This is a genomic window from Actinomadura macrotermitis (genome assembly GCF_009604375.1).
Taxonomy (GTDB): domain Bacteria; phylum Actinomycetota; class Actinomycetes; order Streptosporangiales; family Streptosporangiaceae; genus Spirillospora; species Spirillospora macrotermitis.
In genome coordinates this window covers 787040-843120 of the sequence record NZ_WEGH01000003.1, presented here as the reverse complement: position 1 = coordinate 843120, position 56081 = coordinate 787040, and the positions used below count along the sequence as shown (strand labels likewise).

Annotated in this window: 52 protein-coding genes (2 of these 52 running past the window's edge); 22 read left to right on the top strand and 30 right to left on the bottom strand. The window is 74.1% G+C overall.

Annotation, left to right across the window (positions count from 1 at the left end; translation table 11 throughout):
* On the bottom strand, positions 1–946 hold the 5' portion of the coding sequence (locus ACRB68_RS25190; protein ID WP_153536483.1) for a phosphotransferase family protein. The gene continues 119 nt to the left of window position 1, outside the view; 946 of the gene's 1065 nt are visible here — the first part of the coding sequence; its start codon is at positions 944–946; the stop codon falls past the left edge of the window.
* 141 nt (positions 947–1087) lie between these two features.
* Entirely contained in the window at positions 1088–1981 is an 894-nt protein-coding gene (locus ACRB68_RS25185; RefSeq protein ID WP_207709817.1) for an RNA polymerase sigma-70 factor, read from the bottom strand.
* Between the two features lie 152 nt (positions 1982–2133).
* On the opposite strand from ACRB68_RS25185, the gene ACRB68_RS25180 reads away from it, so the two are divergent.
* From ACRB68_RS25180 to ACRB68_RS25150, 7 genes are all read left to right on the top strand, one after another.
* Complete coding sequence (locus ACRB68_RS25180; protein WP_153536479.1) at positions 2134–2619, top strand: carboxymuconolactone decarboxylase family protein; 486 nt, start codon at positions 2134–2136, stop codon at positions 2617–2619.
* An 84-nt stretch (positions 2620–2703) separates the two neighbouring features.
* Positions 2704–3195 carry a cupin domain-containing protein gene (locus ACRB68_RS25175; protein WP_153536477.1) on the top strand — a complete coding sequence of 164 codons (492 nt, stop codon included), beginning with the start codon at positions 2704–2706 and terminating at the stop codon, positions 3193–3195.
* 63 nt (positions 3196–3258) lie between these two features.
* Complete coding sequence (locus tag ACRB68_RS25170; RefSeq protein WP_153536475.1) at positions 3259–3906, top strand: MBL fold metallo-hydrolase; 648 nt, start codon at positions 3259–3261, stop codon at positions 3904–3906.
* Positions 3903–4577, top strand: a complete 675-nt coding sequence (locus ACRB68_RS25165) for an HAD family hydrolase (RefSeq protein WP_328594744.1) — start codon at positions 3903–3905, stop codon at positions 4575–4577. The genes ACRB68_RS25170 and ACRB68_RS25165 overlap by 4 nt, the downstream gene beginning before the upstream one ends.
* 139 nt (positions 4578–4716) lie before the next feature.
* Positions 4717–4929: a PspC domain-containing protein gene (locus tag ACRB68_RS25160; protein WP_235959879.1), complete on the top strand. Its 213-nt coding sequence runs from the start codon at positions 4717–4719 to the stop codon at positions 4927–4929.
* Positions 4930–5013: 84 nt separating this feature from the next.
* On the top strand, positions 5014–8034 hold the full coding sequence (locus ACRB68_RS25155) for a hypothetical protein (RefSeq protein WP_153536473.1): 3021 nt from the start codon (positions 5014–5016) through the stop codon (positions 8032–8034).
* Between the two features lie 19 nt (positions 8035–8053).
* Positions 8054–9124 carry a winged helix DNA-binding domain-containing protein gene (locus ACRB68_RS25150; RefSeq protein ID WP_153536471.1) on the top strand — a complete coding sequence of 357 codons (1071 nt, stop codon included), beginning with the start codon at positions 8054–8056 and terminating at the stop codon, positions 9122–9124.
* Here the strand turns inward: ACRB68_RS25150 and ACRB68_RS25145 are convergent.
* Together ACRB68_RS25145 and ACRB68_RS25140 are read right to left on the bottom strand one after the other, a co-directional pair.
* Positions 9114–9839: a type II toxin-antitoxin system PemK/MazF family toxin gene (locus ACRB68_RS25145; RefSeq protein WP_153536469.1), complete on the bottom strand. Its 726-nt coding sequence runs from the start codon at positions 9837–9839 to the stop codon at positions 9114–9116. The two genes, ACRB68_RS25150 and ACRB68_RS25145, sit on opposite strands and share 11 nt — an antisense overlap.
* Positions 9840–9914: 75 nt before the next feature.
* The gene (locus tag ACRB68_RS25140; protein WP_153536467.1) at positions 9915–10421 is read right to left on the bottom strand and encodes a winged helix-turn-helix transcriptional regulator; all 507 of its coding nucleotides are present in this window, start codon (positions 10419–10421) and stop codon (positions 9915–9917) included.
* Between the two features lie 94 nt (positions 10422–10515).
* Between ACRB68_RS25140 and ACRB68_RS25135 the strand changes: the two genes are divergently transcribed.
* Positions 10516–11922: an MFS transporter gene (locus ACRB68_RS25135; protein WP_328594742.1), complete on the top strand. Its 1407-nt coding sequence runs from the start codon at positions 10516–10518 to the stop codon at positions 11920–11922.
* Positions 11919–12455: a GNAT family N-acetyltransferase gene (locus ACRB68_RS25130; RefSeq protein ID WP_153536463.1), complete on the top strand. Its 537-nt coding sequence runs from the start codon at positions 11919–11921 to the stop codon at positions 12453–12455. Before ACRB68_RS25135 ends, ACRB68_RS25130 begins: the two co-directional genes overlap by 4 nt.
* Here the strand turns inward: ACRB68_RS25130 and ACRB68_RS25125 are convergent.
* Positions 12452–13429, bottom strand: a complete 978-nt coding sequence (locus ACRB68_RS25125) for an ornithine cyclodeaminase family protein (RefSeq protein WP_194293436.1) — start codon at positions 13427–13429, stop codon at positions 12452–12454. The two genes, ACRB68_RS25130 and ACRB68_RS25125, sit on opposite strands and share 4 nt — an antisense overlap.
* The gene (locus ACRB68_RS25120) at positions 13426–14289 is read right to left on the bottom strand and encodes a PhzF family phenazine biosynthesis protein (RefSeq protein ID WP_153536459.1); all 864 of its coding nucleotides are present in this window, start codon (positions 14287–14289) and stop codon (positions 13426–13428) included. Before ACRB68_RS25120 ends, ACRB68_RS25125 begins: the two co-directional genes overlap by 4 nt.
* A gap of 71 nt (positions 14290–14360) precedes the next feature.
* On the opposite strand from ACRB68_RS25120, the gene ACRB68_RS25115 reads away from it, so the two are divergent.
* Positions 14361–15206: a LysR family transcriptional regulator gene (locus ACRB68_RS25115; RefSeq protein WP_153536457.1), complete on the top strand. Its 846-nt coding sequence runs from the start codon at positions 14361–14363 to the stop codon at positions 15204–15206.
* Here the strand turns inward: ACRB68_RS25115 and ACRB68_RS25110 are convergent.
* Positions 15203–16399 (bottom strand): threonine synthase, encoded by a 1197-nt coding sequence (locus ACRB68_RS25110; protein WP_153536455.1) that lies wholly within the window; start codon positions 16397–16399, stop codon positions 15203–15205. The genes ACRB68_RS25115 and ACRB68_RS25110 overlap by 4 nt on opposite strands.
* A gap of 37 nt (positions 16400–16436) precedes the next feature.
* On the opposite strand from ACRB68_RS25110, the gene ACRB68_RS25105 reads away from it, so the two are divergent.
* The gene (locus tag ACRB68_RS25105) at positions 16437–16958 is read left to right on the top strand and encodes an RBBP9/YdeN family alpha/beta hydrolase (RefSeq protein ID WP_207709816.1); all 522 of its coding nucleotides are present in this window, start codon (positions 16437–16439) and stop codon (positions 16956–16958) included.
* On the opposite strand, the gene ACRB68_RS25100 is transcribed toward ACRB68_RS25105, so the two are convergent.
* Positions 16955–17905, bottom strand: coding sequence for an NADP-dependent oxidoreductase (locus ACRB68_RS25100; protein ID WP_328594741.1), 951 nt, complete (start codon positions 17903–17905; stop codon positions 16955–16957). The two genes, ACRB68_RS25105 and ACRB68_RS25100, sit on opposite strands and share 4 nt — an antisense overlap.
* Positions 17906–17987: 82 nt before the next feature.
* Between ACRB68_RS25100 and ACRB68_RS25095 the strand changes: the two genes are divergently transcribed.
* Positions 17988–18554 carry a TetR/AcrR family transcriptional regulator gene (locus ACRB68_RS25095; RefSeq protein ID WP_153536453.1) on the top strand — a complete coding sequence of 189 codons (567 nt, stop codon included), beginning with the start codon at positions 17988–17990 and terminating at the stop codon, positions 18552–18554.
* Between the two features lie 4 nt (positions 18555–18558).
* Here the strand turns inward: ACRB68_RS25095 and lysX are convergent, their stop codons facing one another.
* Positions 18559–21846: a bifunctional lysylphosphatidylglycerol synthetase/lysine--tRNA ligase LysX gene (gene lysX / locus ACRB68_RS25090; protein WP_153536451.1), complete on the bottom strand. Its 3288-nt coding sequence runs from the start codon at positions 21844–21846 to the stop codon at positions 18559–18561.
* Between the two features lie 178 nt (positions 21847–22024).
* Between lysX and ACRB68_RS25085 the strand changes: the two genes are divergently transcribed.
* Positions 22025–23800, top strand: coding sequence for a serine/threonine-protein kinase (locus ACRB68_RS25085; protein WP_235959878.1), 1776 nt, complete (start codon positions 22025–22027; stop codon positions 23798–23800).
* 112 nt (positions 23801–23912) lie between these two features.
* Here ACRB68_RS25085 and ACRB68_RS25080 read toward each other — a convergent pair whose 3' ends face one another.
* Entirely contained in the window at positions 23913–24320 is a 408-nt protein-coding gene (locus ACRB68_RS25080) for a hypothetical protein (RefSeq protein ID WP_153536449.1), read from the bottom strand.
* A 146-nt stretch (positions 24321–24466) separates the two neighbouring features.
* Here ACRB68_RS25080 and ACRB68_RS40605 point away from each other — a divergent pair, with 146 nt between their 5' ends.
* Together ACRB68_RS40605 and ACRB68_RS25070 are read left to right on the top strand one after the other, a co-directional pair.
* Positions 24467–26050 carry a serine/threonine-protein kinase gene (locus ACRB68_RS40605; RefSeq protein WP_207709815.1) on the top strand — a complete coding sequence of 528 codons (1584 nt, stop codon included), beginning with the start codon at positions 24467–24469 and terminating at the stop codon, positions 26048–26050.
* A gap of 150 nt (positions 26051–26200) precedes the next feature.
* Positions 26201–27898, top strand: coding sequence for a serine/threonine-protein kinase (locus tag ACRB68_RS25070; RefSeq protein WP_153536447.1), 1698 nt, complete (start codon positions 26201–26203; stop codon positions 27896–27898).
* A gap of 60 nt (positions 27899–27958) precedes the next feature.
* On the opposite strand, the gene ACRB68_RS25065 is transcribed toward ACRB68_RS25070, so the two are convergent.
* The 9 genes from ACRB68_RS25065 to ACRB68_RS25025 form a co-directional block, all read right to left on the bottom strand.
* Positions 27959–29116, bottom strand: a complete 1158-nt coding sequence (locus tag ACRB68_RS25065; protein ID WP_153536445.1) for a DUF6114 domain-containing protein — start codon at positions 29114–29116, stop codon at positions 27959–27961.
* 7 nt (positions 29117–29123) lie between these two features.
* Positions 29124–29711 (bottom strand): DUF6230 family protein, encoded by a 588-nt coding sequence (locus tag ACRB68_RS25060; protein WP_153536443.1) that lies wholly within the window; start codon positions 29709–29711, stop codon positions 29124–29126.
* A gap of 243 nt (positions 29712–29954) precedes the next feature.
* Positions 29955–30620, bottom strand: a complete 666-nt coding sequence (locus tag ACRB68_RS25055; protein ID WP_153536441.1) for a response regulator — start codon at positions 30618–30620, stop codon at positions 29955–29957.
* Positions 30620–31882 (bottom strand): sensor histidine kinase, encoded by a 1263-nt coding sequence (locus ACRB68_RS25050; protein WP_153536439.1) that lies wholly within the window; start codon positions 31880–31882, stop codon positions 30620–30622. Before ACRB68_RS25050 ends, ACRB68_RS25055 begins: the two co-directional genes overlap by 1 nt.
* 105 nt (positions 31883–31987) lie before the next feature.
* Entirely contained in the window at positions 31988–33235 is a 1248-nt protein-coding gene (locus ACRB68_RS25045) for an alpha/beta hydrolase (protein ID WP_153536437.1), read from the bottom strand.
* A 1-nt stretch (position 33236) separates the two neighbouring features.
* A complete protein-coding gene (locus ACRB68_RS25040) occupies positions 33237–34382 on the bottom strand; it encodes an alpha/beta hydrolase (RefSeq protein WP_153536435.1) in 1146 nt (381 codons plus the stop codon).
* Between the two features lie 194 nt (positions 34383–34576).
* On the bottom strand, positions 34577–35458 hold the full coding sequence (locus ACRB68_RS25035; protein WP_153536433.1) for a cytochrome P450: 882 nt from the start codon (positions 35456–35458) through the stop codon (positions 34577–34579).
* Between the two features lie 89 nt (positions 35459–35547).
* Positions 35548–36201, bottom strand: coding sequence for a LuxR C-terminal-related transcriptional regulator (locus tag ACRB68_RS25030; RefSeq protein ID WP_153536431.1), 654 nt, complete (start codon positions 36199–36201; stop codon positions 35548–35550).
* Positions 36202–36211: 10 nt separating this feature from the next.
* A complete protein-coding gene (locus ACRB68_RS25025; RefSeq protein ID WP_153536429.1) occupies positions 36212–36925 on the bottom strand; it encodes a sensor histidine kinase in 714 nt (237 codons plus the stop codon).
* A gap of 616 nt (positions 36926–37541) precedes the next feature.
* Here ACRB68_RS25025 and ACRB68_RS42580 point away from each other — a divergent pair.
* Positions 37542–38735, top strand: coding sequence for a Rieske (2Fe-2S) protein (locus tag ACRB68_RS42580; protein WP_328594738.1), 1194 nt, complete (start codon positions 37542–37544; stop codon positions 38733–38735).
* 9 nt (positions 38736–38744) lie between these two features.
* On the opposite strand, the gene ACRB68_RS25015 is transcribed toward ACRB68_RS42580, so the two are convergent.
* The 9 genes from ACRB68_RS25015 to ACRB68_RS24980 form a co-directional block, all read right to left on the bottom strand.
* The gene (locus ACRB68_RS25015) at positions 38745–39656 is read right to left on the bottom strand and encodes a glycoside hydrolase 5 family protein (RefSeq protein ID WP_153536425.1); all 912 of its coding nucleotides are present in this window, start codon (positions 39654–39656) and stop codon (positions 38745–38747) included.
* 9 nt (positions 39657–39665) lie between these two features.
* A complete protein-coding gene (locus tag ACRB68_RS25010; protein ID WP_153536423.1) occupies positions 39666–40397 on the bottom strand; it encodes a sugar transferase in 732 nt (243 codons plus the stop codon).
* Positions 40381–41661, bottom strand: a complete 1281-nt coding sequence (locus tag ACRB68_RS25005) for an oligosaccharide flippase family protein (RefSeq protein ID WP_194293435.1) — start codon at positions 41659–41661, stop codon at positions 40381–40383. The genes ACRB68_RS25010 and ACRB68_RS25005 overlap by 17 nt, the downstream gene beginning before the upstream one ends.
* The gene (locus ACRB68_RS25000; RefSeq protein ID WP_153536419.1) at positions 41658–42971 is read right to left on the bottom strand and encodes an O-antigen ligase family protein; all 1314 of its coding nucleotides are present in this window, start codon (positions 42969–42971) and stop codon (positions 41658–41660) included. The genes ACRB68_RS25005 and ACRB68_RS25000 overlap by 4 nt, the downstream gene beginning before the upstream one ends.
* The gene (locus ACRB68_RS24995) at positions 42968–44197 is read right to left on the bottom strand and encodes a glycosyltransferase (protein WP_153537772.1); all 1230 of its coding nucleotides are present in this window, start codon (positions 44195–44197) and stop codon (positions 42968–42970) included. The genes ACRB68_RS25000 and ACRB68_RS24995 overlap by 4 nt, the downstream gene beginning before the upstream one ends.
* A gap of 7 nt (positions 44198–44204) precedes the next feature.
* Complete coding sequence (locus ACRB68_RS40300; RefSeq protein WP_194293434.1) at positions 44205–45377, bottom strand: polysaccharide biosynthesis protein; 1173 nt, start codon at positions 45375–45377, stop codon at positions 44205–44207.
* 5 nt (positions 45378–45382) lie between these two features.
* Positions 45383–46543: a DegT/DnrJ/EryC1/StrS family aminotransferase gene (locus ACRB68_RS42575; RefSeq protein WP_194293433.1), complete on the bottom strand. Its 1161-nt coding sequence runs from the start codon at positions 46541–46543 to the stop codon at positions 45383–45385.
* A gap of 5 nt (positions 46544–46548) precedes the next feature.
* Positions 46549–47925 carry a YveK family protein gene (locus ACRB68_RS42570; RefSeq protein WP_153536415.1) on the bottom strand — a complete coding sequence of 459 codons (1377 nt, stop codon included), beginning with the start codon at positions 47923–47925 and terminating at the stop codon, positions 46549–46551.
* Positions 47926–48027: 102 nt separating this feature from the next.
* Positions 48028–48696: a response regulator gene (locus tag ACRB68_RS24980; protein ID WP_153536413.1), complete on the bottom strand. Its 669-nt coding sequence runs from the start codon at positions 48694–48696 to the stop codon at positions 48028–48030.
* A gap of 289 nt (positions 48697–48985) precedes the next feature.
* Here ACRB68_RS24980 and galE point away from each other — a divergent pair, with 289 nt between their 5' ends.
* Positions 48986–49999 (top strand): UDP-glucose 4-epimerase GalE, encoded by a 1014-nt coding sequence (gene galE / locus ACRB68_RS24975; protein ID WP_207709813.1) that lies wholly within the window; start codon positions 48986–48988, stop codon positions 49997–49999.
* 64 nt (positions 50000–50063) lie between these two features.
* On the opposite strand, the gene ACRB68_RS24970 is transcribed toward galE, so the two are convergent.
* Positions 50064–51230: a cytochrome P450 gene (locus ACRB68_RS24970; RefSeq protein WP_153536411.1), complete on the bottom strand. Its 1167-nt coding sequence runs from the start codon at positions 51228–51230 to the stop codon at positions 50064–50066.
* Between the two features lie 2 nt (positions 51231–51232).
* Entirely contained in the window at positions 51233–52054 is an 822-nt protein-coding gene (locus tag ACRB68_RS24965) for an SDR family oxidoreductase (protein WP_153536409.1), read from the bottom strand.
* A gap of 132 nt (positions 52055–52186) precedes the next feature.
* On the opposite strand from ACRB68_RS24965, the gene ACRB68_RS24960 reads away from it, so the two are divergent.
* From ACRB68_RS24960 to ACRB68_RS24940, 5 genes are all read left to right on the top strand, one after another.
* On the top strand, positions 52187–53041 hold the full coding sequence (locus tag ACRB68_RS24960) for an SDR family NAD(P)-dependent oxidoreductase (protein WP_153536407.1): 855 nt from the start codon (positions 52187–52189) through the stop codon (positions 53039–53041).
* A 41-nt stretch (positions 53042–53082) separates the two neighbouring features.
* Positions 53083–53691, top strand: coding sequence for a TetR/AcrR family transcriptional regulator (locus tag ACRB68_RS24955; RefSeq protein WP_235959876.1), 609 nt, complete (start codon positions 53083–53085; stop codon positions 53689–53691).
* Between the two features lie 66 nt (positions 53692–53757).
* Positions 53758–54387, top strand: a complete 630-nt coding sequence (locus ACRB68_RS24950) for a LysE family translocator (RefSeq protein WP_328594737.1) — start codon at positions 53758–53760, stop codon at positions 54385–54387.
* 204 nt (positions 54388–54591) lie between these two features.
* A complete protein-coding gene (locus ACRB68_RS24945) occupies positions 54592–55866 on the top strand; it encodes a PucR family transcriptional regulator (protein WP_153536405.1) in 1275 nt (424 codons plus the stop codon).
* A gap of 32 nt (positions 55867–55898) precedes the next feature.
* On the top strand, positions 55899–56081 hold the beginning of the coding sequence (locus ACRB68_RS24940) for a TetR/AcrR family transcriptional regulator (RefSeq protein WP_153536403.1). Its footprint extends 405 nt past the window's final position; only the first 183 of its 588 coding nucleotides appear in the window; its start codon is at positions 55899–55901; its stop codon lies beyond the right edge, outside the window.

The following is a 56081-nucleotide window of genomic DNA, read 5'->3' as shown; positions in this document are numbered from 1 at the left end:
TGACGGCGAACTTGAAGCCCGACAGGACCTCGTAGTACGCCAGGTGCCGCAGCGGGCGGCCGAGCAGCTCCTCGTACCGGCCGATGGTCGCGGCGTAGGACGGGAAGCCGGGCAGCCGGGGGACGCCGATGCCCTCGGAGTGGTGCCGGTCCAGGAACATGAACCAGGCCAGGTCCTCCTCGGGGGCGCCGAGCACGGCGGTCTCCCAGTCCAGGACGGCCACCGGCGTACCGTCCTGGAAGATCACGTTGCCGATGCGCGCGTCGTTCCACAGCACCGCCGGCGGATCGGGCTCCTCGGGCCGGTTGGCCTTCAGCCAGTCCAGGGCGCGCAGCGCGACCTCCTGCGGGCCGCCGTAGGCCCAGTGCAGGTAGTGCTCGTAGTAGGCGAGCCGCTGGTCCAGGCCGGGCTTCCCCCAGGCCGGCTGGTCCAGGAAGCCGAGGCCGAGTTCCGCCGCGTCCAGCCTGTGCAGCCGGGCCATGATCTCCAGCGTGGACCACCACATGGCGGCCCGCTCGGCGGGCTCGATCTCGGTGACCCAGCCGCCCATGTGGTAGGGCGGCATGTCGGTCGGGACCTGCCCGTCGACGCGGCGCATCACGAAGAACGGCGCGCCGAGGGGCTCGGCGGACGGCTCGTACCAGCGGATCGGTGGCACCGGGATGTCGGTCCGCTCGTCCAGGATCCGCATCAGCCGGTACTGCTCCTCGAACCGCGGCTCGGGGAAGATCTGGTAGTGCGCGGGCGCGACCCGCGCCACCAGCGCCTCGCTGCGCTCCGCGCCGTCCTCCTGCCAGGCGGCGTCGAACAGGAGCGTCTCGCTGGAGAAGCCGCTGGTCTCGGGGGTCTGCAGGTGGGTGACGGCGGCGCCGGGCAGCCGCTCGCCCAGCCAGGCGGTGAGGATGCGCCGGGTCAGTTCGGGATCTCGCTGGTCGGGCACGGGCATGGACGGCCTCCTCGCATCCCAAAGTGAAACGTGTTCTATCAACGGGGCGAGGTGCGGTCAATGGCCGCTTCCCGGCGGTGGCGGCCTGGCCTGCGGCTATAACAACTTTGCCGAGCAAGCGCTCGATTCGTTATGGGCGGCTCAGCGGTGCAGGGCGGTCTCCCGGTCCATGCGCGACAGCTTCGCGGGGTTGCGCACGGCGTAGAGCCCGGTGATGCGGCCGTCGTCGACGCGCACCGCGAGGACGGTGTCGATCTCGCCGTCCAGGCGCAGGACCAGCGCCGGGTAGCCGTTGACCTGCGCCGGCCGCAGCGTCGCCGCAGCGGAGATCCGGCCCAGCACATGGGCGACCCGCCCGACCCCGACGACGGGTTCCAGCGCGGCCTGCGCGACCCCGCCGCCGTCGCCGAGGAGGACGACGTCGGGCGCGAGGATGTCGAGCAGGCGTTGCAGATCGCCGGTCTCGACCGCCTGCTGGAAGGCTTGGAGGGCGTCGCGGGTCTCGGTCGCGGAGACGGTTCCGCGGGGGCGGCGTGCGGCGACGTGGGCGCGGGCACGGTGCGCGATCTGGCGGACCGCGGCGGGGGACTTGCCGACGGCCTCGGCGATCTCGTCGTAGTCCAGGTCGAACACCTCGCGCAGCACGAACACCGCCCGCTCGGTCGGCGCGAGCGTCTCCAGCACCAGCAGCATCGCCATCGACAGGTTGTCGGCCAGTTCGACGTCCTCGGCCACGTCGGGCGCGGTCAGCAGCGGCTCGGGCAGCCACGGCCCGACGTAGGACTCCTTGCGGCGGCGGAGCGTGCGCAGCCGGGACAGCGCCTGGCGGGTGACGATCCGGACCAGGTAGGCGCGCTGGTCGCGCACGGCGTCCAGGTCGTCGACGCCCGTCCACCGCAGCCAGGTCTCTTGCAGGACGTCCTCGGCGTCGGCGGCCGAGCCGAGCATCTCGTAGGCGACGGTGAACAGCAGGTTGCGATGGGCCACGAACGCCTCGGTCGCGGCGTCCGTGCGGTCGGTTCTCGGCTGTGCCATACGCATCCAGACGCCGGCCACCGCCGGTTTGTGACACCCGCGTCCGGTGGCCCACGTCACAGCGCGGCGCTGTCACAGGGGCGGTGGTGCCGGCTTCTTCATGGTCACCAGGACGCCGCACCGACGGCGTCCGCCGGCGGAGAGGACCCACCATGGAACCCCGGATGAACCTGATGACCAACGAGCTCGGCGCCAAGATCGGCAAGCGGTTCGCCGCCGTCAGCGTGGCGATCCGGCAGTCGACGCTGCCCCGCGCGCTGCAGGAGCTGGTGATGCTGCGCGCCAGCCAGATCAACGGCTGCGGCTGGTGCGTGGACTTCCACACCAAGGAGGCCACGGCCGCCGGCGAGACCGCGCTCCGGCTGCACCTGGTCGCCGCCTGGCGCGAGTCCACCGTGTTCACGGACGCGGAGCGGGCCGCGCTGGCGCTGGCCGAGGAGGGCACCCGGCTCGCCGACGCCTGCCAGGGCGTGTCCGACGCGACCTGGGCGCGGGTGCGCGAGCACTACGACGACGACCAGGTCGCCGCGCTGGTCTACGTGGTCGCCATGATCAACGCGGCCAACCGGCTCGGCGTGATCGTGCACCAGCGGGGCGGCTCCTACGAGCCCGGCATGTTCGCCGGCCTGGCGGACTGACCGGCGGCCCGGCCGCGACCCGGGGTGTCCCGGGCCGCGGCCGGCGGTGCGAAGATCATCTAAGACGATCGACGAGGAGGCGCGATGACGTACCCGAAGGAGCTGTACCACGGGGAGCGGGGCGAGGTCGCCGGCCGGCTGTGGAAGGGCGACTCCGCGCCCGACCTGGCGATCGGCGGGCGCACCGACGTGCACTACCTGGCCACCGGGGCGACCACCGGCGGGCAGTACGGGCTCTACCGGTGGGACATGAAGGGGGAGCCCGGCGGCGGCCCGGACCCGCACTTCCACCGGACGATGTCGGAGTCGTTCTACGTCCTGTCCGGCGGGGTCGGGCTCTACAACGGCGAGGAGTGGACCGAGGCCGCGCCGGGCGACTTCTACTTCGTCCCGCCGGGCGGGATCCACGCGTTCCGCAATCTCCAATCGCCCGCCTCGATGCTGATCCTGTTCGCGCCGGGCGCCCCGCGCGAGGGCTACTTCGAGGAGCTGGCGGAGATCGTGGCGAGCGGGCGCGAGCTCACCGAGGAGGAGTGGAACGACGTCTACGGCCGCCACGACCAGTACATGGTCTGACGGCCCGGAGCGGGCGGGTCCCCCTGGAAGCGGCCCGCCCGTATGGCGTGAAAAGATCGGCCCATGCGTCTCACCAAGCTCGGGCACGCCTGCGTGCGGCTCCAGAAGGACGACCGGACCCTGGTGATCGACCCCGGCGGGTTCAGCGGCGAGGACCTGTACGCCGGCGCCGAGGCCGTGCTGATCACCCACGAGCACTTCGACCACTTCGACGCCGACGGCCTGCGCAAGGCCATGGCGGGCGACCCGCGGCTGCGGGTGTGGACGTCGCGGGTCGTCGCGGAGAACCTGGCCGACCTCGGCGGCCGGGTGCACCAGGTCGGGCACGGCGACGCCGTCACCGTCGCGGGCTTCGACGTGCACGTCTACGGCCGCGACCACGAGCTGCTGCGCCCCGGCGTGCCGCCGATCCCCAACACCGGCTTCCTGGTGGACGGCGAGGTCTTCCACCCCGGCGACGCTCTCACCGTGCCCGACGAGCCCGTCCCGACGCTGTGCCTGCCGGGCAACGCGCCGTGGATGAAGGTGCCCGAGCTGTTCGAGTACTCCGCGGCGGTCGGCCCCGAGCGCGCCTTCGTGATCCATGACGGGCTGCTCAACGACATCGGCCTGTCGGTCATGAACGCCGCGGTGGAGAACGCCGGCAAGGCCCTCGGCAAGGAGTTCCGCCGCCTGACGCCGGGCGAGTCGGTCGAACTGGGCGCCGCGTGAGCCGTGAGGTGGGGCGGCCGATCCAGGCCGTGTTCTTCGACATCGGCGAGACCCTCATCAACGAGGGCGAGATCTACGGGCGCTGGGCCGACTGGCTCGGCGTGCCCCGGCACACGTTCCTGGCCAAGCTCGGCGCGGTCCTGGCGTCCGGCGGCAGCTATATGGACCTGTTCGAGTACTTCCGGCCGGGCTTCGACCTGGCGAAGGAGGAGAAGGCGCGGGCCGAGGCGGGCGTGCCGAACGGGTTCGGGCCGGACGACCTGTACCCCGACGCCCGCGGCTGCCTGGCCGGGCTGCGCGCGCAGGGCCTGTTCGTCGGCGTCGCGGGGAACCAGCCCGCCGAGGCCGCCGCGCAGTTCGCCGCGCTGGACCTGGACGCCGACGTGGTCGGGATCTCCGACGTGTGGGGCATCAGCAAGCCCGACCCGGAGTTCTTCGAGCGCTGCGCCCAGCTCGCCGACGTGCTGCCCGACCGCGTCCTGTACGTGGGCGACCGCCTGGACAACGACGTGCGGCCCGCCGCCGGGTTCGGCATGCTCACCGCGTTCCTGCGGCGCGGCCCCTGGGGGCACATCCAGGACGACGCCGAGGCGCCGGCGCTGGCGACGTTCGTCCTGGACGACCTGGCCGGCCTCCCCGATCTGGTGGCGGCCTACAACGCCGGAGAGTGACCCCTAAGGGACCTCCCTTACACCGCAGGTAGGGGGCCGAGACCAGTCGTGAGGGCGATTCGCCATGGGTACTCCGGTTCGTAGCGTGGAACACGTCACCGCGGCTCGCGGTGGCGACCACCGACCCGAACACGGAGTGATGAACGATATGAACGGCCTCTACCGCCCGCGGCAGGGACGCGTCATCGGCGGGGTCTGCGCCGGGCTCGCCCGCCGGTTCGGGCTCACGCCGTGGACCGTCCGGCTGCTCGCGCTGGCGTCCTGCCTGCTGCCCGGCCCGCAGTTCGTGGTCTACATCGTGCTGTGGGCGATGCTGCCGAGCGAGGACCGCCACAGCGCGCACTCACACTGATCTAAAGATCACCGGTCTCCCTTGGAACCGGGTCGGCGCAGGGTGTTAGATCAGGCACAGCGACCCTCCAGGGAAGGAGCCGCCGTGCCTGATCAGGGCCGAGGCCGGGACGCGGAGGCGGCCGCCGGGCTGCTCCGCTTCCTGCGGGACCTGGCCGCGGCACGGCGCGCGCCCGTCCGGGACGTGGGCGCCTACCCGCAGGTGCACTGGCTGGCGGGCCTGCCCGGCGACGTGTACGTGGAGGCCGACGCGGGGCCCGGCGACGTGCTGTTCAGCGTCCCGGTCATCCCGCTGACGCCGCCCGCGGTGCTGGCCGAGTTCGACGGCTGGCTCGCGCTGCGGCACTGGTACCGGATCCTGCGCGACCTGGCCGCGGTGCGCGGGCAGGAGACCGTGCTGGCCACGGGCCTGCTCACCCGGCGGCCGGTCCGCGACCACCTGCTGCACACGCCCGTGCGGATCGCGGTGGACGAGCGGTCCGGGCGGATCGACGTCGTGCTGACCGGCCCGGCGGCGCTGCGCGACCGCGAGCTGCTGCCCGGTCTGCGGCCCGAGCGCACCGACTGGCTGCGCGAGTCCGTCCAGGCCGGCCAGGGGCTCGGGCTGAACGCCTCGGTGGCCGACGTGCTGCGCAAGTGGGCGGCGGCGGCCGGGGAGGACATGGCGTTCCGCGAGGACTGGGCGCCCGACGACGCGCCCGGCGGCCCGGCCCGGATCAGGCTGGCGCCGGCGCTGGTCGTGCGCCCGCCGGGCCGCGCGCCCGTCGCCGACCTGTACCAGGAGCTGCTCGGCCGGTCCCGAATACCCGAGGGGTTCGCCCGGCTGCTCGGGCCGGCCGGCCGATCCCCGATCATGCACGTGCCGGGCGGCGCCGCCGCGCTGGTCGCCGACCTGCTCGGCCGGGGCGTGCGGGTGCTGGTCGCCACCGCCGACGCCACCGCCGCCGCGGACCTGCACGCCGCGCTCCCGCCCGGCATCGGCACGCTGTGCGCGCTGCCGGCGACCGCCGCGCGGGTCGCCGAGCGGCTGCGCACCACCACGATCGGCCCGGCGACGCTGGGCGAGCTCGCCGACCGCGAGGCGCAGGCCGCCTGGCGGGTGGCCGAGCTGCGCGAGCGCGCCCCGGCCGAGCGGCCCGTCCCGCTCGAGCACGCCTGGATCCCGGCGCGGCCCGGGCTGCCCGCCGACCCGCCGATCACCGCGCCGGAGGCGGCCGAGCTGATCGGGCTGCCCGCCGGGACCGGCCCCGACCGCACCGTGCACCGCGACGTCGACCCGGCCGCGCTGCCGAGCGCCCCTTATGTCCGCACGCTGGTGGAGACCGAGCACCGGGCGGCCGAGCGCGCGCGCCGCGCCGACACCGAGCCGGCCCGCCGGCTGCGCCGCTGCGACGTCACCGTGCTGGCCCGGCTGGACGGCAACGCCGCCACGATCAACGCGGCGCTGCGCGACCTCGGCCTGACCGGGCATCCGGGCGGCTGGGACCTCACCGACCACGCGGTGCGGGCGTTCACCGACGCGCTGGCCCGCCGCCGCCCGGCCGTCTGGGCACGGGTCGCGGAGCTGTCGCCGCAGGTGGATTGGGCGGTCGAGGCGCTGGAGCGGATCGCCGGGCACGAGGTCGTGCTGCCGCCCGACAGCGACCCGCACCGGCTCGCGCCCGCCGCCGAGGACCTGTGGCAGTACCTGGCCGAGGGGACGGGCCCGAAGCGCGGACCGCTGCGCTCGGGCGCGCAGCGGCAGGCGGAGCGGCTGCTGCAGGGCGCCGAGGTGGACGGCGAGCCGCCCGCGACGCCCGACAGCCTGGAGGTGCTGCACGCCTACCTGAACGTGCTGCTGGTCTGCCAGGACCTCCAGTACGTGTGGGAGGAGGCCGATGTCTCCTTCCCGGCGGACGTTCCGGTGGAAGACCGCATCGCCCGGTTCCGCCGCGCGCACGACCGGCTCGGCCGTGTGCGCGCGCTGTTGCCCGTCATCGAGGACACCGGGCATCTGCTGACGGGTTCCGGCATCCCCATCACACACCCCCTGCAGTGGTACGGATTCAGCGCCGCGCTGGAGAGCGCGCTGCTCGTCCAGGACGCCGCCCGTGCCACTACGGACCTCAACGCGTTGCGCGACTCCATCCCGGCGATGCCGCACGACCCGCCCGAGCTGCATGCGGCGCGCACGGCCATCGACGCGCGCGACCCCGACGCCTACGCGCGCGCGCTGGAGGAGCTCGCCAAGGCCCAGCGGCAGCGCGCCGCGCAGATCCGCAGGGCCGAGCTGCTCGAACGCGTTCGCGCCGTCCACCCCGGGCTGGCCGACCTGCTGAGCGGCCCGGACGAGGAGTGGCCGGACCGTATCGCGCACTGGGACGCGGCGTGGGCCGTCGCCGCCGGGACGGCGCGGCCCCCCGAGGGCGCCTGGCTCGCCGACGCCGAGGCGCGCCACCGCAAGGCCTCGGCCGAGCTGCACGCCGCCCGCGCCTGGGCCGCGGTGCTGGCGCGCCCCGACCCGGCGCCGTCGTGGATCGCGCCGCTCTGGCAGATCCCCGAGCTGCTGCCGCCCGAACCCGACTCCTTCGACGTCGTCGTCATCGACGGCGAGCACGGCGCGGGCGTGGAGGCGCTGTTCCTGTTCTGGCTGGCGCCCCGGGCGGTCCTGGTCGGGCAGCCGGGCCCGGATCTGCCGCCGCCGGACGCGCCCGTCCCCGCGCACCCCCTGGTGACCCCGGAGACGTCGCTGTTCACGTTCCTGCTCGACCGGTTCCCCGAGGCGCCGCCGCCGCGCGAGGACGCGTGGTCGTCGCCCGCCGACGACGCGGAGCGGTCGCCGGCGCCGGTGCCGGGGCGGCTGGCCTTCGACGAGAGCCCGCCCGAGCCCGAACCCGAGGAGGAGGAAGAGCAGCAGCCGCGGGCCCGTTCGATCGTCACCTACAAGCGGCCCGAGCTGGTGGAGCTCGTCCGGGAGATCAGCGAGGCCGGTCCCGGCCTGTCCGACGACGAGATCGTCGAGACGGCGCGGGAGCGGCTCGGCTGCCCGGCGGACGAGGAGATGCTCGCCGGGGCCCGGCTGCGCTTCGCGCTGGAGTCGCTCCGCGAGACTAGTGGAACGGAATGATTCGTTCTATAATTGCGGCATGGACCGCATCGACCGCCGCACGCTGAACCGCGCCGCCCTGGACCGCCAGCTGCTGCTCCGCCGGGCCGAGGCGACGCCGCTGGAGGCGGTCCGCCGGCTGGTCGCGCTGCAGGCGCAGGAGAACCACGCGCCCTACCACGGCCTGTGGACGCGCCTCGCGGGCTTCCACCAAGACGACCTCGCCGCGCTCCTGCACGACCGGAGCGTCGTGCGCGCCCCCGCGCTGCGCGGCACGCAGCACATGATGGCCGCCGCCGACTTCGCCTGGGTGCGCCCGCTGATGGACCGCAAGAGGCCGCAGGTCTCGTTCGGCGGCGCCACCAAGGACTGGGACCTGGCCGAGCTCGCGGACGCCGCCCGCGACCTGCTGCGTGGCCGCACCCTCACCCGCTCGCAGATCGCGCGGAGCCTGGCCGAGCGGTGGCCCGAGCGCGACCCGCTCGCGCTCCGCTGGACGGTGCAGGCGGTGCTGCAGATCGTGCACCCGCCGCCGAGCGGCCTGTGGAACCGGTTCGGCGCCACCCCGTTCGCCCTCGCCGAGGACTGGCTCGGCGCGCCCCTGGCGGAGGGGCCGCCCGCCGACCTGGCGCGCCGCTACCTGGCGGCGTTCGGGCCGGCGTCGGTGAAGGACTTCCAGACCTGGTCGGGGCTGCGCCGGATGGACGAGGCGTTCGCGGGCCTGCGCGCCTACCGCGACGAGAACGGCGCGGAGCTGTTCGACCTGCCGGACGCCGAACTGCCCGACCCCGACATCCCGGCGCCGGTGCGCTTCCTGCCCGAGTTCGACAACCTGGTCCTCGCCTACGCCGACCGCGGCCGGCTGATGACCGACGACGTCCGCAAGGCCGTCTGCATCGGCTCGATCACCAAGGCGACGCTGCTGGTCGACGGCCGGGTGCGGGGGATCTGGACGATCGAGCGCGACAAGAAGGCCGGCCGGTCCGTCCTCGACGTCCGCCTGTTCGCGCCACTCGCGGACGACGCCGAGGTGCGCGAGGAGGGGGAGCGGCTGCTCGCCTTCACCTGGCCCGGCGACGAGCACGACCTGCGCCTGGCCCCTATCGGGTGACGCGCACCCGGTGGCGGCGCACCACGGTGTCCCACACCGGCTGCGGGCAGAGGCCGAGCGGACGGTGGACGTCCTCGTGCGGGACGACGGCGGGGCGGTCGAGCTGGAGCCAGCTGGACTTGCCGTGGGCGTTCATGGCCCGCCAGCCGGAGGTGTCGAGCGGGACGTAGTGGGCGCGGTGCCCGCTCTTGTCCTGACTGGTGATCTTCAGCGCGCGGACGCCGCCGGGGCCGGTGCCGACCACGAGGGCGGGCCGGCGCTTGCCGCTGGCCGGATCGTCCTCGTACGGATAGAAGACCTCCCACACCTGGCCGGGCAGCGGCGCGCTGCCGCGCCCCGGGAACGGCGGCAGAGGCGCCTGTGCCTGCCGCCGCCACCGCCGGAAAAAGACGACGGCCAGCGGCACGGCCGGGCACACGAACGCGGCCAGGAAGGCCGGCCCGGCCCCGTGGCCGACGGCGCCCAGCGCGAGCGCGGCCCCGGCCAGGACCACCCCGGGCACCAGCGGCGAGCGCCCGCCCGGCGCCCGCATGACGGCCAGCGCCAGCACGCACCCGCCCGCGACGAGCAGCCCGAAGAGCGGCAGGGACATCCCCGGATGCCGCGGGTCGCCGTGCACGGCGACCCCGGCGAGGAAGGCGGCACGGCTCGCCAGTAGCCAGGTGACCAGGATCAGCACCATGCCGGCCGTGCGCCGCGCCCGATCTCCGCCCATGGCACCCCTCCCGTAAGACCGCGGTGGCCAGCGTACGGACACCGGCCGCGGGCGGGGTAGTTCCGAGGGCGCGTATCAGTGCTCGCCGGTCTGCGGGCGGGGCCTGCGCCAGTCCGGGTTGAGCCGGATGCCCAGGTCGTCCAGCTCGACCTTGCGGCCGTCGCCGGTGCGCAGCTCGACGGTGACCGGGTCGCCGGTGCCGTGCTCGACGTACTGCAGCGGCGGCTGCCGGCCCTGGAGGTGCTTGTCGGCCCACTGCATCAGGCCGATGACGACGGGCAGCAGGTCGCGGCCCATGTCGGTGAGCACGTACTCGTCCCGGGTGCGCCCGCCCTCGTCCCGGTAGGGGCGCCGGGCGAGCAGGCCGGCCTCGGTGAGCTGGCGGAGCTGCCGGGCCACCACCGTCTCGGTGATCCCGATGCGGCGCGCGAAGCCGCTGAAGCGGGTGGTCCCGTAGTAGGCCTCGCGCAGGATCAGCAGCGTCGACCTGGTCCCGACGAGCTCCAGGGCCTTGACCAGGGAGCAGTGGTCGGTCTTCCAGGCGCTGAGGTCCGCGAGCGGACCCTCCAGTACGGCAGGCATGGGGCCATGCTACCCACCCTTGACTCCAGCGATGTATAGTCAGCTTCCCCTGGCTACACAAATGTGTAGTCAGCTTGCCCGCAGGAGGTTCCCCGTGACCGCACCCGCACCGACGGCCCAGCGAAGGCGGCCGAGCCCCGGTCACCCGGCCGCCGTCGTGACCGTGCTCTGCGCGGCCGCGTTCATGGCCATGCTCGACGTCTTCGTGGTCAACGTCGCCTTCACCGCCATCGGCGCCGACTTCGCCGGCGCGTCGCTGCCGGAGCTCAGCTGGGTCCTCAACGGCTACACGATCGTCTACGCGGCGCTGCTGATCCCCGCCGGGCGCCTGGCCGACCGGTACGGGCGCAAGGGCGGGTTCCTCGCCGGGCTCACGGTGTTCACCCTCGCCAGCGCCGCCTGCGCGGCCGCCCCGTCCCTGTGGTGGCTGGTCGCGTTCCGCGTGCTGCAGGCCGCCGGCGCCGCGCTGCTCACCCCGGCCAGCCTCGGGCTGCTGCTCACCTGCCTGCCTCCCGAACGGCGCGCGGGCGCGGTGAAGGTCTGGGCGACGACGAGCTCCGCCGCCGCCGCGATCGGCCCGGTCGCCGGCGGCGCGCTGGTCCAGCTGTCCTGGCAGTGGGTGTTCCTGATCAACCTGCCCGTCGGCGTCCTGGTCTTCGCCGCCGCGGCGCGGCTCGTCCCCGGCGCGCGGGACCGGGCCGTCACCCGGCTGCCCGACCTGCCGGGCGCGGCGCTGCTCGCCGCCGCCGTCGGCGCGGCGGCGCTCGGCCTGGTGCAGGGCGGCGCCTGGGGCTGGACGGACCCGCGGACGGCGGGCGTCTTCGCCGGCGCCGCCCTCGCCGCCGGCTGGCTCGTCCTGCGCGTCCTGCGGCATCCGGCGCCGGTCGTCGACCCCGCGCTGTTCCGGGTGCCGGCCTTCGTCGGGGCCAACGCCACCGTGCTGGTGTTCTGCACGGCGTTCGGCGCGGTCTTCCCCAGCGTCGTGCTCCGGCTGGAGGACAGCGCCGGCTACTCCGCGATCGGCACCGGCCTGGCGATCATGCCGGGGCCGCTGATGGTGCCGGTCTTCGCGGTCGCCGGGCAGCGGCTGGCCCGGCGCGTGCCGGTGCGCGCCGTCGTGGCCCTCGGGAACCTGCTGTTCTGCGCCGGCGCGCTGCTGCTGGCCGCCGGCGCCGCGCCCGAGGTGCGCTACGCGACGCAGATCCTGCCCGGCTGGCTCGTCATCGGCGCCGGCATCGGCCTGGCCATGCCCAGCATGATCGCCGCCGCCACCGCCGGGCTGCCGCCGGCCCAGGCCGCCACCGGCAGCGCCGTGGTCAACACCGGCCGCCAGATCGGCTACGTCCTCGGCGTCGCCGCCCTGACCGCCGTCATCGGCACGATCGGCCTGTCTCCCGGCGACGCGGAGGCGGCCTTCCGGGACGGCTGGTGGCTGATCGCCCTCGCCGCCGCGCTCAGCGCCGTCACGGCCCTCGGCATCACCACCGGGCGGGCGTCATGACCGCCGGCACCGCGATCCGGGCGTACCGGAACGGCGACATCGCCCTGATCCGCGCCATGTCGGGCCGGCTGTCGGGCCGGAGCCTCTACCACCGCTTCTTCGTCGGCACGCCGCACATCCCCGTGGCCTACCTCGACTCGCTGCGGTCCGTCGACCACCGCGACCGGGAGGTCCTGCTCGCGCTGCGCGGAGACGTCGTCGCCGTCGCCGAGTACGCACGCGACCCCGCCCGGCCCGAGACCGCCGAACTGGCCGTGCTGGTCGCCGACGCGTGGCAGCGCCGCGGCCTCGCCGGCCCGCTGCTCGACACCCTCGGCGCGCTCGCGCTGTCGCACGGCATCACCCGCTTCACGGCCGACGTCCTGCCCGGCAACGGGGCCGCGCGCGCCGCCATCCTCCGCCACCGCCCCGGCTCACCCGCCGTCTACACCCTTGACGGCACCACGCGCTACCTTCTGGAGACCCGCCCTCGGACAGGGAGCGACGCGCATGGACCCTTCCGACCTGCGGACGAATTTGTTCGGTCGGCCTAGGCGTCGAGCAGGTCCAGTGCCGAGGCCGGTGGGGTTGCCGGGCCGCCGTCGCGCAGCAGGGGGAGGACGGCCTCGGCGGCGGCCAGGTCCTGGACGCCGAGGCCGATGAGCTTGGCGACGGTGATCTGGTCGGGAGCGGTGCGCCCGGGGCGGCCGGAGACCACTTCGCCCAGTTCGGCGTCGATGCCGGTCGCGCCCTGGTCGATGGCCGCGCGCAGGTCTCCGGCGAACCTCGGTGTGAGGTCGCGGCTGTCGACGACGACCACGTCGGCGCGGCGGAAGCAGGCCACGTCCAGCTCCGCCTTGCCCGGATCGTCCGCGCCGACGGCGGTGACATGCTGGCCCGGGCGCAGCCAGGCGCCCTCCAGGACCGGCTGCCTGCTCGCGGTGGCGGTCACGATCACGTCGGCCCGCCGGACGGCCTGCTCCGCCGCCGCGACGGAGATGGCGGCGTCGGGGAGGCGGGCCTGGAGCGCCGAGCACAGCCGGCGGGCCGCGTCGTTGTTGCGGCCCGAGACCGTCACCGCCTCGATGGGCCGCATCGCGCAGACCGCCAGAGCCTGCAGATACGCCTGGACGCCCGTGCCGATGACGGCGAGCGCGGCCGCGTCCGCGAGGGCCAGTTCCCGGGCCGCCACCGCGCCCGCCGCGGCTGTGCGGACGTCGGTGATGTGGTGCTCGTCGCGCAGCAGCGCGAGCGGCTCCCCGTCGGTGGCGTCGTGGACGACGATGTAGCCGCCGGACGGGGGCCGCCGGGCCGCGAACCAGGTGCCGACCTTGACGGTGAAGACCGGCCGGCCCGGCATCCAGGCCGACTTGACGTGCACGTCCCCCTGGTCGCCCGCCGGCGCGAACACCGTGATCGGCGCCTCGCCGAGCCCGGCGCTGAAGCCGGCGAGGGCCCGCGCGACCGGCTCGACCAGTTCGGGGAAGCCGGCGGCCCGCCGGATCGCGTCCGGCCCGAAGACCTTCACGGCAGCTCCCGCAGCGTGCCGGTGCCGACCGGGCAGACGGTCCCGCCGACGGTGACCCGCTCGACGTCGTCCGGGGTACCGTAGGCGGTGATCGTGATCGTGCTGGGCCGGCCGGTGAAGCGGCCCTGCTTCAGGGCGGCCGGCTCGCCGGGCCGGATGCGGCCCCGGCGGAGCAGGTGCGCGGCGGCGCACCCGGCGGCGCTGCCGGTCGCGACGTCCTCCAGCACGCCGTCGTTGTCCCAGTGCCGGGCTTCGAGCGCGTCGACGTCCAGGACGTAGGCGAACTGCGCGCCGAGCCCCTTGAGGAGGTCCTCGAAGCCGGGGCGGCCGATCCGCGCGCGGGCGAGCGCGCCGCCGCCGCGGACCGGGACCACCAGATAGCGCAGGCCGGTCGAGATGACCTCCGGGGTGTGCAGGTCGGCCGGGTCGAGGCCGAGGGCCGCGGCGATCTCCGGCACGTCCGGGTCGGCGGGGATCGGTTCGGGGCGGCCCGCGTCCAGCAGCGCCGCGATCCGGCCCGTGGCGTCGGCGCGCGTGGTGACCTGCACCGTCTTGGCGTTCAGCTCGAAGGTCCAGCGCCGCTCCTCGCCAGGCGCGGCGCGCAGTTCGTGCAGGACGGCGGCGGCGCCGAGGAGGGGGTGACCGGCGAAGTCGAGCTCCTCGATCAGGTCGAAGACCCGCGCCCGGACGGTGTCCGGGCCCGCCGAGGTGAGGAAGATGCTCTCGAAGTGCCGCAGCTCCTGGGTGACACGGGCCATCTGGCCGGTGTCCAGTGGCGGCGGGTCGACGAAGACGGCCAGGCTGTTGCCGCTGTAGGGACGGTCGGCGAAGACGTCGACATGGTGGAAGTCGAGAGGCATGGCGGCAGCCTAGGCAGGGGCCCAGGGCATTGGGAACCGCGATTTTCCGATGTGCGATATAACGACGGCTTATGCAGAGGGACTTCCAGATCGCCGACCTGCGCGCGTTCGCGGCGGCCGTCCGCGCCGGCAGCATCACCCGCGCGGCGGCGGCGCTGCGCCTCAGCCAGCCCGCGGTGAGCCAGCGGATCCAGCGGCTGGAGCAGGCGGCGGGGGAGCGCCTGCTCGTCCGGACCGCGCAGGGCGCCCGGCCGACGCCGGCCGGGGAGACGCTGCTGGCCTACGCCGAGCGGATGCTGGCCCTGCACGACGAGGCGCGCGGGTCGGTCGGCGGCCAGGGCGGCGCGGCCGCCGGCAAGCGCACGATCGGGCTGCTGGAGGACCTGGCGATCACCGCGCTGCCCGCCGCGCTCGCCGACTTCGCCGCGCTGCACCCGCGGGTCGAGCTGGAGGTCGTCATCGGGCCGACCGCGGCGCTGCGCGAGAACACCGGCCTGGACCTGGCGCTCGGCGACCCGGCGGCCATGCCCGAGGCCGCCCTGCGCTGGCGGCGCCGGGTCGAGATGGCGTGGGCGTGCGCACCGTCGTTCGACCCGTCCGCCGACCCGCTGCCGCTGGTGCTGTTCTCCCAGCCCTGCAACTGGCGCCGCCCGGTGCTGGACGCGCTCACCCGGCACGGCCGCGAGTGGCGGGTCGCCTTCCAGAGCACCAGCGCGCACGCCGTGCAGGCCGCCATCTGCGCCGGCATCGGGCTGGCGGCGCTCCTGGAGGACAACGTCCCCGCGACGGCGGTGCGCCCGACCGAGCACCTGCCGCCGCCGCCCATGGCGGACATCGCCATCTCCAGGCGGCCCGGCACCGACGGCGACCCGGTCCTGGACAACCTGGAACGCCTGCTGCGGCGCGCGGTCGGCTAGAACCCGGCGGCGCGCAGCCGCGCTTCGACGGCCTCCCACGTCGGTTCGACGGGTTCGGGCGGCGTGGCGCCGACGCCCAGGTCCTTGAAGCCGCTGGAGGTGGCGATGCACACGACCGGCCCTTCCACGTCGCGCAGCTGGCGGAACCCGGCGAGCCCGGCCGCGCCGGACAGTTCCTGCCAGAGCCCCGCGCCGGCCAGTTCGCGCTGCGCGGCGGCCATCTCCTCGTCGGACACCAGCAGTGCGGCGCCGCCGCTGCGGGTGATCGCGGCGACGCCCCGGTAACCCGAGACGGCGCTGTCGATCGCGTAGGCGGCGGTCGGGCCGACGTCCACCCGCACCGCCGGGACGCCCTTGGCGAGCGCGCGCGACAGCGGCCCGCCCGCTGCCGGCTCGCACGCGAACATGCGCGGCACCCGGTCGGCGAGGCCGAGGTCGTGCAGCTCCTGGAAGCCCTTCCACACCCCGAACAGCAGCTCGCCGTAGCCGGTCGGGACGAACACCGCCGCCGGCACGCCGCCGCGCTCGGCGAAGATCTCGTAGGCGATCGTCTTGTAGCCCTCGGGCCCCCAGGCGTGCCCGGTGTGCTGCTCGGTCAGGTTGCTGACGGGGTGCAGGCCGAGCTCGTCGACGATCCGGCGCATCAGCGGCCAGCGCGCCTCCTCCGGGACGGCCAGCACGGTCGCGCCGTAGGCGGCGAGGAACGAGGCGACCGCCGGCGGCGCGCCCGCCGATGCGAGCACCACGCACGGCAGCCCGGCCCGCGCCGCGTACGCCGCCGCCGACGCGCCGTGGTTGCCCGACGAGGCGACCACGATCCCGGGGGCGCCCTCGGCGACGGCGGCGCTGGTCGTGCAGCGGTTCAGCCGGTCCTTGTGGCTCCAGGTCGGGTTGCGCGACTCGTCCTTGACCAGCAGCCCGTCCGCGATCTCCAGCAGCGGGGTGCCGCCCTCGCCGAGGCCGGGCGCGGCGAGGGGCGGCAGCAGCGGCGCCCAGCGGTCCAGCCCGGCGGCGGGGGCGGGCGCGAACAGCTCGCGCGGCACCGCGGCGTAGTCGTAGCCGACCTCGGCCGGGTAGGCGACGTCGGCGGTGCTGGTGTCGGGGCAGCCGCGGGTGAGCGCGGGGCTCAGCGGATGCTCGATCGCCGGGAACATCACCGAGCGCTGGCAGACCGCCGAGGAGAGCTGTCCCATAGCGCGCGAGTCTAGTCAGACTGCCATAATCACGCAGGTGAGCATCTTGATCATTCCGGGTTGGCAGAACTCGGGCGACGGTCACTGGCAGACGCGCTGGCAGGCGGCCCTGCCGGACGCGGTGCGCGTCGAGCAGGACGACTGGGACGACGCCCACCGGGACGCCTGGGTCGCCCGCCTCGGCGAGGCGATCGCCGCGTGCAGCGAGCCGCCCGTGCTCGTCGCGCACAGCCTCGGTGTCCTCACCGTGGTGGAGTGGGCGGCCGAGACGGGCGGCGCGGGCGTGCGCGGCGCGCTGCTGGTCACGCCGCCCGACATGGACAACGTGGACGAGCCGGGCATCACCGGCTACGCGCCCATCCCCACCGCGCGGCTGCCGTTCCCGGCGATCCTGGTCGGCAGCCGCAGCGATCAGTGGATGACGTTCGAGCGGGCCGCCGAGCTCGCCGCCGCCTGGGGCGCGCGCCTGCACGACGCGGGCGACGCCGGCCACGTCAACACCGACGCGGGCTACGGCCCCTGGCCCGAGGGCGAGAAGCTGCTCGCCGAGCTGCGCTAGCGGACCCGCAGCACGATCTTTCCCTGGATGTGGCCGCGCTCGGCGCGCTCGTGCGCGGCCGCCGCGTCCTCCAGGGGGAAGACCGAGTCGATGCCGGGACGGACGGCGCCCGACTCCAGCAGCCCGGCCAGCGCGGCGGTGGCCGGGCCGTCGGGGTGGACCTGCACGCTGGGGAAGGTGATCCCGCGCGCGGCGCCCTCCTCGCGGTGGTACTCGCCGAGGAAGATCGGGGTGACGGTGCCGCCGTCGCGGACGGCCTTGAGGAAGCGGTGCGCGTCCGGGCCGCCGACGGTGTCGACGACGTGGTCCACCTCGCGGACCGCGTCCTCGGCGGCGGTGCGGGTGTAGTCGACGAACTCGTCCGCGCCGAGGCCGCGTAGGAACTCCTCGTGCCGCCCGGACGCGACCGCCACGACGTGCGCGCCGCACGCCTTGGCCAGCTGCACGGCGAAGTGCCCGACGCCGCCCGCCGCGCCGTTGACCAGCACCCGGCGGCCCGGCTCCAGGCCGACCTCCTCGTAGAGGTTCTGGTACGCGGTGAGCCCGGCCAGCGGCACCGCCGCCGCCCGCACGTGGTCCACGTTCGCGGGCTTGCGCGCCAGCTGGGCGGCCGGGACGGTCACGTACTCGGCGTAGGCGCCGTGGCCCTCGCCGCCGCCGGGGAAGGGCAGCAGCCCGAAGACCTCGTCGCCCTCCCGCCATTCGCCGGCGCCCGCGCCGGCGACGACGCCCGACACGTCCCAGCCGGGCGTCCAGGGCAGCGGGAAGACCGGCCGCAGCTCGGCCGGGATGACGCTGAAGCCGCTGCGGGCGTACCAGTCGACCGGGTTCAGCGCGGCGGCGTGCACCTGGACCAGCACCTCGCCGGGGCCGGGCTCGGGGACGGGCAGCTCTTCGGGCCGCAGGACGGCGGGGTCGCCCGTGGCATGGATGCGGATCGCCTGCACGATGTCTCCTCACGACGAAATGGAGCAGTGCTCCGGATATAACCGGAGCACTGCTCCATTTGTCAACGCCTAGGATCGGCCCATGCCCGAGACCCGCCACCCGCGCGCCGACGCGCTCCGCAACCGCGCCCGCCTGCTGGACGCGGCGCGCGCCGTCGTCGAGGAGCAGGGCACCGAGGCCTCCCTGCGCGACATCGCCCGCCGCGCGGGCGTCGGCATGGGCACCCTGTACCGCCACTTCGCGACCCGCGGCGACCTCCTGGAGGCCCTGCTCGGCGCGCGCTTCGACGGCCTGGCCGCCCGCGCCGCCGCACTGGCCGGCGAGCTGCCGCCGCTGGAGGCGCTCACCGCCTGGCTGCACGAGTTCGTCTCCGGCGCCACCGTCTACCGCGGCCTCGCCGCGTCCCTCATGGCCACCATCGGCGACGAGACGTCCTCGCTGCACGCCTCCTGCGCCGCGCTGCAGGACGCGGGCGGCCGGCTCCTCGCGGCGGCGCAGGCCGCCGGGCGGGTCCGCCCCGACATGGACGGCGCCGACCTGTTCGCGCTGGTCGGCGCCGTCGCCACCCTCATCGACCAGGCGCCCGCCCTGGCCCCCCGCCGGGACCGGCTCATCGACCTGATCCTGGAGGGGCTGCGGACCGCCTAGCGGCTCACAGCCCCGGGCGGACCAGCGGGAAGGGGATCGTCTCGCGGATCGAGCGGCCCGTCAGCGTGATCAGCAGCCGGTCGATGCCCATGCCCATGCCGCCGGCCGGCGGCATCGCGTACTCCAGGGCGCGCAGGAAGTCCTCGTCCAGCTCCATCGCCTCGGGGTCGCCGCCCGCCGACTGCAGCGACTGCTCGGTGAGCCGCTGCCGCTGCAGGATCGGGTCGATCAGCTCCGAGTAGGCGGTGCCGAGCTCCAGCCCGAACACGATCAGGTCCCACTTCTCGGCGAGGCGGGGGTCCTTGCGGTGCGGGCGGGTGAGCGGGGAGGTCTCGGCCGGGTAGTCGCGGACGAACGTGGGGGCCTTCAGCTCCTCCTCCACCAGCGCCTCGAACAGCTCCTGGACGAGCTTGCCCTGCCCCCACTCGGGGTCGAAGTTCAGGTCGACCCGCTGGGCCAGGGCGTGCACGGCGGGCAGCGGGGTGTCGGGGGTGATCTCCTCGCCGAGCGCCTGCGACACCGACCCGTAGACGGTGATCTCCTGCCACGGCTCGGCCAGGTCGTACTCCACGCCGTCGCGGACCACGACCGTGGTGCCGAGCGCGGCCTCCGCCGCCGCCACGACCAGGTCGCGGGTGAGGACGGCCATCGTGTCGTAGTTGCCGTAGGGCTCGTAGGCCTCCAGCATCGTGAACTCGGGGTTGTGCTTCTGCGAGACGCCCTCGTTGCGGAAGTTGCGGTTCAGCTCGAACACCTTGCCGACGCCGCCGACCAGCAGCCGCTTCAGGTACAGCTCGGGGGCGATCCGCAAGTACAGCTGCATGTTGTAGGCGTTGATGCGGGTGGTGAAGGGCCGGGCCGTCGCGCCGCCGTGGATCGGCTGCAGCATCGGCGTCTCGACCTCCAGGTACTCGCGCGCGCGCAGCCCGTCGCGGACGGCCGCGACGGCGTCGCCGCGCATCCGCAGCATCTTGCGGGACTCGTCGTTGACGATGAAGTCCACGTACCGCTGCCGGACCCGCGCCTCGGGGTCGGACAGGCCGCTGCTCTTGTTCGGCAGCGGCCGCAGGCACTTGGCGGTCAGCTTCCACGACCCGGCCAGCACCGACAGCTCGCCGGTGCGCGAGGTGACGACCTCGCCGGTCACCCCGACCTGGTCGCCGAGGTCGATGAGCTGCTTCCAGGTCGCCAGCGCGTCCGTGCCGACGCCGTCGGCGGTCAGCATCACCTGCAGGTCGCCGGTCTCGTCCCGCAGCGACACGAAGATCAGCTTGCCGTGCTCGCGGGCCAGCACCACCCGCCCGGCGATCGCGACGTGCTCGCCGGTGTGGCTGTCGGGCGCCAGGCCGGCGAAGCGCGCCCGGATGTCGGCGGCGTAGTCGGTGCGCTCGAACCCGAGCGGGTAGGGCTCCATCCCGGCGTCGCGGATCTGGTCGAGCTTGGCGTGCCGGACGCGCTCCTGCTCCGACAGCCGGCGCTGCGGGGCGCGCGCCGCGTCCGCGGCCTCCTCGATCTCCTTGATCTGGTCGACCAGGTGCGCCGACGGCACCATGTTCGCGGCCCGGTCCAGCTTGGGCCGGTTCAGGCTCGGCAGGAACCCCTCGGCGCGCGCGTAGGCGAGGCCGAGCCGGACCAGGTCGCGGTTCTGCTGGTAGCAGATGAACCGCGGCCGCCAGATCGGCAGGTACTTGGCGTTGGACAGGTACAGCGACTCCAGCTGCCAGAACCGCGACGCGAACGACAGGAACCGGTAGTAGATCCGCGCGATCGGCCCGGCGCCGATCTGCGAGCCGCGCTCGAACGCCGAGCGCAGCATCGCGAAGTTCAGCGACATGTGCTGCGCGCCGACCATCGCGGCCTTCTCGGCGAGCTTGGCGACCATGAACTCGTTCAGGCCGTTCTCGGCGGCGCGGTCGCGGCGCATCAGGTCCAGCGACAGGCCCGACCGGCCCCACGGGACGAAGCTGAGCAGTCCGCGCAGCTCGCCCTTGTCGTCGAACGCCTCCACCATCACGCAGCGCCCGTCGGTCGGGTCGCCGAGCCGGCCGAGCGCCATCGAGAAGCCGCGCTCGGTCTCCTCGCCGCGCCAGGCGTCGGCGCTGCGGATCAGCTTGGCCATCTCCCAGTCGGGGATCTGCGAGTGCCGCCGGATCCGGACGGTGTAGCCGGCCCGCTCGACCCGGCGGACGGCCTGGCGGACCTGGCGCATCTCGCGGCCGTCCAGGTTGAACTCGGTGAGGTCGATGATCGCCTCGTCGCCGAGCTCCAGCGCGTCGAAGCCGTGCCGCTTGTAGATGTGCGCGGCGCGCTCGCCGACGCTCACCGCGCCGGGGATCCAGGCGTGCGCGCGGCACTCGGCCAGGAACGCCTCGATGGCCTGGTCCCAGGACTCGGGGTCGCCGAGCGGGTCGCCGCTGGCCAGCGAGACGGTGCCGTCCACCCGGTAGGCGATCGCGGCCTTGCCGTTCGGCGCGACGATGACGTCCTTGTCGCGGCGCAGCGCGAAGTAGCCGAGGGAGTCCTGGTCGCCGTACTCGGCGAGCAGCCGGCGCGCGGCCAGCTCCTCCTCGGCGCTCAGCACCGGGTCGCGGCGGCCGGGGCGGAACAGCGCCCAGAACGTGACGACGAGCAGGCCGGTGCCGAGCACGGTGATGGTGATGTCGACCCAGCCGGGGACGTCCACCTGGATCGGGTCGCCGGTGACGCCCGAGCCGAGCACCGTCTGCAGCAGCACGTACATCGGGTGCGTCCAGAACCCGCCGCCGGGGTCGCGGTCGGTGACGGTGGCCAGCCAGGTGCCGATGCTGCCGCTGAACAGCAGCAGCACCGAGAACACGATCGCCGCGACACGCCGGTTGGCGCGGTCGGGCAGCGTGGTGAACTGGCCGCGCGCCGCCACCGCCAGGGCGAGGACCGACGCGTGCAGCACCGTGGTCACGGCGGTGCGCGGCACCGAGTAGTCGTCGGGGTTGAGGATCGCGGTCAGCAGGAACAACGTGGAGGATGCGGTGGTGAGGCTGAACAGCAGCACCAGGATGCGCCAGGCGGCCTTCTTGCGCCGCCGGATGCCCATCGACAGCAGAAGGAGGAGCAGGCCCCACGGGACACTGGCGGAGAAACCGAGCAGGTAGATCCACCGGAGCGCCCAGATGGTGCCGATCCGCACGATCAGGTCCGAGGAGAACCAGTACAGGATCGACAGGATGCCGGACAGCCGGGTGTACCAGAAGAAGATCGTCGGCGCGGCCTCGATGAGGCCCTGCCAGCGGCCGCGCAGGCCGTTCCTCGCCATCGTGCCCCCGTCATGGCTCTGCTGTGTTCTCTTCTTTGTACCGGTTGTCACGTTTCTCACGCTTCGTTCTTCCGACGTACCGCGAACCGGGCCGTTACGGTGCACGTCCTACGGGTAGGGGGTTGTCGCTTGCTAGCAGGGTCCAAGATTGTCAGCAAAAGTCGATATGGTCGCGGATATGCCTAATGAGACCTCCGGCGAGCGCCTGCTCGCCCGCCGTTACCGACTGGTCGCCCATGTCGGGCGCGGCGGCATGGGCACGGTCTGGCAGGCTCACGATGAGGTCCTCGGGCGTGACGTTGCGGTGAAGGAGGTCATCCTTCCGCATGGTCTCACCGATGAGGAACGCGCCGTCCAGTACAAGCGCACCTTCCGCGAGGCGCGCACCGCCGCGCGCCTCGGCCACCCCAACGTCGTCACCGTCTACGACGTGGTGGAGGAGGACGGCCGGCCCTGGATCATCATGGAGCTCATCCCGGCCCGTTCGCTGGACCAGGTGATCAAGCAGGAGGGTCCCCTCGACGTCCGGCGCACCGCCGAGATCGGCCGCCAGATGCTGGCCGCCCTGCACGCCGCGCACGAGGCGGGCGTGCTGCACCGCGACGTCAAGCCCAGCAACGTGCTGGTCACCGACGGCCCGGCCGGCGACCGCGCCGTGCTCACCGACTTCGGCATCGCGACCGCCTCCGGCGACGCCACCCTCACCCAGACCGGCCTGGTGATGGGCTCGCCCGCCTACATCGCGCCCGAGCGGGCCCGCGGCCGCACCGCCGGGCCCGCCTCGGACCTGTGGTCGCTCGGCGTCACCCTGTACTCGATGCTGCACGGCCGCTCCCCGTTCGAACGGTCCGAGCCGATGGCCGCGCTCGTCGCCGTCATCTCCGAGGACCCCGACCCGCCCGAGCGGGCCGGCCGCCTCGCCCCCGTCATCGAGGGGCTGCTGCGCAAGAACCCCGACGAGCGGATGGACGCGATCGAGGCCGGCATCCTGCTGGACGAGATCGTCCGGCAGGAGACCGTCGACACCCAGCGCACCCTCGTCGTCGAGGTCCCGCCGGCCGAGCGGACCGACCCGCCGAAGCCGGCCGAGCCGCCCGCCACGGGCGACCCCACCGACGGCAGCACCCGCGTCACCCCGGTGGTGGCGGACCCCGGCAGCGCGGCGAGCTGGCAGACGGGCCAGCCGACCGAGCCGGCGCCCGCCGCCGCCACCGGCAGCCCGCCCGCCCGCCGCGAGGGCGGCGGCGCCATCGCGGGTCTCAGCCGCAACGCGCTGGTCATCGGCGGCATCGTGCTCGTCCTGCTGGTGGTGATCGTGAGCGTCGTGCTGGCCAGCACCAAGGACAACAAGCCCGCCGACAAACGCGGCGGCGCGGCACCGGCGAAGACCTCCAAGACCACCAAGTCGTCGAAGTCGCCCTCGCCGTCCCCGTCCTCCGCCAAGCCGAGCGAGACCCCCAAGACCTCCTCGCCCGCCGCCGCCGATGTTCCGCCCGGCTGGCACGTCTACAAGGACAGTACGGGCTACTCCATCGCGGTCCCGGACGGCTGGTCCGGGCCGAAGCACCGCAGTTACTCTCCGAGTAGCGTCTTCTTCGAGCCGCCGGACGGCCCCGGCTACATCCAGATCGACCAGGCGGCGAGCGCCAACACCAGCGCCCTGAAGGACTGGAAGGACTTCGAGCCCACCCGCCGCGGCTCGTTCCCGAACTACCACCGGATCAAAATCGCGCCGGTGGACCAAGGAGAACCCGTTCACGACTCCACCGGCGAGAAGGCCGCCGACTGGGAATGGACCTACGACAGCAAGGGCGAGCGGCTGCACGCGCTCAACCGCGGGTTCGTGATGAACGGCCATGGCTACGCGATCGTCCTCGTCGCCCCGGACAAGTCCTGGGGCAAGACCTTGTCCGACCTGGCGCCCCTGTACCAGCACTTCAAGGCCGCCCCCTAGTCGTTCAGGACGTGCTCCTGGCCTGCGGCAGACGTATGAATCCACAAGTTCCGCTGTTCACACGCCTGCCGCCGGGGTGCGAGGATGCCGGCCTCTCAGCAGGCTCCGTCGATCAGGGGTTGCGGCCGCCAACCCGGAAGCGCACCGTGCTGGAGCACTCCTGCCGCGGAGCGAAGTAGCAGACGCGGAAGTAGATCTGCCGCTTCTCCGAAAGGTTCCGTGAGTAAACGGCGTTCGACTGTTCGAACACGTTGCCTATCGAGTGCCACTTGTCCTTGACTCCCACGTAGTTCCACTCTGCGTGGGCCACGATGGGCAGGGTCTCCGGCCCATCGGACCGCATGTTGTTCCAGATGCGGAAGGAGTCGCCCTCCGGGTAGAAGATGACACCTGCCTTGTTGTGGCTCGCCTGCACCCAGTTGCGGTAGGGCACGGCGGCCTCGGCCGGAGGGACGGTGCCCGCGACGAGGGCGACGGCGGCGCTGGTGACGAGGGCCGCCTTCTTGACTGGGAGGCGCAACGTGAGTGCTCCTTCATGTCAGGGGAGATCGGTCCCTATTGGAGCAGGTGTCAAGTACGGTGGCAAGCCGTACTTGAGGGGATGAATCCGGCGAATCGGGGGTTTGGATGCCGATCCGTTAGATCGGGTCGGTAGGGTCGCGAGCCATGTCGGAGGGGAACGTGGGGGAGCGGTTGCTGGCCGGCCGCTATCGGCTGCTGGCGGTCGTCGGCCGCGGCGGGATGGGCACCGTCTGGCGCGCGCACGACGAGGCGCTGCACCGTGAGGTGGCCGTCAAGGAGGTCGTGCTGCACCCCTCGCTGAGCGAGGAGGAGCGCGCCGCCCGGCACGAGCGGACGCTGCGCGAGGCGCGGGCATCGGCGCGGCTCGGCCACCCCGGCGTGGTCACCGTGCACGACGTGGTGGACGAGGACGGCCGCCCGTGGATCGTGATGGAGCTGGTCCGGGCCCGTTCCCTGCAGGAGATCATCGACGAGGACGGGCCGCTGCCGCCCGGCCGCGCCGCCGAGCTCGGCCGCCAGCTGGTCGGCGCGCTGCGCGCCGCGCACGCGGTCGGCATCCTGCACCGCGACGTCAAGCCCGCCAACGTGCTGGTCACCGGCGACGGCCGGGCCGTGCTCACCGACTTCGGCATCGCCCAGCTGGCCGGGGACGCCACCCTCACCGGGACCGGGCTGATCATGGGGTCGCCCGCCTACATGCCGCCCGAGCGGGTGCGCGGCGAGCGCGCCCTGCCCGCCTCGGACCTGTGGGCGCTCGGCGCGACCCTGTACGCGGCCGTGGAGGGCCGCGCGCCGCACCACCGCAGCGACGCGATGGCGGTGCTGGCCGCGGTGATGACGCAGGAGGTCCCGCCGCCGCGGCAGGCCGGGGAGCTCACGCCGGTGCTGATGGCGCTGCTGGACCGCGACCCGGTGCGCCGCCTCGGCGCGGCCGAGGCCGAGACCGCCTTCGCCCGCGTCGCCGCGGGCGGGCCCTCCCTCGTCGGCGGGTCGACCATGGCCGCGCCCGCGCCGCGGTGGGACGCCCCGCCCGCCCTGGACCTGACCGCGCCGGTGCCCACGCCGTCGCAGGCCCCGGCGCCCGCCCCCGCCCGGCGGCGCGGCGTCGCGCTGCCGGTCCTGGCGGGGGTGCTGGCCACGGCCGTCCTCGCCGCCGTCCTCACCATGGTGTTCTGGCCCGAGGCCAAGGGGACGCCCGGCCCCTACGACGCGGACGCGGCCAAGCCCACCAAGACCGCGCGGCCCACGACGTCCGCGAGCCGGCCGAAGGACGAGCGGGACACGGCCGCGCCGCCGCCCGGCATGAGGACGGAGGCGGTGAAGGACTACTCGCTGCCCGTCCCCCAGGGATGGGTCCGCACCTCCAGGCCGCCCCACCAGGTGTCCTGGACGGACCCGGCGACCAAGGCCTACATCCTGGTCGACGACCGCCGCTGGGACGTGGCCCCGACCGACCCCTACGCCCACTCCGAGGCCTTCGAACGGCAGACGATGGCCAACGGGAGGCTGCGCGGCTACTCGCGCGTCGACCTGAAGCGGGTCACCGTCGGCGGGCGGCCCGGCGCCGACCTGGAGTACACCTGGCTGGACGGCCAGATGCGCGCCACCTCCCGCAGCGTCGTGACGCCGTCCGGCGGCACCTACACGGTCATGGTCGCCGCGCCGCAGCGCACCATGCCGCAGGTGCGGCCCCTACTGAACTCCGCGCTGGCGGGTTTCCGGGTCTGAGCGCCGCGGCCCCGCCGCGCCGGGGGGACAATGTGCTGAGGATGAACTCCGGGACGTGCTGAAGCGTCCCAGTAACAACACAAGTTCGGTGAGGAGTGCCCGCAACGCCCCCACCACGGCCGGCGGAACGGGACGGGGGACCAGGAAGTCATGGACGAGGGTCGGCAGCTCGCAGGCCGCTACCGGCTCGACTCGGTCGTGGGCCGGGGCGGCATGGGCACGGTATGGCGCGCCTACGACCTCACGCTCGACCGTGAGGTGGCCGTCAAGGAGGTCGTGCTGCCGCCCGGCCTCAGCGACACCGAGCGCGAGGTGCTGTACGAGCGCACGTTCCGGGAGGCGCGGGCGTCGGCCCGGCTGAACCACCCCGGCGTGGTGACGGTGCACGACGTCGTCGAGGCGCAGGACCGGCCGTGGATCGTGATGGAGCTGGTCCGCGCCCGCTCGCTGCAGGACCTGCTGGAGGAGGGGCCGCTGGAGCACCGGCGGGTCGCCTCGATCGGCCTGCAGATGCTCGGCGCGCTCCGGCACGCGCACGAGAAGGGCATCCTGCACCGCGACGTCAAGCCCAGCAACGTGCTGATCACCGACTCGGGCCGGGTGGTGCTGACCGACTTCGGCATCGCGCAGGTCGAGGGCGACGCGACGCTGACCCAGACCGGCCTGGTGATGGGCTCGCCCGCCTACATCCCGCCCGAGCGCGCGCAGGGCGAGCGCGCCGTCCCCGCCTCGGACCTGTGGGCGCTCGGCGCGACCCTGTACGCGGCGCTGGAGGGCCGGTCCCCCTACGAGCGGTCCAACGCGATGTCTTCGCTGCAGGCCGCGCTGCTGGAGCCCGCCCCGCCGGCGCGCAACGCCGGGCCGCTGGCGCGGGTGCTGGACGGACTGCTGGTGCGCGAACCGATGCACCGGATGACCGCCGCGCAGGTGCAGCCGCTGCTGCAGCGGGTCGCCGACATGCCGCCGCCCGCGGTGGCGCAGACGGTGACCGACGGGACGGTGCTGGACGACCCCTCGCGCCGCCAGGCCGGCCGCTCCACCAGCCAGACCGTGCTGGATCCGGCGCAGATGGAGGCCGTCACCCGGCACGATTCGGGACGGCGGCCCGAGCTTTACCGGGAACAGCCCCGCCGCGAGCCGCCGCCGCAGGAACAGACGCGGCAGGCCACCGACTGGGAGACCGGGACGCGGTCGTCCTGGGACCCGCCGGCGACGCCTGCGCACTGGGAAGGCCCGGCGGAGCCGCCGCACCACGGCGCGACCGCCGCGCCCGCCCCCGGCCGCGACCGCCGCCGCACCACGGTGATCGTCACCATCGCGGTGATCCTGGTGGTCGCCGCCGTGCTGGCCGGCGCCTTCATCCTGCGAGGCCGGTTCGCGGGCGGCACCAAGAGCGGCCTCGGCGGCGGCGCCTCGGTCGTCCGCCAGGGCGCGAACTACTCGGTCACGGTGCCGAAGAGCTGGACGTGGCAGCGCAACGGGGACGGCAAGCCCATCCTGGCCTCGCCCGACGGCAGGACCTCGCTGCTGGTGGACAGCACGCCGTGGGGCCTCGCCCGCTCCACCGCGTTCGAGAAGGCCAGCAGCCAGCACAAGTACGGCGCGGCCTCGCCGAACCTGCCCGGTTACAGCGACGGGCAGGTCCGGCCGGTCGACTACCTGGGCACCAACGCCGCCGACTGGGAGTTCCGGTTCCGCAAGGACGGCACCGTCATCCATGTGGTCGACCGGTTCGTGCAGGTCGACGGCGCCCCCTTCGCGCTGTACTTCCGCACCCCCGAGCAGCACTGGGCCGCCTCGGCGGACATCCGCGGGCGGATCTTCGCCTCCTTCCGGCCCCGGACGTGAGAACGGGCCCCGCACGGTGTACGCCGTGCGGGGCCCGCCTCCGGGGGTGTGACAGTTGGCTCAATTCTGGATCGACAGGCCGGCGGCCTCGGCGCCGTCGGCGCGCACCGCGGGCTGCTCCGACACCACGTCCGTCATGATCATGAAGGGCAGGGTGAGCGGCGGCGGCGAGGCGGGCGTGAAGGTCAGCGGGATGCCGAGCAGCTTCGACGACATCCTGGTCGTGTACATGACGACCTTGCCGTCCAGCGTCAGCTGCGGCGTCTTCAGCTCGGTGTGCGCGGCGCCGTGCCGGGTCGCCTGGTCGACGTCCTTCAGCACGGCCTTGCTCATGCTGAACTTCAGCGCCTTGACCGGCCCGTCCGCGGTGGGCACCTCGGCGACGCCGTCGTAGCTCAGCCCGGACATGGTGAGCGAGCTCGCGCGCAGCGTGGAGGCGTCGGTGTAGACGACATCGGTGCCGCCCGCGGTGGCGGTCTTGGCCTGGCCGGCCGTGAGGCAGGACTTCAGGTCCGCCGAACCCGCCAGGTCGGCGAGCAGCTTGCGGGCCTGCGCCTCGGACAGCCCGGACGGGACCTTCGGGCACTCCGGTTCGGTGGCCTTCGCCGACGGGGACGGGGACGGGGACGGCGAGGCCGACGCGGAAACCGAGGGGGAGGGCGACGCCGAAGGGGACGCGGAGGGCGTCGGCGTCGGGGCGAGCAGGTGCGCGCCGGCCGCGAGCGGCAGGACGGCGGGCAGCGCGAAGGCCATCAGCCGGCCGCCGCGCGGCGCCGCGTGCGCGCCGCGCATGACCTCGTCGAGCGCGGGCGGGAAGGCGGGGGCGGCCTCCACCGCGGGGGCGTCGTCCGGCTCGTCCCGGCGGGCCGGCCCGGGCGCCCAGGCGGCGCCGAGCGCGCCGCCGAGCAGCCCGAGCAGCATCCCGACCAGGAACCCGCCGAAGTTGGACGTCAGGAACGAGGCGATCGCCAGCAGCACCGCGAGCACGCCGTAGAAGACGCGCTGGGCCGGCTGGAACCACATCAGCACCCCGGCCAGGACCAGCAGCGCGCCGACCAGCCAGCTCGCGATGCCCGCCATGCCCTGGTGGACCAGCAGCGGCGCGGGCGCCAGCGGGATCGCGATGAGCTCGAGGCCGCCGAGGACGGCCAGCACGCCGCCCCAGAACGGGCGCGTGCGCCGCCAGCGGCGGAAACCCTGCGGTTCGGTGGAAGTCATGCGGCTCTCAGAAGCACTCGTCGCCGAGCTTCATGCTGAGGTTCTTCAGCTTGAAGGTGCCGGCGGTGGTCGCCCAGGCGACCTGCCTGACGTGGGTGAGGTCGACGCTCTCGGCCTGCTGGCCGAACATGCCGGCCGGGCCCTTGATGCCCCCGGCGCGGTTCAGCTCCGAGGCGTCGCGGCCGATCTCGATGTTCTTGAAGACCGCGTCGGCGTCGAGCTGCTCGACGTCCAGCACCAGGTCGGTGGCGGTCACCGGGTCCTTGCCGGTGCCGGCGGTGAGGCGCAGCGTCAGCGGCCCGACCTTCACCGACTGGCACATGTTGCGGATGGTGGCGTGCTGGATCCCCGAGATCTGCACCGGGTGCCGCTTGCCGTCCTTGGACTCGTCGGCGCCGCCGTACTGGACGAAGCCCTGCCCGTGCAGCGAGTCCGCGCTGACCTTGAAGCTGCCGCCGGAGACGGCGAAGGAGGAGGCGATCGCGCCCTGGGCGGTCATGAAGACCAGCGCGCCGGCGCCGAGCGCGGCGGGGGCGGCGATGGCGGCGAACCGCTTCCAGCGGACCCGGCCGACGGCCTGGGTGGAGTCGCTCATGCTGTGCTCCCTGGGGGACAGACCGGAGAACCGGACACTGGTGACGCCAGTCACGTACGTGACGAACAGTGGCAAGTTACCCTCAAGTACTTACTTGCACCAAACCAAAACAGAGTTCCGGAAGGTAAAGAATCCGGTCGCTGACCTGCGGATCTATTTGAAAGATCGTCAATAGGGCTGATTTCGGACGTCCGAAATCAGCTACGCACAGTGATCAGAACGGCCGGTGCGAACGGGGCCGACTCAGCCGGTCCAGCCCGGCTTGACCAGCCCCGACTCGTAGGCGAACACCACCAGCTGGGCGCGGTCCCGCGCACCCAGTTTGATCATGGTGCGGCTCACGTGCGTCTTGGCGGTGGCCGGGCTGACCACCAGCGCGGCCGCGATCTCCTCGTTGGACAGTCCCTGCCCGACGAGGGTCATCACCTCCCGCTCGCGCTCGGTGAGCGCGTTCAGCCTGGGCGAGGGCGCCGGCTCCTTGGCGCGCGCCGCGAACTCGGCGATCAGCCGCCGGGTCACCCCGGGCGACAGCAGCGCGTCGCCGCCCGCGACCGCGCGCACCGCGTGGATCAGCTCGACCGGCTCGGTGTCCTTGACCAGGAACCCGCTCGCACCGCCGCGCAGCGCCTCGAAGACGTACTCGTCCAGCTCGAAGGTGGTGAGGATGACGATGCGCACGCCGGCCAGGCGCTCGTCGCCGGCGATGCGGCGGGTGGCGGCCAGGCCGTCCAGGCCGGGCATCCGGATGTCCATCAAGATGACGTCGGGGCGCAGCCGCCCGGCGGCCTCGACCGCCTCCGCGCCGTCGCCGGCCTCGCCGACGACCTCGATGTCGGACTGGGCGTCCAGCAGCGCGCGGAACCCGGCCCGCACCAGGATCTGGTCGTCGGCCAGCAGCACTCTGATCATCAGGACTCCCCGTCGAGCGGAAGGGTGGCGCGGACGCGGAAGCCGCCGCCCGCGCGGGGCCCGGCGTCGAACGTGCCGCCGAGCGCGGTGGCGCGCTCGCGCATGCCGCGGATGCCCGCGCCGCCGGTATCGGACAGCAGGGGCGCGCCGCGGCCGTCGTCGTCGACCCGCACGGTGACGTCGTGGTCGCCGTGGACGATGCGGACCCGCACGCGCACCGGCCCCGGGCCCGCGTGCCGGGTCACGTTCGTCAGCGACTCCTGGACGATCCGGAACGCGGCCAGGTCGGCGCCCGCGGGCAGCGGCCGCTCCTCGCCGCTGACCTCGCAGTGCACGGCCAGCCCGGCGGCGCGGGCGCGTTCCAGCAGCTCGGGCAGCCGGTCCAGCCCGGCGGTGGGCGAGCGCGGGGCCTGCTCGCCGTCGGCGCGCAGCGCCCCGATCACCGACCGCATCTCGCTGAGCGCCTCCTTGCTGGCCACCTTGATCGCGGCGAGCGCGTCGCGCGCCTCGGCCGCCGCGGCGTCGCCGGCGGCGTCGTCGGACAGCAGGTGCAGCGCCACCCCGGCCCGCACGTTGATCATGGAGATGTTGTGCGCGAGCACGTCGTGCAGCTCGCGCGCCATCCGCAGCCGCTCCTCGGTCGCCTGCCGCCGCTCGGCCTCGGCGCGGGTGCGCGCGGCGGCCTCGGCGCGCTGCCGCCGCGCCCGGATCAGCTCGGCGCCGACGAGCGCGAGCAGCGCCCAGCCGATGAGGAAGACGGTGCCGTCCAGCCCCGGCCGCTCCACCGGGAACAGCCGGTGCGGGTCGCCGCGCAGCTCCGGCGGCAGCCCGTACAGGGCGGTGCCCGCCAGGTAGGCGGAGATCGCGCCGAGCGTGCCGGCCCAGGCGAACAGCCGGTGCCCGGCGGTCACCGCCGCGATGATCGCGACCCCGGCGGAGAACGCCGCCGGGCCGTAGGTGTAGGCGCGCAGGAAGTACAGGGCGGTGACGACGCCTTCGGCCGTCAGCGTGAAGCGCGGGTAGCGGCGGCGCAGCAGCAGCAGGAGCGGCCCGGCGACCAGCAGCGCGAACGCGTACTCGTCGAGCGGCTTCTGGTGGCGGACCCGCGTCTGCTCGCTCTCCCACCCGTGGTGGCTGTCCTGCGCCCCCATCGACCCGCTGACCTGGACGAACACCAGCAGCGCCGGCGCGACCCACACGGGCCACGCCGACGGCAGCGGCAGGTGCCAGCGCGCGGCGGCCGGCGACGGCGAAGTGCTCACCCTCGAACGCTAGGCCACCGGCGCGGCGCGCGGCGTCGCCCGGCGGGAGTGATCACCTCTACTCCGCCGGGCGTACGCCGTCGCCGCAGGTCACCAGGGCGGGGGTCACTGCGGGGCGACGCGGGCGGCGAGCCAGCCGAGCACCTCGGGGAGCCGGTGCCGCCAGGACTTCAGGTCGGCCGGCGCGCCCGGCACCAGCAGCTTCTCGGCGTTCAGCGGCGGCCGGGTCAGCGCGGCGATCCGGTCGGCCTGCTGGGCCGGGCGGCCGCTGTCCTGGCCCGCCGCGACCAGCAGCGACACCGGCGGCGGCGGCAGGTGCTCCAGCCGCCACAGCAGGTCGTTGTCCTGCTGGAACACCTTGCTGCGGCCGTACAGATCGCCCTTCGGGCCGCCGGGCGGGCCGTCCACGACGGGGCCGGGCAGGTCGAACAGGCCGTTCACGCTGGCGCCCGCGGCGAACCGGTCGGAGTGCAGCATCGCGAACCGCACCGCGCACTGCCCGCTCGTGCCGAACCCGCCGACCGCCCAGCCCTTGCGGGACTGCGCCACCCGGTACAGGTCGCCGACGGCCTCCGGCAGGTCCTGGGTGTAGAGGTCCTCGGCCTGCCCGAACGAGCGGCCGGGCAGGTTCAGGCAGGTCTGCGGGCGCGGTGCGACGCCCGCGGCGGCGGCGTGCTTGGGCAGGCCGACCCCGGCGCCCGCGCCGGCGGGGGGCTGCGCGGGCTGGGTCAGCGCCTTGGCCGACCGCGTCATCACGTACACGACCGGCTGCGCCCGGCCCGCCGCGACGGTCTTGGCGATGTCCTCGGGCAGGTGCGCCTGCCTGATCCAGGCCAGCTTGTCGTCGGACGGGCCGCCCGACAGCAGCATCACCACCGGCAGCCGCTTGTGCGCGAACTGCGGCTGGAAGTACTGCGGCGGCAGGTAGACGTAGGCCTCGGCGTCCAGGCCGGAGCGGGGGCCGCGCATCTGGAGGCGGTCGACGCGGCCGTCCTTCTGCGGGTCGTGCTTCTGGTCCCTGCGCTTCGGCCCGAGGTCGGTGGTGGTGCGGTGCACCAGCCCGGTCGGGGTGGCCTCCTTGCCGCGCTGGGTCTGGACCTGCTTGACCTGGACGTTGGACTTGCCGTTGTCGAGCAGGTCGGACCAGCTGGCGTAGAACACGAAGTACTTGTTGGTGACCAGGACGATCGCGGTCGTCATCGCGAGCTGGCAGACGCCGAGCAGGACCGTGCGGGCCGCCAGGTGCTTCGGGCCGCGCCCGGCGACCCGGGGCCAGAACAGCACCGCCGCGAGGAACGAGACCGCCGCCGCGATGCAGACCAGACCGAGGAAGGTCCAGTTCGTCGGCTCCATGTCATTCCCCTTGGAGGTGGGCGCTCAGCCACCGGATCGTCGGCGGGATGTACTTGCGGAACGTCTTGAAGTTGTGGCCGCCGGTCGGCAGCAGCACCTTGTCGACCACCAGCGGCGGCCGGGCCGCGGCCATGAACCGCTGCGCGGAGGGGAAGGTCTTCTCGCCCTTGTCGGCCGAGGCGACCAGCAGCGACACCGGCGGCTGCGGCAGGTTGCGCAGCCGCCAGATGAGGTTGCTGGCGCGGCGCAGCTCCGCGCTGCCCCCGTACAGGTCGCGGGTGGTGCGGTCCAGCAGCGCGTGGAAGTGGCCGGCCATGTTGGCGGCGGCGGCGAACCGGTCGGAGTGCAGCATCGCGAGCTTGGCCGCGCAGTAGCCGCCGGTGGAGTAGCCGGCCAGGCCCCAGCCCTTGCGGGAGTAGGGGGTGCGGTAGTTCGCCGCGATCGCCTCGGGGACGTCCTGGGCGAAGAAGGTCTCCACCTTCGGGCCGCCGGGCACGTCGGCGCACTCGGTGTCCCAGCCGTCCTGCACCGTCGGCCGCATCATCACGTAGATCATCGGCTGGGCCTGGCCGGCCGCGGTCGCGGCGGCGGCCTCCTCGGGCAGGTGGCCCTTGTCGATCCAGGTCAGCCGGTCGGCCGCGGGATAGCCCGCGATGAAGATCGCCACCGGCAGCCGCCGGTTCGCGAACTGCGGCTGGAAGTACTGCGCCGGCAGGTAGACGTAGGCCTCGGCGGTGATCCCGGTGCGCACCCCGGTGATCTCCAGGTGCTCGATCCGGCCGTCCCGGGCGTCGGCGTGCTTGCCCTTGCGGCCCGGCCCGAGCCCGGTGGCGGGCCTGCGCACCACCTGGGAGGTGGCGGCGGCGTGGGGGGTGACCGGTGGCAGCTTGGTGACCTTGGACTGCGCCTTGCCGCCGGCCGCGCTCAGCAGGTCGCGCCAGGAGCCGAAGAACAGGTAGTAGGAGTTCACCGCGGTCAGCAGGGTCAGCACGATGGCGAGCTGGCCGCCCAGGATCAGCGCGGCGCGCAGCGCCAGCGCGATCGGGCCGCCCCGGGAGAGCTTCGGCCATATCCAGATCGTGGCCGCGAGGCAGCCGAGCGTGACCACCACGAGCAGGCCGAGCAGCCCCGAGCTCGTCAGTTCCACGTACCAAGCCCCTATCTGTCCTGGCCCAGACCCCCGAAGGCCGGACGCGCAAAGAACAACTCTTGCAGTACGCGGAAGAGTTCCAGCGAACGTTCAGGAATCGCACAAGATCGTAATGGGCGGGGTGCCGCCGCCATGATGGAGGTGCCGGAACCCGCTTCCGCCATGGCGTACGGGGCGGTCGGCGGCGCCGTTCATCCGGTCCAGCGGATCGGCAGCCGCGCGAAGCCGTGGCGCGCGCTGGAACGCAACAATACCGGCTCTCCCGCTGTTTCCGGGCGTCCCGGACGCTCCAGGAGGGAGGCCATGAGGGCCCGCAGATGGACGCGGGCGAGCCGCCCGCCGAGGCAGGCCCGCGCGCCGGCCCCGAAGGCCAGTTGCGGGGGCGCCTCCCCGCCGGCGAACCGCTCCGGCAGGTACCGGCCGGGGTCGGGGAAGGCCTCCTCGTCGTGGTCGGCGGCCGTCAGCCACAGCGCGACGCGCTCGCCGGCCAGCAGCGGGACGCCGCCGAGCGAGGTGGCGCGGCGGACCGTCCGGGCCACCCGCATCACCGGCGTCCACCAGCGCAGCGCCTCCTCCACCGCGGCGTCCAGCAGCGCCGGGCGGTCCCGCAGCCGCTCGTGCTCGGCCGGGTTGCGCAGCAGCGCCCACAGGCCGCCGGCGAGGGTGTTGCGCAGCGTCTCGGGCAGCCCGGCGGCGATCTCGGTGACGAAGTCCACGCTCTCGCCGCCGATGCGGCCGACCAGGTCGGGCGGGTCCATGTCGAACAGGAGCGGCGCGGCGCCGGGGTCGTCCTCGGCGGCGTGCCCGCGCTCCTGGCCGGCGGTCGGGCCGTGCAGGGGCGCGCCGGGTTCCGGCACGAACAGCTCGGAGTGCTCCAGCGCGCGCCGGACGTCGGCGTAACGCAGCACCGCCCAGGCGCCCGGCTCGCCGCCCCGCGCGTTCGTCCAGACGACGGGCGTGCGCGCGCGCAGCCGGTCCAGGCGTTCGTAGGGGACGCCCCGCGCGTAGGTCTCAGGGGAACGCAGCGCGTCGGCGTCGGTGACGGGCGCCGCTTCGCCTCGCCGTTGAGGCATGGGAACCTCCTCCACTCCCATGCCGGACGGTAGCCGACCGGACGGTCATCCGGAATGTCCGAAAGAGGCCGTTTTCATCGTGCCGGGGGTCAGCCCGCGAGCCATTCCCCGGTCTCCACGCTGACCAGGCCGTGCCGGGCCGCCTCGATGACCGCCTCGCGCTGGGAGTGCACGCCGAGCTTGCTGAGCACGCTCTGCACATGGCTGCGCGCGGTGCTGCGGGTCACCCCCATCGACTTGGCGAGCGCCTGGGTGGACTCGCCGCGGGCCAGCCGGGTCAGCACCTCGCGCTCGCGCGGGGTGAGGAAGCGCGCCACCCGCTGCGCCTGGCTGCGCGGCCGGGCGCCGTCGCCGCCGTGCCGCACCGCCTGGTCCACCACGACCTCGCCCGCCGCCACCCGCCCCAGCACGCCGAGGATGTCGCGGGCCTGCTGGCCCTTGTGCGCGAACCCGCGCACGCCGAGCGCGAGCCCGGCGCTCAGCACCGGCTGCTCCAGGAAACCGGTCAGCACCACGAACCGGGTGGCGGGTGCGGCGGCGCGCAGCCGCGGCATCCACTCCAGCGCGGTGCCCGCCGGGAAGTGCAGGTCGATCAGGCACACGTCGGCCTGGCGCGCGCGCAGCACCGGCAGCGCGTCCGCGGGGGAGTAGACGACCCCCACCACCACGTGCCCGGCGTCGGCGAGCACCAGCGACAGCGAGTCGGCGAACACCGCGTGGTCGTCGCACACGATGACCCTCATGGATCGGCCCTCATGGATGGGGCCGCCAGTCGTCGGCCGCCACGGGGGGCGCGGAGGGCAGCAGCATCCGCACCCGGGCGCCGCCCATCTCACAGGTCCGGATCTCCAGGCTGCCGCCGAAGCCCGAGATCAGGTCGTGCACGATGCCGAGGCCGAGGGAGGCCAGGCCGCGCGGCGCGTCCCCGCCGCCGGCGCGGCCGAAGCCGGGGCCGTCGTCGTCGACCTGGATGACGACCCAGCCGCGCTCGACGCCGACCCGCACGTCCACCCGGCCCGCGGCGACGCGGCAGGCGTTGTCCAGCACGTTGCGCAGCGCCCGCCACAGCGCGACGGCGTCCATGTGCGCCCACGCCTCGGCGCCGTCGAAGCAGACCTGGTGCGGGGTGGCCAGCCGCATGCCGGTGACGACCTCGGCGGTGAGGCCGTCCACCCGCAGCCGTTCGGGGCCCGGCAGCGGGGGGTCGTCGCCGGCGCCGTCGTCCAGGCGGCGCAGCAGGTGGTCCAGCCAGCGGGTCTCGCCGAGCAGCTGCTCGATGCGGGCGCGGCTGCCCGCGCCGATGTCGTCGGCGACGGCCACCGCGGAGGCCAGCATGATGATCGTGCCGAGCTCGTGCCGGATGTCGTGCCGCAGCCGCCGCCGCCACAGCGGGTCCGCCGGCCCGGGCCCCTCGGCCGGCCCGGCCGGCGCGGTCACCGGGGACGACCGGTTCTGCCCGTGGATCATGAAGGACCCCCGTCCGTATTACCAGCACCCTCTTGACCGTCACCCCGCACCGGCACCATGTCCAGTCAATTGACCGCCGCAGACCGCGCGCTGGCCGCAAGTGGTCGCCGGTAAACCCACGGCATTCCGCCGGCGTCTAAGTCAGGATTGCCGGTCCGGTGCGCCGCATTTCTTTCATGCTTACGGCGTAGCCGCCTTGCGCATTCGGGCGGGTGCGCCGGCCGGGGGCCGGGGAGAGAGTCGCCGTATGCCGACGGTCACCTTTCTCGGACATGCCGGAATCGCAGTGACGGCCCGGGCGTTCCGCCTGCTCGCGGACCCCTGGCTCGCTCCCACGGGGGCCTTTCTCGGTGCCTGGCACCAGTACCCGAGAAATGATCACCTTGATGTTCCCGCCCTCGCCGACGCGGACTGGGCGGCCGTCTCGCACGAGCATCTGGATCACTTCGACCCGTGGTTCATCGGACGGCTTCCCGAGCGGACCCGCATCCTCATTCCGCGCTATCCCGGGCCCGCCTTCAGGGAACGGATGTCGGCCGCCGCCGGTTCCCGGCAGGTAATCGAGATACCGGCCTGGGAGAAATTCCCCCTTGACGATCGGGGATCGTGGATCACGGTGATTCCCGAGCTGTCCCCGATGTGCCACGACGCGGCCTTTCTCGTCGTCGCCGACGGGCGCGCGATCCTGCACTGCAACGACGCCCGCCTCACCGCCGCCCAGGCCCGCCGCGCCAGGCACCTGGCCGGCGGCGCCCTGGACCTGATGGCGCTGCAGACCTCGGGCGCGTCCTGGCACCCCATCTGCTACGAGTACCCGCCCGAGGAGATGGCGCGGGTCTCGACGGCCAAGCGGGTCTCCAAGCTGCGCGCCGCGCAGCGCCTGGTCCGGCAGACCGAGCCCGCCCTCGCCGTCCCCTTCGCCGGGCCGCCCTGCTTCCTGGACGCCGAGGTCGCCCACCTCAACCAGGTCCTCGACCAGGCCGGCGGCGCGTTCTGCGACCCCGAGGTCTCGGCCGCCTGGCTGCGCGAGCACCTGCCCGCCCAGCGCTGGGAGTCCTTCAAGCCCGGCGACGCGATCGAGTTGGACACCGGCGTGATCACCCGCGACCCGGTCTCGGCCCGCTTCTCCTTCGCCGACGCCGCCCGCGCGCCCTACCTGGAGCGCTACGCCGCCGACCGGGCGCCCCTCATCGAAGGCGTCCTCGCCGGGTTCCCCGACCCGGGCCCGGACCTGTACGACCGCTTCACCGCCCACTTCGAGCACCTCGGCGGGCTCAGCGACTACTTCCTCACCCAGATCGACATGCTCGTCCGCTTCGACATCACCGGCCCGAACGGCGGCCGGTGGGACGTCGGCTTCCGCGCGGACGGCCTCACGGTGAACCCGGCCACGCCGGACGCCCGCCCCCACTACCGCATCACCACCGCGGGCCGCTGGCTGGACGGCGTCCTCACCGGCCGCCTCGCCTGGGAGGACCTGCTGATCTCCTTCCGGCTCAGCCTGTACCGCGACCCCGACGTCTACAACGACTACCTGGTCGGCCTGCTGAAGCACGCCAACGCCCCGGCCCTGCGCGCCGTCGAGGCCTACGAGACGGGCCGCGACGAGACCGAGCGCATCATCGTCGACTGGGACGGCCGCTCCTACGACATCCCGCGCTACTGCCCGCACGCGGGCGAGGACCTGTCGATCGGCGCCGTCGTCCGCGACGGCCAGGTGCACTGCCTGGCCCACAACTTCGCCTTCGACCTGGCCACCGGCGCCTGCGTCAACGCCCGCGCCGCCAACCTGACGTCCCGCCTGTGCTGACCGCGCGGTTCAGCGGGCCTGGCGGGACCTGAAGAGAGACTGCAGGTCGGGGTTGCCGTTCCGGCCGTCGGCGTCGGCCAGGGTGGGGCACGACCACTTGTCCTGGTGGCCCCAGGAGTAGGAGATGTCCATCCGGGGGTTCGGGACGAGGCGGTCCCAGCGTCGCAGGATCTGCCTCATCTGGGGCTCGGTGGGCAGCCAGTACTGCTTGTCGCCGTTGGAGCAGGCCTGGCCGAAGGTCTGGTAGACGGGGACGAGCACGTCGCGGGGGATGCCGGCGTCGTCCGCCATGCGGACCATGCGGTCGATCGCGTCGATGTTGCAGGCCGCGCGGGTGCGGGCCGAGCCCTTGCAGGGGTAGGGGTCCAGGCCGACGAGGTCGACGTGCACGCGGGCGGGGGTGACGGGTCTCATCGGCCAGTCGGTCAGGGAGATGAAGGAGACCTGGCCGGGGGCGCGGGCCTTCAGGAGGTCGGCGCGGCGGCGGATCTCGTCGGCGACCTTGGGGCACCTGCCCGGGTTCGGCTCGTCGGAGAGGTACCAGCCGAAGACGCGCGGGTCCTTGCCGAAGCGCTGGACGGCGGCGGTGAACTCGGCGAAGGACAGCTCGAAGTCGTCGCAGGTGAAGTTGCCGACCCACAGCAGCGCGCGCATGCCGCGCGGGACGGCGTCCAGCAGGGCCGGGTCGGGTTTGACGTCCACCAGGTCGTAGCCGAGCCCGCGCAGGCGCGGGTAGTCCGCCGCCTGGGTGTTCAGGGCGATGTGGTGGGTCGGGCGGGGCGTCGCCGGCGGGGTGCCGGGCGTGGCGAGCGGGCCCCGGTAGGGCCGGTCGCTGCCGGGCGCGCGCTGCGCCCACAGCAGGACGCCCGCGGCGAGCGCGAGCGCCGCCACCACCGAGGCGACCTTCAGGCGGGTGTCCATGCCTTCCCCTCAGGCGGCCGAGCCGCGCTCCTCGGCGAGCGGCCGGGACTCGCGGACGGTGCCGTCATCGGCCACCTGGAGCGGCGGGACGGTGAAACCGAGGATGTGCCGGACGGTGTCCCAGAGGGCCCGCAGCGTCGCGCGCATCGACGGGTCGCGCAGGTAGAGCGCGTCCACCGCGGCCCGCGCCGGGACGATCCGCTCGATGTAGTTGACCAGGTCGACCTCCTCGCCCGGCCCGAGCACGTCGAAGTCGCGGAAGCGGACCTCCGAGACGCCGGTGAGGCCGGGCCGGTGGTCGAAGATCCACCGGGTGCGCGCGTCGTAGTGGACGGCGAGCTCGTAGGTCTCCGGCCGCGGCCCGACCAGCGTCATGTCGCCGCGCAGCACGTTGACCAGCTGCGGCAGCTCGTCCAGCGACCAGCGCCGCAGCACCCTGCCGACGCGGGTGACGCGCGGGTCGCGGTTGGCGGTGACGGTGAGGCCGCGCGCGCCCTGGCGCATGGTGCGGAACTTGTACATGGTGAACGGGTGGCCGCCCTGCCCGACGCGGGTCTGCCGGAACACCCCGGGCCCGCGGCTGGACAGCCGGACGGTCAGCCAGATCGCCAGCATCGGCACGCTCAGCAGGACCAGCCCGGCGAGCGCGCCGGTGACGTCGAGCAGCCGGCGGGCGGTGGACGGCGGCACGCCGTCGGAGGGGTCGACGGGCCGGGTCTCCAGGTCAGTCTTGTCGGTCATGCTGGAACCGCCTCTTCAGCCGCGTGAAGAACAAGAGCAGGGCGACGGTGGTGGTGGAGTAGGACAGCGCCGACGCGACGGCCGCGCCGGTCGCGCCGAAGCGCGGGATGAGGGCGAGGTCGAGCGCGATCGTCACGGTGAGGCCGGCGGCCTGGGCGAGCGAGGTGAGGCCTGGGCTGCCGACCCCGTACAGGTAGGCCATGACCAGCCCGGACACCCCGAAGGTGATGAGGCCGCCGAGCAGGATGTAGGTGGGGGTGAGCGCGCCGTCGAAGGCGTCGCCGAACACCAGCGGCAGCACCGTCCCGGCGAGCAGGGCGAGCGGCAGCGCGCTGACGGCCGACACCACGAGCGCGGGCAGGACCAGCTTGGCGGTGCGGTCGCCGGCGGTGCGCCGGTCCTCCTTGGCGAAGTCGGGGTAGAGCACGTAGTTGACGGCGAGGCCCGGCAGCTGGACGAGCTCGGCGAACTTGCTGGCGACGGTGTAGACGCCGAGGACCGACGGCCCGGCCATCGCGCCGAGGAACGCCACGTCCAGCCGCAGGTTGAGCAGGTCGACCAGCTGCCCGAGCTGGCCGCGCATGCCGTAGGCGGCGATGCGGCGGCCGAGGGCGCGGTCGGGGCGGCCCCAGCCGGCGAAGAAGCCGCGCCGCCGCAGCCGGGCGGCGATCCACGCGGCGGCGGCGAGGTCGGCCAGGACCAGGCCGGTGATCAGGGCGCCCGGCCCGTACCAGCCGATCAGGATGACCAGGTAGATCGGCAGGAACACGAACTCCTCGACGGTGATGGCCAGGGCGGCGCCGCGCAGGTCGTCCGTGCCCTGCAGCAGGCCCTTGCCGACCGACACGAACCCCTGGGTGAACGCCGGGACGGCGGCGGCGACCGCGACCCAGATCCCGAACGAGTCGAAGAACAGCAGGTAGAGCAGCGGGCTGAGGGCGAGCCAGACCAGGCCGCCGGCCGCCGCGCCGCCGACCGTCATCCAGACGAGGGTGGGCCGGACGCGGCTCTGGTCGTACTCCTGCCCGGCGAGGAAGAACGGCGCCGCGCCGGGCAGCCCGGCGTTGGACAGGTGGCAGAGCAGGCCCGGCAGGATCCGCACGAGGGTGAACGCGCCGACGAGCGCCGGGCCGCCGATCCGCGCGACCATGACGGTGGCGACGCCGAGGGAGGCGAGCGCGCCGATCCGGCCGGCCATGTTCCCGGCGACGAGCGCGACGAGCCTGCCGCGCAGGTCCGGCGCGGGGGTCCGGGTCTCGGTCACGGGGCGCCCCTCCCGTCGCGGCGGCCGAACAGGTCGAGCGCGGCGATCAGCCCGAAGAACGCCCATCCGTGCCGGTAGTGCAGGGTCTCGTAGAACAGCCCGGACACCAGGAACACCGCGACGAGCGCCCCGAGCAGCTCGGGCCGGGGCACCAGGCGCGCGTACTCGGGCGTCAGGGCGTCGCGGCGGGCGATCCGCGCGCATTTCAGCAGCAGCGTGAACAGCAGCACGATCAGCGCGACCCCGCCGAGGAAGCCGCGCTCCAGCACGGCGGCGATGTAGTCGTTGTGCGCCTCGCGGACGTAGGTCTCCTGGTTCACCCGCATCGCGGTCTCGGTCTGGCCGGGCCCGATGCCCCACGGGTGCGGCTGCTCCTCGATCATCCGGACGGTGGTGGCGAACACCGTGCTGCGCGAGTTGGTGCTCTCGCCGGTGGTGCGGCCGATGGAGTCGCGCAGGATCGGCGACGCCTGGCTCGCCCGGTCCAGCAGCGGCTGGAAGTCGATCGTGGACAGCGCGAGCAGCGCGCCCGCACCGAGGACGGCGGTGGCCGCGCCGACCGCGATCGCGTGGTGCGCCTTGCCCTCGCGGAACAGCCGGAACAGGTAGCCGAGGAGGATCGCGACGCCGAGGGCGAGCGCGCCGCCGTTGGAGCCGGTCAGGATCTCGGCGGCCAGCAGGATCCCGCAGACCGCGTACCGCGCTCCGGGCCGCTCGGGGACGCGCGCGGCGCGGGAGATGAAGTAGACGCAGATGAACCAGTTCGAGCAGTAGTTGGCGTCGCCGAAGGTGAACTGCGCGCGCTCCCCGTCGAGCTGCTTGCCCGACAGGGCCTCGATCCCCAGGACGAACCCGACGATCATGACGACGGCGTAGAACACGCCGAGGTGGACCCAGGCGCGCAGCGCGACCCGCAGCAGTTTCGGGTCGCGGCCGAGGTTGGCGATGCTCACCGCCCACATCAGCACGAACAGGTCCTTGATGAGGGTGAGCGCGCCCGCGTCGTTGACGATCGCGGCGACGCCGCCGGCGATGATGGTGAGCAGCGTCGGGATGAGGAACGGCCAGTGCACCGCGTGCCGCCGCGCCGACGCCCACAGCAGCATGACCAGCGTGACCAGGACGAGCGCCAGGTCAGGCAGCCCGGTGTTGCCCGGCCCCGGCCCCATCCCGAACGGCATCAGCATCGGCAGCGAGGCGATCCCGAACACCAGGGCGAGGACGGTCAGCGGCCACCGGCGGCGCACCGGCGGCGCGTCGGTCAGCTCGGGCAGCGGCCTCGTGCCCGTGGTCTTCACTACGGTCGTCATCGCTGGTGGGGCCGCTTCGACGTGCCGCGGTAGGTCTCGTCGAGCTGTTTGCCGAGATAGCCGGGGGAGAACCAGTCGCCGACCCGCGCGCGGGCGCGTTCGGCCATCCGCGCGGCGGCGGCGGGGTCGTCCAGCAGGTGCGCCATCGCGGCGGCCAGTTGCTGCGGGTTCTCGGGCGGGACGAGCAGCCCGGTCTCGCCCGCCAAGACCAGGTCCTGGTTGGACGGCACGGCCGTCGCGATCAGCGGGACGCCCGCGCCGATCGCCTCGACCAGCACGCACGGCAGCCCCTCCCACCGCGAGGCCATCGCCATCACGTCGAAGGCGGGCAGCACGTCGGCGACGTCGTCGCGGTGCCCGAGCCAGCGCATCCGCTCGGTCAGCCCGAGTTTGGCGGTGAGCTTGGCCAGCTCGTCGGCCATCTGGCCGCCGCCGACCCACAACCCGAACACGTCGTCGGGCAGCTCGGCCAGCGCCCTGACGAAGATCTCCGGGCCCTTCTGGAAGGTGAGCCGCCCGATCGAGCCGACGACCTTCACCCCGAGCGGCAGGTCCAGCCGGCGGCGGGCCTGCGCGCGCGAGCCGGGCGCGGTCGCGTAGGCCGCGACGTCCACGGCGGGCCACGACAGCCGGATCCGTTCGGGCGTGGCGAGGCCGAGCCGCAGCGCCGTCGTCACCGTCTCCGAGCCGATCGCCAGGAACGCGTCGGTGTGCTTGGCGGCGGCCCGCTCCATCCGGATGTAGACGCCGCGGCGCAGCGCCGACTGGAACTCGTTGAACGGGAAGCCGTGCCAGGTGTGCACGATGCGCGGCACGCCCGCGCGCGCGGCGGCGATGCGTCCGATCACGCCGCCCTTGGCGCTGTGGGTGTGGACGACGTCGTAGCGGCCCTCGGCGAGCACCCGGGTGAGGGTCCGCAGCGCCGCCAGGTCGTCGCGCGGCGCGATCTGCGGCACCAGCGGCCGCACCTGGACGATCTCCATCCCGGCGTCGTGCGCCCGCGGCGTGAGGTCGCCGGCGGCGGCGTTGGCGACGGCCTCGTCCCCGTACAGCACCTCCGCGTCGGACGTGCGGGCCACGCTGTCCATGCCGACGCCGCCGGTCACCACGGCGCGCTCGTAGGAGTCGGGGTCCAGCGCCAGGGCGCCGTTCAGCGCGACCTGGCCGGCGCCGCCGTTGAAACGGGTGATCACCGTGGCCACCCGGAGCTTGCGCGTGCTGCTCATCATCACCTCACAGGCCGGGCGGATCGCCCGGCGACGCGGACGCGCGGTGCGAGGCGGCCTCGCCCGGCGGTTCGGGGCGGCGGACGGGGCGGTACTCGGGCAGCAGCCGGCGGAGCAGCATCCGCACCTGGCCCGCGTCGCCGCCGCCCGCCGCGTCCGCCAGCGCGTCCAGCAGCTGCGGCAGGCCGGCGGGCGGCGGCGCGGGCCGGGTCGCCCAGATCTTGGGGTGCGCGGTGCGGATGCGCCGCTCGGAGTCGGCGAAGGCCTTCTCGGCGAGCTTCTCGCCGGGGCCGAGGCCGCTGAAGCGGATCGTCACCTCCGGCAGCCGCAGCTGCTCGGCGTAGCGGTGCACCAGCTCGATCACCGGGACCGGGCGGCCCATGTCCAGCACGAACGTCTCGGCCTCCTCGGCGAGCGCCGCCGCCTCCAGCAGCAGGCCCGCCGCCTCCTCCACCGTCATGAAGTGGCGGGTGACCTCGGGGTGGGTGATGGTGACGACCTCGCCGGCGGAGATGCTGGTGGCCAGCGCCGACAGCAGCGTCCCGGAGGAGGCGATGAGGTTGCCGACGCGGACGGCGGCGAAGCACGTCGGCCCGCCCGTCGCGGTCTGCAGCAGCAGCTCGCCGAGCCGCATCGTCGCGCCGAACACCGACGTCGGGTCGGCGGCCTTGTCGGAGGACACGAACACCAGCCGCTGCACGTCGCCGCGCACGGCGCTGTCCACGACGTGCCGGGTGCCGATCACGTTGTCGGCGACGCCCCGGCACGGGTCGCGCTCGACCTCGGCCAGCCCGTGCCGTGCGGCGGTGTGGAACACCAGCTCGGGGCGGTGCGCGGCGAACACCTCGGCGACGCGGGCGCGGTCGCGCATGTCGGCGGCGGCGAGCACGACCCGGTCGCCGCCGAGCCGCCCGGTCATCTCGTGCCGCAGCCGGGCGAGGCCGACCGCGTCCTTGTCGACCAGGCAGAGCAGTGCCGGGTCCAGGCCCTTCAGCCGGTGGCAGAGCGCCGACCCGACCGTGCCGCAGGCGCCGGTGACCAGCACCCGGCGGCCCCGGACCAGGCGGCGCCCGCGCAGCCCCGCGACGTCCACCTCGTCCCGCCCCAGCAGCAGCGCCAGCGGGCTGGCCTGCGGCGGGGGCGGTGCGGCACGGGAGCGCCGGCGCAGGAACCTCAGCACCGGACTCAGCCCCGGGCCCGCAGGGCCTCGACGAGGGCGGCGGCGACGCGGTCCTGGTCGCCGGGCGCGAGGCCGGGGTAGAGCGGCAGCGACAGCAGCTCCTCGGCGACCCGGTCGGTCACCGGCACGCTGCCGCACTCCTCGGCGCCGAGGATCTCCTGGTAGGCGGTCATGTGGCTGGCCGGGATGAAGTGCACCGAGGTGGACACCCCGGCCGCCTCCAGCTCGGCGATGATGGCGTCCCGGTCGGGGACGCGCACCTGGTAGAGGTGCCAGGCGTGCTGGACGCCGGCGAGCTCGCGCTGCGGGAGGACCAGGCCGGGCGCGCCGAGCAGCAGCTCGTCGTAGCGGGCGACCAGCTCGCCGCGCCGCCGCTGCCACTCCGGCAGCGCGGTGAGCTGCGCCCGCCCGATGCCGGCCTGGATGTCGGTCATGTTGGCCTTCAGCCCGACGGTCCGCACGTCGTAGCGCCACGACCCGCCGGGCAGGTAGCGGCGCCAGGAGTCCTTGCTCATGCCGTGCAGCCGCATCGCGCGGACCCGGTCGGCGAGCCCGTCGTCGCTGGTGGCGATCGCGCCGCCCTCGCCGATCGGCATGTTCTTGGTGGCGTAGAAGCTGAAGCACGCCGCGAACGACGACGACCCGACCGGCGCGCCGCCGCGGGCCGCGCCGGGGCCGTGCGCGGCGTCCTCGACCACCTTCGTGCGGTCCAGCCCGGCGGCCTCGGTGAGCGCGGCGACGTCCACCGGGTAGCCGCCCTGGTTCTGCACCACCATCGCGGCGGGCCGCACCCGCGCGGCGGCGGCCGCGACCGTCGCCGGGCTCGGCACCAGCGTGTCCGCGTCGATGTCGGCCAGCACCGGCCGGAGCCCGGCGTGCAGGATCGCGTTGACCGCGCCGCAGAACGTCAGGCTCGGCGTCAGCACCGGCGACCCCGGCGGCAGGTCCAGCGCGCGCAGGCAGAGCTCCAGCGCGGTCGTGCACGAGGCCACCGCGACGACGTGCGCGGCGCCGAGGTAGGCGGCGAAGTCCTTCTCGAACGCGGCGGTCTGCGGCCCGGTGGTCACCCAGCCGGAGTCCAGCACCTGCCCGACGGCGCCGGCGACGTCGTCGGCGAACGAGGTGATGTTGAAGGGGACGGTGGACTGGTGTGTGCTCGCGCTCACGGGCGTTACCCCTTGCTCTTGCGGCCGGTGGTTTTGCGGGAGGTGGCGACGACCCCGAGCAGCGGCCAGCCGGACGCGGCGACCAGGTCGCGCACCGAGTCCAGGCCCGCCACCGGCGTCACCGGGCCGGCGACCGCGACCACGCCGGCCTCGTCGCCGGCGCCCGCGTCGACGTCCTCGAAGGCGTGCACGTGGCAGACGGCGCGCTGCTGCGCCGGAGACGCGGCGGCGGCCTCGCTCGACTTCTTGCTCAGCACGGCGGTGCCCGCGCCGGCCCGGACGACCGACGTGCCGCCGGTGCCGCCCGGCTTCGGGCCGCTGTTGTTGCTGCTCGCGGTTCCGCCGCCACCGTCCGCCGGCTCGCCGCCGTCGGGGTCGGCGACGGGCCGGGCGGTGACGACCTTGGTGCCGTCCCCGTACACCGCCGCGGCGATCCTGGAGACCAGCTCGGCCGGCAGCGGCCCGTTCCCGGCGCCGACCAGGGTGACCTGGACGACGCCCGCGCGCCGCGCCGCGAGCCGCACCCGGCGGCCGAGGTCGGCCAGCTCGGCGTCGGACCGGTCGGCCCAGCCGAGCAGCGGGACGCCGAGGCGCCGCGCCACCCGCTGCTGGCCCGGCACCGTCGGCCGGACCATCTCCACCACGACCGCGACGAGGATGCCGCCGATCAGGCCGACCAGGCCCGCGATCGCCGCCATCATCACCACCGGGTTCGTGCGCGGCGCGAGCACCGCCGGCTGCACGACGGCGGCGGTGCCCGAGGTCGTCAGGTCGGTGCGCAGCTCGCTCCGGCTGGCCCGCAGGTCGGTCAGCTCGGCCTGCACCCGCTCGCGCTCGTTGCCCGCCGCGATGTCGGGGGCCGGGACCGCCCCGGCCCGCTGCGACAGCGGCCCGAGCCGTCCCTCCAGGTAGCGGACGCGCTTGTCGATCTCCTTCAGCTGGCTCTTGATGCCGCCCTGGTTGGAGTCGTTGATCTCCTCGACGACGGCGGCGCCGATGGCGTCGGCGAGCGCGGTGGCGGCGGCGCCGTCGGTGTCCTTGACGCCGAGCTCCACCACCGTGGAGGTGCCGAGCCCGGTCACCGAGATCGCCTTGGCGAGCTTGTCGGGGTCGCGGTCCAGGTGCTTGTCCTTCAGCACCTTGTCGAGCAGGTTGCGGCTGGTCGCGAACGCCTTCACCTGGCTCACCACGATGCTGACGCCCGCGTCGCCCGGCGCGGCGTCGGTGGCCTTGGAGCTTGCCTGGAGACGGGTCCTGGCGACCTCCGGCGGCGTCCGGCCGCTCATCACGAACCCCACCAGCACCACCGGGACAACGGTCATGACCAGCAGGAGCGCCCAGTAGGTGCGGGCCACCCGGGCCGCGACTTCGTCGATCTCCACGAGCATCCCCTCCGGCGTCGTCCCGCCGAGCGTAGGAAGCCGGGATGGAGGTCGAATCGCCCATCGGGGCGATGGCCCGCTACGTCAATTGCATGCCCCGGCTCAGCCGCGGGCGGTCGGGCGCATCCCGGCGCGCATCGCGATCGTGATCGCCTCGACGGCCCGGTGCGCGCCGAGCTTGGCCAGCAGGTTCTGGGTGTGGGTGCGGACGGTGTTGGCCGACAGCCCGAGCCGATCGGCGATCCCGGCGCGGTCCAGGCCGTCGACCATGCACTGCAGCACCTCCAGCTCGCGCGGCGTCAGCCCGGCGAGCGGCCGCGTGCCGCCGCCCGTCCCGGCGGCGCCGGCGGCGGTCAGCCGGCGCAGCACCTCGCCGAGCACCTCCGGCGGGATCCAGCCGCCCTGCCCGGCGGCGGCGCGGACCACCCGCGCGACCAGGTCGGCGCCCGCGGTCTTGGACAGCCACCCGACGGCGCCGCGCCGCACCGCCTGCACCATCGCGTCCAGGTCGTCGGCCGCGGTGAGCACCACCACCCGGACGCCGGGGTGCCGGTCGCGCAGCCGGTCCAGCACGTCCAGGCCGCTCTCGGCGCCGAGCGTCATGTCCAGCACGACCACGTGCGGGCGCTCGGTGGCGGCGAGCGCGAGCGCGCGCCGCCCGTCCGCCGCGACGGGCAGCGGCACCAGGTCCGGTTCGTGGCCGAGCCGCGCCGCCAGGGCCTCGGCGAACAGGGCGTGGTCGTCCACGATCAGGACGCGGATGGGTCGCATGCCCTGACGATGCCCCGCACGGGAACCGAACGGATCCCGCAAACGCTGTACTCGTTAGGGACGGCTTTTGCGCCCCCGGCGGCCGCCCCGGAAACGGACCCACCCGTTCGTCCCGGTCCAGGCGGGCGGAACGGGCGGGGAGACTCGGGCGCGGACGCACAGAACGCCGCCCGGGTTCACGCGCGTCCGGCCCCGGCCACTTGGCGAACGCGCCGTTGACCCTCCGCAATCGCCTGCTGATCCTGTGCGTACCGAGACATGGGGAGCAAGAGCGACCAGGGGAAGTGCCGTGAAAGTCCTGATCACAGGGGGAGCCGGTTTCATCGGCAGCACGATCGCCTCGGTTTTCGCCGAGCACGGGATCACGCCCGTGGTGCTGGACAGCCTGATCACCGGCCGGCCCGAATTCACCCAGGGCAAGATCTTCTACCAGGGGGACATCGCCGACGGGGACCTCGTCGACGAGATCTTCCGCAGCCACCCCGACATCACGGTGGCCGTGCACTGCGCGGCGCTCATCGTGGTACCCGACTCGATGACCGACCCCTACCGGTACTACCAGGTCAACCTGGCCAAGACGCTGGAGTTCGCCGGGCACCTCACCCGCGGCGGGTGCGACCGGATGATCTTCGCGTCGACCGCCGGGATGTACCGGCCCGAGCCCGACCTGTCGGTCAGCGAGACCTCCGCGCTGGAACCGCAGAACCCCTACACGCGCTCCAAGATGATGGCCGAGCTGATGCTCGCCGACCTCGCCGCCGCCTACGGGCTGCGGGTGATCTCGCTGCGCTACCTCAACCCGATCGGCGCCGACCCGCGGCTGCGCACCGGCCTGCAGAGCAGCAAGCCGACGCACGCGCTCGGCAAGATGATCGAGTCCTACGAGCTCGGCGTCCCCTTCGGCATCACCGGGGTGGACTGGCCGACCCGCGACGGCACCGCGATCCGCGACTACATCCACGTGTGGGACATCGCCCGCGCGTTCTACGAGGCCGCCGACCGCTTCGACGCGGTCATCCCGCCGCTGCAGCCCGGCGGCCGGTCCGGCGGCTACGAGGTGATCAACCTCGGCACCGGCGACGGCACCACCGTGCGCGAGCTGGTGGACGCCTTCCGCGACGTCGTCGGCGCGGGCTTCCAGGCCGTGGAGGCGCCGGCCCGCCCGGGCGACGTCGTCGGCGCGTACGTGGACCCGGCCAAGGCGTGGGAGCTGCTGCGCTGGAAGCCCGAGTACACGATCGGCGACGCCATCCGGCACTCGCTGCAGTGGGCCGAGCGCCGCCGCGAGCTCGGCGCCGCCTGAGACCCGGCGGCGGGCTTCGCCTGGGCGTTCGCACCTGTGCGCGCCCAGGCGGAGCCGGGTCCGCTCAGCGGCGCGGGGTCAGCATGACCGGGAACTCGGTGACGCCGCGCACGAACGCGTTGCGCAGGATGCGCGGCCCGTCGTCGTCGGCCCAGCCGGCGTCGCCGACCCGCGCGATGAACTCCTCGAAGAAGATCCGCAGCTCCAGCCGGGCCAGGGACGCGCCGAGGCAGAAGTGCGGGCCGAGGCCGAAGGCGATGTGGTCGCCGGGCGGGCGGGTCACGTCGAACGCCGCCGGCCGGTCGAAGACCGCCTCGTCCCGGTTCGCCGACCCGTACATCAGCAGCACCTGGCCGCCTGCGGGGATCGTCACCCCGGCGACCTCGGCGTCGCGGTTCGGCACCCGGCACATGTTGAGGATCGGCGTCGTCCAGCGCACGAACTCCTCCACCGCGCCCGGGATCAGCGACGGGTCGTCGCGCAGCAGCCGCCACTGGCCGGGGTGCCGGATCAGCGCGTCGATCGCGGTCGCGATGACCGTGCGCGTCGTCTCCGCGCCGCCGACGAGCAGCAGCAGCGCCTCGTGCGCCAGGTGCTCGTCGCCGTAGTGCGGCTGCCCCTCGCCCGCGTTCGCCCAGACCGACAGCAGGTCCCCGGCCGGGCAGGCGCGGCGCTCCTTGGCCATCTCCAGCACCGCGAGCGCGAACTCCCCGCACGCGATCGTCGCCTCGTCGGTGACGTAGCGCCGCCCACCGCCCGCGTAGACCGCGGTCGCCGACCAGTGCGCCAGCCGCGGCCACGCCTCCTCGGGGAAGCCGAGCAGCCAGCCGATCACGCGCGCGGGCAGCGGCGCGGCCAGCGCCGGAATCGCGTCGACCGTGCCCTGCTCCAGCGCCGTGTCGATGCAGTCGACGGCGGTCCGGCGGATGCGGTCGGCGTAGCGGGCGACGCCGCGCGGGGTGAACCGCTGGTAGACCATGCGGCGGCGGTGCGCGTGCTCGGGATCGTCCTGCCCGATCATGGACGGGTCGGACGGCAGCTGCGGCCGGTACCCGCCCGCGTTCGTCCACACCTTCGCGTTCCGCTCGATCGCGAAGATGTCGGCGTGCCGGGCGATGCCCCACAGGCCGTTCGCCTCGTCGTGGTAGACCGGCGCCTCGGCGCGCAGCCAGGTGTAGACCGGCCAGGGGTCGGTCGCGTACATCTCGCCGTTCAGCAGGTCCAGGTCCACGGTCACTCCCCGGGGATGACGCCGCGCAGCGCGTCGGCGCCGAACATGGGCTCGAACATCGCCCGGTAGTCCGGGCCGCGCCGCAGGTGGTGGCCGCCATCGACGTCGATGACCTGGCCGGTGAGCCACGACGACTCGGGCCCGGCCAGGAACCGGGCCGCCTCGGCGATGTCCGCGGGCTCGCCGACGCGGCCGAGCGGCATGCACGCCAGGTAGTCGTCCAGGACCGGCCCCGGGTCGGCGACGCCCGCGACCAGCTCGGTGCGCACCAGGCCGGGCCGGATGCCGTTCACCCGGACGCCGGCGCCGCCGAGCTCGTCCGCGCCGAGCCGGACCAGGTGGTCGACGGCGGCCTTGGACACCCCGTAGGCGCCGAACCAGCGGTGCGTGACGGCCGCGGCGATCGAGGAGATCGCCACGAACGAGCCGCCGCCGCTGCGCGCCATGACCCGGGCGGCGTGCTTCAGCACGAGCATGGTGCCGGTCGCGTTCAGCTCCAGCGTGGCCCGCCAGGCGTCCGCGTCGAGCTGGGGGAGCGGGCCGATCGAGGTGGTGCCGCCCGCGCTGTGCACGACGGCGCGCAGCGGCGCGGGCCCGGCCGCGTGCGCGACGGCCGCCGCGACCTGCTCCTCGTCGGTGACGTCGGCGACGGTGTGGCGCAGGCCCGTCTCCTTCAGCCGGGACTCGGTGCGGCCGCAGACCGTGACCACCGCGCCGTCGGCGGCGAGGCGGCGCGCGCAGGCGAGGCCGATGCCGCTGCCGCCGCCGGTGACCAGTGCCGCGGTCCCGTCCAGCGGGCGGGCGGGGGTGGGTGAGCGCGACATCGGTGCTCCTCCGCAGAGTGTGAGACTGGAGTCTGAGCCAATGTCGCACCCAAGCAAGCGATAGGTCTAGACCCTGGCCGAAGCACCTAGCAAGCGGTAGGTTTCGAGCGGCGGGCGAGGAGAGGCGGCGCGATGCGGGAGCTCACGGGCAGGGTCGCCGTCGTCACCGGCGCCGGCAGCGGCATCGGCCGCGCCCTGGCGCTGCGCTTCGCGGCCGAGGGCATGCGCGTCGCGCTCGCCGACGTCCAGCCGGACGCGCTGGAGGAGACCCGCCGCGCACTGGCCGGCGCCGTGCCGGCCGGCACGGGGACGATCGCGCAGGTCACCGACGTCGGCGACGAGGCGTCGGTGCAGGCCCTGGCCGACCGCGTCTACGACGGCTTCGGCGCCGTGCACCTGCTCTGCAACAACGCAGGCGTCTTCGCCGGCGGCCAGATGTGGTCGCGCCCGGCCGCGGACTTCGAGTGGGTGCTGCGGGTGAACCTGTGGGGCATCCTGCACGGCGTGCGCGCGTTCGTCCCGCGCATGCTCGACCAGGACAGCGAGGGGCACGTCGTCAACACCTGCTCGGTCGCCGGGCTGTTCGCCGCGCCCTTCACCGGCCCCTACACCGTCTCCAAGTTCGCCGCCTACGCCGCCACCGAGACCCTCGCGCACGAGTTCGCCATGACCGGCGCGAAGCTGCGCGCGTCGGCGCTCTGCCCCGGCGGCGTCGCCACCGGCATCCACCGCTCCGGCCGCAACCGGCCGGACGCCCTGGCCGCCGACCCGACCGACGACCAGAGGTTCATCGACACCGTCATCGCCGACACCGTCGCGGACGGGATCGAGCCCGCCGCCGTCGCGGACGCCGTCGTCGACGCCGTCCGCGCCGAGCGCTTCCTCGTCCTCACCCACCCCTCCTACGCGGCGGGCCTGAGCGGGCGCGCCGCCGCCCTCGCCGAAGGCGCACTGCCGGGCCTTCCCGACTTCGAGTCGCGCGGCTGAAAACTGCGCGACAATGAGGGGTGGCTCACAGAGGAGGCCCGTTGAGCGGCGACATGCGCATCACCGTCACGCGGACGCTGAGCAAAGAGCAGCAGGCCCGCCGGGAACGGCTGATCGAGGCCGCCCGCGTGCTCGCCCTGGAAGGCGGCTACCCGGCGGTCACCATGCACGACGTCGCCGACCGCGCCGGCGTCGCGCGCGCCACCGTCTACCGCTACTTCGCCACCAAGGACCACCTGCTCACCGAGGTCGCCGCGACCTGGGCGCAGCGGATCACCGCCGACATCGACGCGCTCGCCGTCGGCGACACCCCGACCGAGCGGCTGACCGCGCTGCTGGAGCGCATCGTGCACGTCGCGGCGGCCGAGCTCACCCTGACCTCGGCCATCATCCAGGCGGTGACCTCCGACGACTCCAGCGTCGAGGCCGCCCGCACGGTGCTGTTCCTGTTCGTGCGGGACCGGCTGTCGGCGGCGATCGGCGACCCGGTGCCCGAGCGCGACGACGTCGAGATCGTGCTCGGCCACATCCTGCTGGCCGCGCTGGTCAGCCTGACCTCGCTCGGCCGCCCGGCCGAGGAGGTCGCGGGCATGGTGCGCACCTCGGGCCGGCTCGTCCTCGCCGGGGCGCTGGCGGCCGCCACCGCCTGAATGGTCCGTTCCACCGGCCGCCGATTGGCCCTGGGGACCGGACGAACGCGGCAATAAGGTCACGGTGTGACCAACCCGCTTCTTTTCCTGCTGGCCGCGCTGACGCTGGTCGCCATCCCCGGCCCGAACCACCTCTACATCATCACCCGCAGCATCGGCGAGGGCCGCCGCGCCGGCATCGTCTCGGCGTTCGGCATCGAGACCGGCACGCTGGTGCACATCGCCGCCGCCGCGGCCGGGCTGTCGGCGCTGATCGCCGCGTCCGCCGCCGCCTTCAACGCGCTGCGCTACGCGGGCGCCGCCTACCTGCTGTACCTGGCCTACAAGGCGTTCCGCAACGGCGGCGGCCACGACGAGGTGGTGCTGAAGCCCAGGCCGCTGCCGCGCGTCTACCTGGACGGCGTGCTGATCAACGTGCTGAACCCCAAGGTCGTGCTGTTCTTCCTGGCGTTCCTGCCGCAGTTCGTCGACCAGGAGGCGGGCGCGGTGCCGCTGCAGATCGTGGTGCTGGGCCTGGTCACCGCCCTGATCGGGCTGGTCAGCGACACCGTCTACGCGCTCGCGGCCGGCTCGATCGGCGGCTGGATGCGGGCCCGCCCCGCCTTCCGGCGCCGCCAGGGCTACGCCACCGGGCTCATCTACATCGGCCTCGGCGCGGTCGCCGTCCTCGCCGCCCCGGGCGCCCGCCGCGCCTGACCGGCCGCGGTTGACCGACCCCGCTCCGCTTCCCTAGCGTTGGACCTGGACGGCCGCTCCCGACTCCCCTCCGGCTTCCTTGTCAAACGGGTGATAACAACGGGCGCCGATTGCCTCATCGAGTCAGCAGTGTTCTAGGTCACCCGCCGGTAACTTCCGTTGAGCCCCATGAACCACCCCAAGGGGGCGGGAGGTGCTTGCGCGATGACCGCGTCGATCGAGGAGCGTTCGCCCCTGAAGCCGTGGGCCGGTGTGCCCGGGGAGGTCTCCGAGCTTTTCCGGCCGCACCTGGACACGCTGGCCGAGGAGATGATCGAGGAGATCCTGGCCGGCGTCCCCGAGTACGCCCGGCCGCAGGACGAGGAGTACGCCCGGCTGGTGCGGCTGGCGGTGGAGGGCGCGCTGAACCAGTTCGTCGACCTCATCGTCGACCCCGAGTGCTCCTGGGACCCGGTCGCCGCCGTCTACCGCGAGATCGGCTGGGCCGAGGCGCGCGAGGGCCGCAGCCTGGACGTGCTGCAGACCTCGCTGCGGCTCGGCGCCCGGGTCGCCTGGCGGCGCCTGGCCGCCGAGTCGGAGAACTACAACATCTCCCGGCGCACCCTCGCCAGCATCGCCGAGGCCATCTTCGCGTTCCTGGACGAGATCGCGCGGGCCGCCACCGAGGGCTACACCAAGGCCCGCGAGCAGGAGGCCGGCGAGCTGGAGCACCGCCGCCGCCGGCTGCTGGACATGATGCTCGCCGAACCGTCCGCCGCCCCGCAGGCCGTCGCCGACCTGGCCCGGCTCGCGCAGTGGCGGGTGCCGCGCACCGTCGCCGCCGTCGTCCTGTACGAGCGCGGGCACGAGCCGTTCTCCCACCCCGTGCTGCCGCCCGACGTGCTGGCCGACGTGAACCGCCGCGAGCCGTGCCTGATCGTCCCCGACCCCGACGGGCCGGGCCGGCGCCGGCTGCTGGAGGGCGCGCTGCGCAACTGGGTCGCCGCGATGGGGCCGACCGTGCGCACCGAGGACGCCGCCAAGTCGCTGCGCTGGGCCCGCGAGGCGCTGCCGCTCGCCCGCCGCGGCATCCTGCCGTCCGACACCCTGATCCGCTGCGCCGACCACATGCCGACGCTGGTGGTGTTCAAGGACGAGGAACTGGTGCGGGCCGTCGCCGACCTGCGGCTCGCGCCGCTGCGCGCCATCCGCCCCCGGCACCGCGAGCGGCTCATGCGCACGCTGCTGGCCTGCCTGCAGAACGGCTTCAACGCCACCGAGGTCGCGGCCCGGCTGCACGTGCACCCGCAGACCGTCCGCTACCGCCTGCACCAGCTGGAGGAGCTGTTCGGCGACCGCCTCTACGAGCCGGAGTCGCGGCTGGAGATGGAGATGGTGCTGACGGTGTGGCTGAGCGCGCCCGACGCCGCCGCGGGGGGCCGGCCCGCCGAGGTGATCCCGCTGGACGGCTCCCGCCGCGGCTCTCCATCAAACGATTGACCGAGAGCGCGCCGAGGCCCTAGCGTCGGGGGATGACCACCGCCCCCGGCCGGGACCGCGTGCTGGCCGCAGCCACCCGGCTGTTCGCCGCGCACGGCTACGACGGCACCTCCACCCGCCAGATCGCCGAGGCGGCCGGCCTCAACATCGCCACCGTCGCCTACCACGCCGGCGGCAAGCGCGAGCTGTACCTGGCCGTCATGGAACGTGCCCAC

What these genes read in the sequence shown, in the direction of transcription:
- ACRB68_RS25185 (WP_207709817.1), bottom strand. Translation starts at nt 1,981, where the DNA reads ATGGCACAGCCGAGAACCGACCGCACGGACGCCGCGACCGAGGCGTTC.
- ACRB68_RS25180 (WP_153536479.1), top strand. Translation starts at nt 2,134, where the DNA reads ATGGAACCCCGGATGAACCTGATGACCAACGAGCTCGGCGCCAAGATC.
- ACRB68_RS25175 (WP_153536477.1), top strand. Translation starts at nt 2,704, where the DNA reads ATGACGTACCCGAAGGAGCTGTACCACGGGGAGCGGGGCGAGGTCGCC.
- ACRB68_RS25170 (WP_153536475.1), top strand. Translation starts at nt 3,259, where the DNA reads ATGCGTCTCACCAAGCTCGGGCACGCCTGCGTGCGGCTCCAGAAGGAC.
- ACRB68_RS25160 (WP_235959879.1), top strand. Translation starts at nt 4,717, where the DNA reads ATGAACGATATGAACGGCCTCTACCGCCCGCGGCAGGGACGCGTCATC.
- ACRB68_RS25150 (WP_153536471.1), top strand. Translation starts at nt 8,054, where the DNA reads ATGGACCGCATCGACCGCCGCACGCTGAACCGCGCCGCCCTGGACCGC.
- ACRB68_RS25145 (WP_153536469.1), bottom strand. Translation starts at nt 9,839, where the DNA reads ATGGGCGGAGATCGGGCGCGGCGCACGGCCGGCATGGTGCTGATCCTG.
- ACRB68_RS25140 (WP_153536467.1), bottom strand. Translation starts at nt 10,421, where the DNA reads ATGCCTGCCGTACTGGAGGGTCCGCTCGCGGACCTCAGCGCCTGGAAG.
- ACRB68_RS25130 (WP_153536463.1), top strand. Translation starts at nt 11,919, where the DNA reads ATGACCGCCGGCACCGCGATCCGGGCGTACCGGAACGGCGACATCGCC.
- ACRB68_RS25120 (WP_153536459.1), bottom strand. Translation starts at nt 14,289, where the DNA reads ATGCCTCTCGACTTCCACCATGTCGACGTCTTCGCCGACCGTCCCTAC.
- ACRB68_RS25115 (WP_153536457.1), top strand. Translation starts at nt 14,361, where the DNA reads ATGCAGAGGGACTTCCAGATCGCCGACCTGCGCGCGTTCGCGGCGGCC.
- ACRB68_RS25110 (WP_153536455.1), bottom strand. Translation starts at nt 16,399, where the DNA reads ATGGGACAGCTCTCCTCGGCGGTCTGCCAGCGCTCGGTGATGTTCCCG.
- ACRB68_RS25095 (WP_153536453.1), top strand. Translation starts at nt 17,988, where the DNA reads ATGCCCGAGACCCGCCACCCGCGCGCCGACGCGCTCCGCAACCGCGCC.
- lysX (WP_153536451.1), bottom strand. Translation starts at nt 21,846, where the DNA reads ATGGCGAGGAACGGCCTGCGCGGCCGCTGGCAGGGCCTCATCGAGGCC.
- ACRB68_RS25085 (WP_235959878.1), top strand. Translation starts at nt 22,025, where the DNA reads ATGCCTAATGAGACCTCCGGCGAGCGCCTGCTCGCCCGCCGTTACCGA.
- ACRB68_RS40605 (WP_207709815.1), top strand. Translation starts at nt 24,467, where the DNA reads ATGTCGGAGGGGAACGTGGGGGAGCGGTTGCTGGCCGGCCGCTATCGG.
- ACRB68_RS25070 (WP_153536447.1), top strand. Translation starts at nt 26,201, where the DNA reads ATGGACGAGGGTCGGCAGCTCGCAGGCCGCTACCGGCTCGACTCGGTC.
- ACRB68_RS25065 (WP_153536445.1), bottom strand. Translation starts at nt 29,116, where the DNA reads ATGACTTCCACCGAACCGCAGGGTTTCCGCCGCTGGCGGCGCACGCGC.
- ACRB68_RS25060 (WP_153536443.1), bottom strand. Translation starts at nt 29,711, where the DNA reads ATGAGCGACTCCACCCAGGCCGTCGGCCGGGTCCGCTGGAAGCGGTTC.
- ACRB68_RS25055 (WP_153536441.1), bottom strand. Translation starts at nt 30,620, where the DNA reads ATGATCAGAGTGCTGCTGGCCGACGACCAGATCCTGGTGCGGGCCGGG.
- ACRB68_RS25045 (WP_153536437.1), bottom strand. Translation starts at nt 33,235, where the DNA reads ATGGAGCCGACGAACTGGACCTTCCTCGGTCTGGTCTGCATCGCGGCG.
- ACRB68_RS25035 (WP_153536433.1), bottom strand. Translation starts at nt 35,458, where the DNA reads ATGCCTCAACGGCGAGGCGAAGCGGCGCCCGTCACCGACGCCGACGCG.
- ACRB68_RS25030 (WP_153536431.1), bottom strand. Translation starts at nt 36,201, where the DNA reads ATGAGGGTCATCGTGTGCGACGACCACGCGGTGTTCGCCGACTCGCTG.
- ACRB68_RS25025 (WP_153536429.1), bottom strand. Translation starts at nt 36,925, where the DNA reads ATGATCCACGGGCAGAACCGGTCGTCCCCGGTGACCGCGCCGGCCGGG.
- ACRB68_RS25015 (WP_153536425.1), bottom strand. Translation starts at nt 39,656, where the DNA reads ATGGACACCCGCCTGAAGGTCGCCTCGGTGGTGGCGGCGCTCGCGCTC.
- ACRB68_RS25010 (WP_153536423.1), bottom strand. Translation starts at nt 40,397, where the DNA reads ATGACCGACAAGACTGACCTGGAGACCCGGCCCGTCGACCCCTCCGAC.
- ACRB68_RS25000 (WP_153536419.1), bottom strand. Translation starts at nt 42,971, where the DNA reads ATGACGACCGTAGTGAAGACCACGGGCACGAGGCCGCTGCCCGAGCTG.
- ACRB68_RS24995 (WP_153537772.1), bottom strand. Translation starts at nt 44,197, where the DNA reads ATGAGCAGCACGCGCAAGCTCCGGGTGGCCACGGTGATCACCCGTTTC.
- ACRB68_RS24980 (WP_153536413.1), bottom strand. Translation starts at nt 48,696, where the DNA reads ATGCGACCCATCCGCGTCCTGATCGTGGACGACCACGCCCTGTTCGCC.
- ACRB68_RS24965 (WP_153536409.1), bottom strand. Translation starts at nt 52,054, where the DNA reads ATGTCGCGCTCACCCACCCCCGCCCGCCCGCTGGACGGGACCGCGGCA.
- ACRB68_RS24960 (WP_153536407.1), top strand. Translation starts at nt 52,187, where the DNA reads ATGCGGGAGCTCACGGGCAGGGTCGCCGTCGTCACCGGCGCCGGCAGC.
- ACRB68_RS24945 (WP_153536405.1), top strand. Translation starts at nt 54,592, where the DNA reads ATGACCGCGTCGATCGAGGAGCGTTCGCCCCTGAAGCCGTGGGCCGGT.